Origin of the sequence: Dyadobacter bucti, assembly GCF_005869225.1 — a bacterium.
In the GTDB taxonomy this organism is placed as follows: Bacteria; Bacteroidota; Bacteroidia; order Cytophagales; family Spirosomataceae; genus Dyadobacter; species Dyadobacter bucti.
The window spans coordinates 230,687-288,357 of sequence record NZ_SWFP01000010.1 but is presented as its reverse complement, the minus strand read 5'-3'; the positions used below and the strand labels follow the sequence as shown (position 1 = coordinate 288,357).

At 47.8% G+C, this 57,671-nt stretch carries 43 protein-coding genes (2 of these 43 running past the window's edge); 8 read left to right on the top strand and 35 right to left on the bottom strand.

From position 1 onward, the window contains the following. From ureC to FBF61_RS28460, 16 genes are all read right to left on the bottom strand, one after another. A protein-coding gene (gene ureC / locus FBF61_RS28535; protein WP_138483908.1) for an urease subunit alpha crosses the window boundary here: on the bottom strand, positions 1 to 1,088 show its 5' portion. 649 nt of this gene lie to the left of the window's left edge; 1,088 of the gene's 1,737 nt are visible here — the first part of the coding sequence; it begins with the start codon at positions 1,086 to 1,088; its stop codon lies beyond the left edge, outside the window. After that, positions 1,085 to 1,453: an urease subunit beta gene (gene ureB / locus FBF61_RS28530; RefSeq protein WP_138483906.1), complete on the bottom strand. Its 369-nt coding sequence runs from the start codon at positions 1,451 to 1,453 to the stop codon at positions 1,085 to 1,087. The genes ureC and ureB overlap by 4 nt, the downstream gene beginning before the upstream one ends. A gap of 6 nt (positions 1,454 to 1,459) precedes the next feature. After that, positions 1,460 to 1,762 (bottom strand): urease subunit gamma, encoded by a 303-nt coding sequence (gene ureA / locus FBF61_RS28525; protein ID WP_138483904.1) that lies wholly within the window; start codon positions 1,760 to 1,762, stop codon positions 1,460 to 1,462. An 84-nt stretch (positions 1,763 to 1,846) separates the two neighbouring features. Further along, on the bottom strand, positions 1,847 to 2,509 hold the full coding sequence (locus FBF61_RS28520; protein ID WP_138483901.1) for a response regulator transcription factor: 663 nt from the start codon (positions 2,507 to 2,509) through the stop codon (positions 1,847 to 1,849). Between the two features lie 40 nt (positions 2,510 to 2,549). Then, the gene (locus tag FBF61_RS28515) at positions 2,550 to 4,388 is read right to left on the bottom strand and encodes a sensor histidine kinase (protein ID WP_138483899.1); all 1,839 of its coding nucleotides are present in this window, start codon (positions 4,386 to 4,388) and stop codon (positions 2,550 to 2,552) included. A 48-nt stretch (positions 4,389 to 4,436) separates the two neighbouring features. Then, positions 4,437 to 5,147 carry an urea ABC transporter ATP-binding subunit UrtE gene (gene urtE / locus FBF61_RS28510; RefSeq protein ID WP_205748327.1) on the bottom strand — a complete coding sequence of 237 codons (711 nt, stop codon included), beginning with the start codon at positions 5,145 to 5,147 and terminating at the stop codon, positions 4,437 to 4,439. Positions 5,148 to 5,150: 3 nt separating this feature from the next. Beyond that, positions 5,151 to 5,906 (bottom strand): urea ABC transporter ATP-binding protein UrtD, encoded by a 756-nt coding sequence (gene urtD, locus FBF61_RS28505; RefSeq protein WP_138483897.1) that lies wholly within the window; start codon positions 5,904 to 5,906, stop codon positions 5,151 to 5,153. A 52-nt stretch (positions 5,907 to 5,958) separates the two neighbouring features. Beyond that, a complete protein-coding gene (gene urtC / locus FBF61_RS28500) occupies positions 5,959 to 7,059 on the bottom strand; it encodes an urea ABC transporter permease subunit UrtC (RefSeq protein WP_138483895.1) in 1,101 nt (366 codons plus the stop codon). A gap of 44 nt (positions 7,060 to 7,103) precedes the next feature. Next, positions 7,104 to 8,753 (bottom strand): urea ABC transporter permease subunit UrtB, encoded by a 1,650-nt coding sequence (gene urtB / locus FBF61_RS28495; RefSeq protein WP_205748326.1) that lies wholly within the window; start codon positions 8,751 to 8,753, stop codon positions 7,104 to 7,106. A 24-nt stretch (positions 8,754 to 8,777) separates the two neighbouring features. Continuing rightward, positions 8,778 to 10,082 carry an urea ABC transporter substrate-binding protein gene (urtA, locus tag FBF61_RS28490; protein WP_229215265.1) on the bottom strand — a complete coding sequence of 435 codons (1,305 nt, stop codon included), beginning with the start codon at positions 10,080 to 10,082 and terminating at the stop codon, positions 8,778 to 8,780. A gap of 70 nt (positions 10,083 to 10,152) precedes the next feature. Then, a complete protein-coding gene (locus tag FBF61_RS28485; RefSeq protein WP_138483893.1) occupies positions 10,153 to 11,439 on the bottom strand; it encodes a putative porin in 1,287 nt (428 codons plus the stop codon). A 290-nt stretch (positions 11,440 to 11,729) separates the two neighbouring features. Beyond that, entirely contained in the window at positions 11,730 to 13,460 is a 1,731-nt protein-coding gene (locus FBF61_RS28480) for an alpha-L-fucosidase (protein WP_138483891.1), read from the bottom strand. A gap of 28 nt (positions 13,461 to 13,488) precedes the next feature. Continuing rightward, positions 13,489 to 14,745, bottom strand: a complete 1,257-nt coding sequence (fucP, locus tag FBF61_RS28475; RefSeq protein ID WP_229215264.1) for an L-fucose:H+ symporter permease — start codon at positions 14,743 to 14,745, stop codon at positions 13,489 to 13,491. Next, the gene (locus FBF61_RS28470) at positions 14,742 to 15,098 is read right to left on the bottom strand and encodes an L-rhamnose mutarotase (RefSeq protein ID WP_138483887.1); all 357 of its coding nucleotides are present in this window, start codon (positions 15,096 to 15,098) and stop codon (positions 14,742 to 14,744) included. The genes fucP and FBF61_RS28470 overlap by 4 nt, the downstream gene beginning before the upstream one ends. A 6-nt stretch (positions 15,099 to 15,104) precedes the next feature. Further along, on the bottom strand, positions 15,105 to 15,875 hold the full coding sequence (locus FBF61_RS28465) for an SDR family NAD(P)-dependent oxidoreductase (RefSeq protein WP_229215263.1): 771 nt from the start codon (positions 15,873 to 15,875) through the stop codon (positions 15,105 to 15,107). A 44-nt stretch (positions 15,876 to 15,919) separates the two neighbouring features. Next, positions 15,920 to 17,146 carry an enolase C-terminal domain-like protein gene (locus tag FBF61_RS28460; protein ID WP_138483885.1) on the bottom strand — a complete coding sequence of 409 codons (1,227 nt, stop codon included), beginning with the start codon at positions 17,144 to 17,146 and terminating at the stop codon, positions 15,920 to 15,922. 278 nt (positions 17,147 to 17,424) lie between these two features. Between FBF61_RS28460 and FBF61_RS28455 the strand changes: the two genes are divergently transcribed. Beyond that, positions 17,425 to 18,303: a helix-turn-helix domain-containing protein gene (locus FBF61_RS28455; RefSeq protein WP_138483883.1), complete on the top strand. Its 879-nt coding sequence runs from the start codon at positions 17,425 to 17,427 to the stop codon at positions 18,301 to 18,303. Positions 18,304 to 18,783: 480 nt separating this feature from the next. Further along, positions 18,784 to 19,524: an FkbM family methyltransferase gene (locus tag FBF61_RS28450; protein ID WP_138483881.1), complete on the top strand. Its 741-nt coding sequence runs from the start codon at positions 18,784 to 18,786 to the stop codon at positions 19,522 to 19,524. A gap of 2 nt (positions 19,525 to 19,526) precedes the next feature. Here FBF61_RS28450 and FBF61_RS28445 read toward each other — a convergent pair whose 3' ends face one another. The 6 genes from FBF61_RS28445 to FBF61_RS28420 form a co-directional block, all read right to left on the bottom strand. Then, complete coding sequence (locus FBF61_RS28445) at positions 19,527 to 20,876, bottom strand: TolC family protein (protein WP_138483879.1); 1,350 nt, start codon at positions 20,874 to 20,876, stop codon at positions 19,527 to 19,529. Continuing rightward, complete coding sequence (locus FBF61_RS28440) at positions 20,866 to 23,979, bottom strand: efflux RND transporter permease subunit (RefSeq protein ID WP_138483877.1); 3,114 nt, start codon at positions 23,977 to 23,979, stop codon at positions 20,866 to 20,868. Before FBF61_RS28440 ends, FBF61_RS28445 begins: the two co-directional genes overlap by 11 nt. Before the next feature lie 60 nt (positions 23,980 to 24,039). Further along, the gene (locus tag FBF61_RS28435) at positions 24,040 to 25,077 is read right to left on the bottom strand and encodes an efflux RND transporter periplasmic adaptor subunit (RefSeq protein WP_138483875.1); all 1,038 of its coding nucleotides are present in this window, start codon (positions 25,075 to 25,077) and stop codon (positions 24,040 to 24,042) included. Positions 25,078 to 25,238: 161 nt separating this feature from the next. After that, a complete protein-coding gene (locus FBF61_RS28430; protein ID WP_138483873.1) occupies positions 25,239 to 25,799 on the bottom strand; it encodes a Crp/Fnr family transcriptional regulator in 561 nt (186 codons plus the stop codon). 84 nt (positions 25,800 to 25,883) lie between these two features. After that, the gene (locus FBF61_RS28425; protein ID WP_138483871.1) at positions 25,884 to 26,573 is read right to left on the bottom strand and encodes a LytR/AlgR family response regulator transcription factor; all 690 of its coding nucleotides are present in this window, start codon (positions 26,571 to 26,573) and stop codon (positions 25,884 to 25,886) included. Next, positions 26,566 to 27,651 (bottom strand): sensor histidine kinase, encoded by a 1,086-nt coding sequence (locus FBF61_RS28420; protein WP_138483869.1) that lies wholly within the window; start codon positions 27,649 to 27,651, stop codon positions 26,566 to 26,568. The genes FBF61_RS28425 and FBF61_RS28420 overlap by 8 nt, the downstream gene beginning before the upstream one ends. A gap of 186 nt (positions 27,652 to 27,837) precedes the next feature. Here FBF61_RS28420 and FBF61_RS28415 point away from each other — a divergent pair, with 186 nt between their 5' ends. Beyond that, a complete protein-coding gene (locus FBF61_RS28415) occupies positions 27,838 to 28,971 on the top strand; it encodes a TlpA family protein disulfide reductase (RefSeq protein WP_138483867.1) in 1,134 nt (377 codons plus the stop codon). A gap of 35 nt (positions 28,972 to 29,006) precedes the next feature. Here the strand turns inward: FBF61_RS28415 and FBF61_RS28410 are convergent, their stop codons facing one another. Further along, the gene (locus FBF61_RS28410) at positions 29,007 to 30,020 is read right to left on the bottom strand and encodes a helix-turn-helix transcriptional regulator (RefSeq protein WP_138483865.1); all 1,014 of its coding nucleotides are present in this window, start codon (positions 30,018 to 30,020) and stop codon (positions 29,007 to 29,009) included. 99 nt (positions 30,021 to 30,119) lie between these two features. On the opposite strand from FBF61_RS28410, the gene FBF61_RS28405 reads away from it, so the two are divergent. The 4 genes from FBF61_RS28405 to FBF61_RS28390 all read left to right on the top strand — a co-directional run bounded on the left by FBF61_RS28405 (position 30,120) and on the right by FBF61_RS28390 (position 38,525). Continuing rightward, positions 30,120 to 31,574 carry an RtcB family protein gene (locus tag FBF61_RS28405; RefSeq protein ID WP_138483863.1) on the top strand — a complete coding sequence of 485 codons (1,455 nt, stop codon included), beginning with the start codon at positions 30,120 to 30,122 and terminating at the stop codon, positions 31,572 to 31,574. Between the two features lie 54 nt (positions 31,575 to 31,628). Continuing rightward, on the top strand, positions 31,629 to 33,218 hold the full coding sequence (locus tag FBF61_RS28400; RefSeq protein WP_262712837.1) for a TROVE domain-containing protein: 1,590 nt from the start codon (positions 31,629 to 31,631) through the stop codon (positions 33,216 to 33,218). A gap of 513 nt (positions 33,219 to 33,731) precedes the next feature. Next, positions 33,732 to 36,179, top strand: a complete 2,448-nt coding sequence (locus tag FBF61_RS28395) for an ABC transporter permease (RefSeq protein WP_138483859.1) — start codon at positions 33,732 to 33,734, stop codon at positions 36,177 to 36,179. Positions 36,180 to 36,575: 396 nt separating this feature from the next. Beyond that, positions 36,576 to 38,525, top strand: coding sequence for an asparagine synthase-related protein (locus tag FBF61_RS28390; protein WP_138483857.1), 1,950 nt, complete (start codon positions 36,576 to 36,578; stop codon positions 38,523 to 38,525). 93 nt (positions 38,526 to 38,618) lie between these two features. Here FBF61_RS28390 and FBF61_RS28385 read toward each other — a convergent pair whose 3' ends face one another. The 9 genes from FBF61_RS28385 to FBF61_RS28345 form a co-directional block, all read right to left on the bottom strand. Continuing rightward, entirely contained in the window at positions 38,619 to 40,211 is a 1,593-nt protein-coding gene (locus FBF61_RS28385) for a RagB/SusD family nutrient uptake outer membrane protein (RefSeq protein WP_138483855.1), read from the bottom strand. 39 nt (positions 40,212 to 40,250) lie between these two features. Further along, positions 40,251 to 43,283, bottom strand: coding sequence for a SusC/RagA family TonB-linked outer membrane protein (locus FBF61_RS28380; RefSeq protein ID WP_166444625.1), 3,033 nt, complete (start codon positions 43,281 to 43,283; stop codon positions 40,251 to 40,253). Between the two features lie 407 nt (positions 43,284 to 43,690). Further along, positions 43,691 to 44,959: a hypothetical protein gene (locus tag FBF61_RS28375; RefSeq protein WP_138483851.1), complete on the bottom strand. Its 1,269-nt coding sequence runs from the start codon at positions 44,957 to 44,959 to the stop codon at positions 43,691 to 43,693. Further along, positions 44,946 to 45,530, bottom strand: a complete 585-nt coding sequence (locus tag FBF61_RS28370) for an RNA polymerase sigma factor (protein ID WP_138483849.1) — start codon at positions 45,528 to 45,530, stop codon at positions 44,946 to 44,948. The genes FBF61_RS28375 and FBF61_RS28370 overlap by 14 nt, the downstream gene beginning before the upstream one ends. A gap of 60 nt (positions 45,531 to 45,590) precedes the next feature. After that, the gene (locus FBF61_RS28365; protein WP_138483847.1) at positions 45,591 to 46,541 is read right to left on the bottom strand and encodes a hypothetical protein; all 951 of its coding nucleotides are present in this window, start codon (positions 46,539 to 46,541) and stop codon (positions 45,591 to 45,593) included. Between the two features lie 74 nt (positions 46,542 to 46,615). Then, positions 46,616 to 47,284 (bottom strand): hypothetical protein, encoded by a 669-nt coding sequence (locus FBF61_RS28360; protein ID WP_138483845.1) that lies wholly within the window; start codon positions 47,282 to 47,284, stop codon positions 46,616 to 46,618. Between the two features lie 223 nt (positions 47,285 to 47,507). After that, positions 47,508 to 49,274, bottom strand: a complete 1,767-nt coding sequence (locus FBF61_RS28355) for a response regulator (RefSeq protein WP_138483843.1) — start codon at positions 49,272 to 49,274, stop codon at positions 47,508 to 47,510. Positions 49,275 to 49,386: 112 nt separating this feature from the next. Continuing rightward, complete coding sequence (locus FBF61_RS28350) at positions 49,387 to 49,809, bottom strand: response regulator (RefSeq protein WP_138483841.1); 423 nt, start codon at positions 49,807 to 49,809, stop codon at positions 49,387 to 49,389. After that, on the bottom strand, positions 49,802 to 51,586 hold the full coding sequence (locus tag FBF61_RS28345) for a PAS domain-containing protein (RefSeq protein WP_138483839.1): 1,785 nt from the start codon (positions 51,584 to 51,586) through the stop codon (positions 49,802 to 49,804). Before FBF61_RS28345 ends, FBF61_RS28350 begins: the two co-directional genes overlap by 8 nt. Positions 51,587 to 52,127: 541 nt before the next feature. On the opposite strand from FBF61_RS28345, the gene FBF61_RS28340 reads away from it, so the two are divergent. After that, complete coding sequence (locus FBF61_RS28340; RefSeq protein ID WP_138483837.1) at positions 52,128 to 52,508, top strand: hypothetical protein; 381 nt, start codon at positions 52,128 to 52,130, stop codon at positions 52,506 to 52,508. On the opposite strand, the gene FBF61_RS28335 is transcribed toward FBF61_RS28340, so the two are convergent. The 3 genes in view from FBF61_RS28335 to ppk1 are tightly spaced (at most 12 nt apart) and all read right to left on the bottom strand, a layout consistent with a single transcriptional unit that may run on beyond the window. Further along, complete coding sequence (locus FBF61_RS28335) at positions 52,487 to 56,275, bottom strand: metallophosphoesterase (protein ID WP_138483835.1); 3,789 nt, start codon at positions 56,273 to 56,275, stop codon at positions 52,487 to 52,489. The two genes, FBF61_RS28340 and FBF61_RS28335, sit on opposite strands and share 22 nt — an antisense overlap. Before the next feature lie 12 nt (positions 56,276 to 56,287). After that, complete coding sequence (locus FBF61_RS28330; protein ID WP_138483832.1) at positions 56,288 to 57,154, bottom strand: SdiA-regulated domain-containing protein; 867 nt, start codon at positions 57,152 to 57,154, stop codon at positions 56,288 to 56,290. A 9-nt stretch (positions 57,155 to 57,163) separates the two neighbouring features. After that, on the bottom strand, positions 57,164 to 57,671 hold the final stretch of the coding sequence (ppk1, locus tag FBF61_RS28325) for a polyphosphate kinase 1 (RefSeq protein ID WP_138483830.1). Its footprint extends 1,517 nt past the window's final position; 508 of the gene's 2,025 nt are visible here — the last part of the coding sequence; its start codon lies beyond the right edge, outside the window; it ends in the stop codon at positions 57,164 to 57,166.

The window sequence follows — 57,671 nt, the reverse complement described above, 5'->3', positions numbered from 1 at the left end:
ACACCCATATCGTGCAGGATATCCTCCGCCGCGATCGTTTCCGGTCTGATCCTGGAATCGGCAAAAGCTACATCCTCGGGAACCGATTTGTTCAGATGGTGGCATACCATGAGCATGTCCAGGTGTTCATCAATGGTATTGACCGTAAATGGGCGGGTCGGATTGGTGGACGAGGGCAGAATATGCGGGTACATGGCCGCCTTGATAATGTCAGGCGCATGCCCGCCACCGGCCCCTTCGGTATGATAGGTATGGATCACCCGGCCGTCAATCGCCGCCATCGTGCTTTCCAGAAAACCCGATTCATTCAGCGTGTCTGTATGTATAGCGATTTGAATGTCATGTTTATCAGCCATTTTCAGCGAGGCATCGATCACCGCCGGGGTCGCGCCCCAGTCTTCGTGGATCTTTAAACCGATCACGCCTGCCTCGATCTGCTCTTCCAGCGGTGCCAGCGTGGCGCAGTTTCCTTTTCCCAGAAAACCCAGGTTCATCGGAAATGCTTCTGCTGCTTCAAGCATCTTGCGGATGTTCCAGGCACCGGGCGTTACGGTGGTGGCATTGGTGCCGTCAGCCGGGCCTGTCCCGCCGCCGAGCATGGTAGTAATGCCGCTGAAAAGCGCGTGATCGATCTGCTGCGGGCAAATGAAATGAATGTGTGTATCAATTCCGCCGGCGGTCGCGATCAGTCCCGCGCCGCTGTGTACTTCCGTGGAAGCGCCTATGACCATGTTGGCGTCGACGCCGTCGGTGGTATCCGGGTTACCGGCTTTTCCGACACCGACGATCTTACCGTTTTTGATGCCGATATCTCCTTTTACAATGCCCCAATGGTCGATCACTACCGCGCCGGTGATCACAAAATCGAGCACACCTTCGTCCCGTGTGGCGGTAGCCGACTGCGCCATGCCGTCGCGGATGGTTTTGCCGCCGCCGAATTTGGATTCTTCCCCATAACCTTCCGCACTGCCGACCGACAAGTCTTTTTCGATTTCAATAACAATGTTCGTGTCCCCCAGCCGGACTTTGTCGCCGGTGGTGGGGCCGTACATATTTGCATACCTGATCCGGTTGATCCTCACGCTCATCTTTCAGTGTCTTTAAAGTTTCCGGAATGTGCCTTTTCGAGGGCCATGGCTTTCATTTTGTCCAGATCACCGTCCACGAGATTGTTGAACCCGGCAATCTTTTTTGATCCGCCGAATTCCACCAGCGTCACATTTTTTTCTTCTCCCGGCTCAAACCGCACTGCCGTTCCCGATGCAATGTTGAGCCGCATGCCATACGCTTTTTCGCGATGGAACAAAAGCAGCCGGTTTACCTCAAAAAAATGAAAATGGGAGCCGATCTGAACCGGCCGGTCGCCTGTGTTGACCACCGTCATGGAATCTGTGCGTTTTCCGACGTTGATCACAATGTCATCTTCCGGCAAAAAATATTCTCCTGGTATCATGTCTGGTCAGCGGATAGGTTGGTGAACGGTTACCAGCTTGGTACCGTCGGGGAAGGTGGCTTCGATCTGAATGTCGTGGATCATTTCCGGCACGCCTTCCATCACATCTTCCCGGAAAAGGATCGTGGCGCCGTAATGCATGAGCTCAGCCACCGACTGTCCGTCCCGTGCGGCTTCCTGCAACCGGCTGCTGATGAGCGCAATCGCTTCGGGATAGTTGAGTTTCAGGCCACGCGCCTTTCGTTTTTCAGCCAGTTCTCCGGCCAAAAATAAAAGCAGTTTTTCCTGCTCGCGAGGAGTTAAGTGCATCAGATTTTGGTGTTATACCTAAGTATTTACTACGTACGTAAATATCGGCTGGATTTTTGAACAATCCAAACACTTTTCAAGAAATCAGTTTAATAAAAGTGCAGTTTTTGCAGTTTCAACCGCTTCCTCGATCGTACTGACCTGGAATTTGCGGAGGATGTTCAGCCGGTGCGCCTCAATGGTTCGGATGCTGATTTGCAGGGAGTCTGCAATTTCTTTGTTGCTCACACCCTGATGTATCATCCTGATAATCTGCTGCTCACGTTTTGAAAGCGATATTTCGGAAGGCTGGGCGGACTGCAGTTTGCCTGACGAATTTTTCTGCTCATGGTATCTCCGTACAAGTGTATCGGTCACTTCCCCGATAAAATAAAACTGTCCGAGATGTACCGTCCGGATCGCATGCAGGAAAATCTTGTTGCTGGTATCTTTCAGAATATAACCACTCGCGCCCATATCCAGGGCCGTAAGCACGTAATCCGGATTATCGAAAAGGCTGAAGAAAAGCAGTTTGGCTTTCTGATTGTTTTTCAGGACTGATTTGCCCGTATCCAGGCCGCCGATCCCTGGCATACGGATATCCATGATGATGACATCCACAGTGGTTTTACCAAGCATCTCAATGGCATCTTCGCCGGTAGAAGCCTCTCCCACCACTTCCATATCCTGCTCGTTGCTGATCAGCTGCTTTAATCCGTTGCGAAAAATTTCGTGATCATCGACCAGAAATACTGCTATTTTCTTCATTTCAAAAATGTAATATTGATTGTGTGCCTTTAAAAAGGGTTTATACCAAAATTTTACGCAAAGGTAATTCAAGTTGTACCATAGTGCCTTGTCCGGGTGCGGAACTGATGTTGAGTGTACCGTTCAGCAAGTCGGCCCGCTCCTTCATTCCTCTCAAACCATGCGCCTTTGGAAATTTTTCGCGCGAATAAATATATTGATTGTCAAAATAAAAGCCCTTGCCATTGTCCTGGACAATGATATTCAAAAACTCAGAATCGCTGTCTACGTGAACTTCTATGTTCTTTGCCTGGGCGTGTTTGATGGCATTATTGAGCGCTTCCTGCAAAATCCTGAATACACCGATCTCGATCTCCCGTGAAAAAGAGTCGGCCTGTATGTTCTCTTCCAGATGAAAATGCACGGACGTAGCGGTTTCACGGCACATTTTCACAAGTTCACGGACCGCTGAACGCAGCCCGAAATCTTCCAGCACGCTGGGCAGCAAGTCGGCACAGATGCGCTTGGTTTCAAAAATAATCCCGGCCAGCAGCTCATTCACTTTCTGGATTTCAGGATCCTTATGGTGCATACGGTCATCCACCTGTTCCAGCTTCATCCGCAGGCTGGTCAGCATTTGCCCGATGCCGTCGTGGATCTCTGCCGCCACCCTTTCACGCTCCTTTTCCTGGCCTGTAATGATCGAAAAAGACCGGATATGCTGCTCTGTTTCCTGCCTGCGCATTTTTTCTTCCGTCAGCAGCCACAGTTCTTTTTCGGTATTCTTGCGTTTGGTGATGTCATTGCATACCACGAGATATTGGTACAGGCTACCGTTGTTGTCGATGATAGGCATCATGGTAACATCCAGCCAGAACCCGGCCCCGTCCGAAGCTGTATCGAAAACCTCTCCCTGCCAAACCTCCGTCCTGCGCTGCGGATTACGGATGTGATCGTAAATCACACTTTCTTTTCCGCCCTGATTATTGTAAAAAAGGGGTCTCCCACGCAGTTCCGAAAGATTGTATTTGGTGACGTGGCAATATTTATCATTGGCATAAATGATATGCCCCTCACTGTCGGTTTTGACAAGATAAGTCGCCTTTTCGAGGGCGAAATTAGTCTCTTTAAGCTCTTTATGCGATTTTTCAATGGATTTGCTGCTTTCCTGCAACTGGTCGGCCAGCTTTTTCGACCGGTTTTCGGAGTCGATCAAGCCGGTCATGGTTTGCCGGATCCGGACCGAGAGGGGAAAAAAGATAAGCCCTGCTTCCAGCAAAAGCGTGAACAGGACCACACCGAGCAGAATGTACTCGATTTCTTTGAGCGTACGTACTTTTTGCCGCCAGAAACGGTCGTAATCAAAAACGATCAGCTCCATACCGAGCAGGTACGACTTCTCATATTCCAGGATCTTTTTAACATATGGCTTAATATCCAAAGAATCAGCGGGCTGCTTTTTTTCCAGCTCCGTGACCATCATATTGGCGGCCCGCAGTATTTCCTGATAAGGTTCCTTCACCATATCGTACATCATGGCGATCTCCTTCCGGTTGTTGGGAGGCAGATTAAGAAACGAATTGCCCCCGATCAGCGCCTGATGGGCTTTTTGCCATTGTTTCAGCGTATTGAGAAATTCCTTCTGATTGGATTCCAGATCCCGGCCCGACTCGATCAGCAGGGCCGTTTTGCTGAGCGTCTGACTGTACGTACGCAGGCGGCCTGCATAGTTGATGATATGCGAGTCGTCGCGCTGTGCGGTCAGGTATCGCTGGATCAGTATCTGGCTGAGCACAGAAATGACGGCGACAATCAAAAGGGCAGAAACATACAACCAGGTAAAGTACAGAAACGTCTTTCTTTCCTGGGGCTCATCCTGAACGGTTTCTTTCTGTAACATAGGAGTGATCTGATTCGGCCTAAATATACGTAGGTATTGCCGGAAAAATCACAGGGAAATATGATTCTGGAGTTCTTCCATCGACATTTCGTCTGAACTGCCCTCCGAAACCACCACACCCCGGTTCATAAAGTAGAAATAATCGGTAACCGGCCGCGCAAAATCGATTTTCTGTTCTACCAGCAAAACCGATATGCCTTGTTCTCTCGCCAGCCTCTTTAAAATGATACCGATCTCCTGGGAAATTGACGGCTGAATGCCTTCGGTAGGTTCATCGAGCAGAAGCAGGGACGGCCTGCCGGTAAGTGCCCTGGCGATAGCGAGCTGCTGCTGCTGTCCGCCGCTGAGGTTGCCGCCCAGCCTTTTCCTGAAATCTTTCAGAATCGGGAACATCGCATATATTTCTTCTTCGGGGATCCTGGCTTTTTTGTCCGCAACCGCTTCGAGGCCGAGTTTCAGGTTTTCGTAAACGGTCAGTTTCGGGATAATTTCCCTGCCCTGGGGCACGTAAGCAATACCCATGCGCGATTTTTTGAAAGCCGGCAAACCGGTAACATCTTCTCCGTTGTACTCGACCATTCCCGAAACGGCGGGAACAAGACCCATGATGGTTTTCAGCAAAGTGGTTTTGCCCACACCGTTACGCCCCATGACCGTAGTCACAGTCCCTTTTTTCACTTCGAGCGAAGTGCCCCACAAGATCGTGCTTTGACCATAGGCCGACATCAGGGAATTGACTTTTAATATGGATTTGCCCATGGTTCAGAAGTTTTCAAGTTGAACATTTGCGCGGCCCAGGTAGCTGTCGATCACCCGCTGATCGTTGCGTATCTCGTCAAAAGAACCTTCTACCAGCAGTTTGCCCCGAACCAGCACCGTTACCAGTTCTTTCGCGATCTGCTCCACGAATTTCATGTCATGCTCGATCACAATAATGCCGTGATGTCTGGCGAGCTGCATGAGCAACTCCCCTGTTTTCTCCGTTTCTTCATCCGACATACCGGCCGCTGGCTCGTCGATGAGCATCAGTTTCGGGTCCTGTAAAACGACAATAGCGATTTCGAGCCATTGTTTCTGGCCGTGCGAAAGTTCTCCGGCTACTTTTTTTAGCTCGGTGATCAAACCCACTTTCACCGCTACCTCCCTGATCCGGGTATCGATTTCTTCCGTTGGCTTGAAAAACAGGGATGCCAGGATGCTTTTTTTCATTTTAAAGGCCAGCAGCATATTGTCGTACACCGTCAGGCTGGGAAAAACGGACGGTTTCTGAAATTTCCTGCCGATGCCGAGATTGGCAATTTCGACTTCTGTTTTACCCAGAACCGGTGTTTCATTGAAAAGCACTTTACCGGAATCGGGTTTGGTTTTCCCGCATAGAATATCCAGGAAAGTAGACTTGCCCGCACCGTTGGGGCCGATAATGACGCGGAGTTCCTTATCCCGCAAGGTAAAATGGCTCAGGTTCAATGCATGAACACCGCCAAAGGAAACTGAAAGATCTTGAACGCTCAGTAACATTGCAATGGAATTTTTAGGTTAATAAAACCGGATATCTGCCTTCAATTTGATGTCAGGACTGCAATGTTTCCGTCTCAGCCACCGGACGTGCGGCGGGCTTGTTTTTACGGAATTTCGCACCCAGCATTTCGAGCGCACCCAAAAAACCTTTATCGAAATAAAGTACCGTGATCACAAACAGGAAGCCCAGAATAAACAGCCAGGAATCGGGGAAAAGACTGGTACAGATGCTGTAAAGAAAATTGACCGTGAGCGCTCCGAGAATCGCGCCTTTCAGTTTTCCTCTTCCGCCCAGCGCCACCCACATGACCATTTCCACGGAGGCTTTGACATCCATCCGTCCCGGCGTAATGATCCCCGTCTGGGGCGCGTAGAGCATGCCTGCCAAAGCTGCCAGCAATGCGCTGATCATGAAAATGGCAAGCTTGTAATCCAGTACTCGGTAAGCCGTGTAGCTCGTCCGGGACTCGCTGTCGCGAATCGCCTGCAGCACTTTCCCGAACTTGGAACCCACCAGTTTTTTACTCAAAAAATAAGCCCCGCAGAGTACCAGCAGCGATAATACATACATGCCGAGTTTCACATTGCCCGAAGAAAGACTGAGGCCGAGCAGGTTTTTGAAGTCAGTAAGACCATTGGTACCGCCCAGCATGGTTTCGTTTCGCAGGAAAAGCAGCCACATTGCCAGCGCCAGTGCCTGGGTGATGATCGCCATATAAACGCCTTTGATCCGGCTCCTGAAAATGAAGTAACCAAAAACGAATGCGAATGCGGCGGGGATCAGCAGCCCGAGCAGGATCGCCAGGCCGAAAGACTGGAATGGTACCCAGAAAAACGGCAGCGTATCAACCTGGTTCCAGGTCATGAAATCGGGTACGCCCGAGCCTCCCGACGCTGCGGCACCAGCCGATACGATGTGCATCGCAACAGCATATCCGCCCAGGCAGAAAAAGAAAGCCTGGCACATCGACAGTATCCCGGTGTAGCCCCAGATGAGGTCCACGCCCAGCGCGACGATCGCAAAGCAGAAGTATCGGCCCCACAGCGAAATGGTGTTGGTGGACACGAAACCAAGGAGGTTACCCACGGGCAGCAGTATCAGGAAGAATACCACAAAAGCGAGATACAGACGATAGTCTTTTGTTTTTTCCATGGTTGGTTTTGAAATGATTTGTGCAAAAATTTGATGCAGGAATGTCAGTCCTCGGCAATCCGGCCCTTGTCGGGAAATAGCCCCCTGGGCTTGAATTGAAGGAATATGATGATGAGCGCGAGAATGAGCACTTTGCCGTACACAGCTTCATAAAACGATTCCAAAACTTTTGTCAGGAAGCCGATGCCCAGCCCGGAAACGATCGCGCCGGCGATTTTCCCTACGCCACCCGTCACCACTACCAAAAACGAATCGACAATGTAGGTTTGTCCCATATCGGGTACCACGTTACCGATGAGCGTCATGGCGCAGCCCGCCAGCCCTGCCAGCCCGGAGCCGAGAAAAAAGGTAATGGCGTCCACTTTGCGGGTTTCCACCCCGAGGCACGAGCTCATACTGCGGTTCTGGGTCACAGCCCTGATGCGGATGCCCAGCCGGCTTCTGTATAACATGAGGTATGTCAACGACACCACTACGATCGTCAGCCCGATGATAAAAAGCCGGTTAAATGGCAGGATCAGGTGTGGCATCACTTGCCAGCCGCCTGCCAGAAACGACGGTGCTTTCACAGCCGTAAGATCCCCGAAAATGCTTCTTGCCAATTGTACCAGAATGAGGCTCACACCCCAGGTCGCCAGCAGACTTTCCAGCGGACGAGAATACAAATGCCTGATTACCAGCTTTTCCAGTATCAACCCAAAAACTCCGGCTATCAAAAACGATACAGGCAGCGACACAAAAAAGAACATATCCGAATTGATGCCGAGCGTATCGATAAAAAGAGATTGCATGCAAAAAGTGGCATAAGCGCCGATCATCATAAATTCGCCGTGGGCCATATTGATAATACCGGCCAGGCCGTATACAATGGCCAGCCCCAATGCGATCAGGATGAGGATACTTCCCAGGCTGATCCCGCTGAAAAGGTTCTGTGCTTTCTCGATCCGGCTTTGAAGCGTTTCCAGGGCTGTTACTTTCCCGGCTGCGTAGGCTTTGGCTGCGGGCAGTTTTGCGGAAGCCGCATAATCCTGCAAAATATTGGTCACGTTTTCGCCCCAGTTGCTGTCCAGGCTGTCGATATAAGCCTGCGCTTCGGTTTCAGATAATGAGGCATTGAGCTTCATCTGGAATAATATCTCTTTGCCCGCGGTCAATGCATCCTTGTCTTTTTCCAGTTGCAGGGCTTCCGCCAGGATGTTCATTTTGGAAGAATCCGAAGTTGTCAGCAACTGTCCGTAAGCAATGATCCTCTTTTTCGGATCGGGATTGGCGAGGTTGAGATAGGCCAGGACCGGACCGAGCGAAAGGCGGTCGGTACGCGAAATATCCACTTTTTGCAAAGACCCGGCTTCGGCGGCAACCGGTTTTCCGGATGCATCGGTTACAGGGGTATTTTCAGGATAAAGGTTATACAATGGGAAAATGCCGCTGTCCTCGCCTGTTTCTTCTCCCGTGGTTACGGGTTTCCCTTCACGTACGTAGATCTTCTTGTCGTTAACAGCCCCGAGAAACGGGAATGAGGATGCATCCCGAAGCGCTACGAGCTTGTGCAAAGCCATGCTCCTGGCCGAATCATGGGGCGGATCGAGCACCTGACTGATGAGAATACCGATGCTATCCGACTGCGCAGCAGCATTTTTCCCCATCAGCAGGCACAGAGCAATCCCTGCCCACACTTTGATCGTGTAGTTCATAACTTGAAAATTTAGGAGAAATAGCTAGTTCCGGGCTACCGTATACGTTCCGCCATGGGCAACATGGTCGCAGTCTTTATCGGGCGACGTCAGTTTCGACCAGGGTTCCGGATTTACAAGTCCCGTCGATTTCCAGATGATATCAAATTGTCCGTCGGGCTTGATCTCCCCGATCATCACAGGCTTCGCGAGGTGGTGATTTTTGGTATCCATTTTTACCAGTCCGTCGGGCGAGGCAAATTCCAGACCATATAAAGCCGGGCGTACTTTGGAAACTTCGAAAGAACCTGCTTTTTCAGCTGCTTTCGCCCAAAGGTACACACCTGTGTAAGCCCAGCAGATCGGATCGTCCGTTACACGCTTGTCGCCGCCGGGCAGGTTGTTTTTCTTGCAGAATGCCCTGAAATCCTCTACAAATTTCTTGTTCTCCGCCGATTCCATCGACTGGAAATAATTCCACGCCGCCAGGTGGCCTACCAGGAATTCCGTATCCGTTGCACGCAGTTCATCTTCCGCAACCGAGAATGCCATGATCGGGCAAGTAGCCGCTGAAAGGCCCTGATTGGCGAATTCTTTGTAAAAAGGCACATTGGAATCACCGTTGATCGTCGAAAGCACGCAAGCTTTTCCGCCCGCCGCAAACTGTTTTACTTTTGAAACGATCGTCTGATAATCCTGGTGATGGAATGGCGTATACTCTTCCACGATGTTTTCGGCAGGCACTCCTTTGGAAAGCAGAAACGCTTTCAGGATCTTGTTGGCTGTGCGCGGGAAAACGTAGTCGGTACCCAGCAGATAGAATTTTTTATAGCCGCCGCCTTCTTCGCTCATCATATATTCGGCAGCAGGGATCAACTGCTGGTTGGGCGTAGCACCCGTGTAAATCACACTGGTAGAGCACTCTTCGCCTTCATATTGTACCGGATAAAAAAGCAGCCCGTTGTTTTCCTCGAACACCGGCAGCACCGATTTGCGGGAAACAGAAGTCCAGCAACCGAAAACGGCAGATACTTTTTTATCCAGCAGCAGTTCTTTTGATTTTTCAGCAAAAAGGTCCCAATCCGAAGCCGGATCGACGATCACAGGCTCTATTTTTTTGCCCAGTACCCCACCTTTTGCATTGATCTCGTCAACGGCCATGAGCACCACATCTTTCAGGGAAACTTCGGAAATAGCCATCGTTCCGCTCAGAGAATGCAGGATACCGATCTTTACCGTTTCCTGCTCGCTGTCTTTCTGCTCGCCCGAGCCGCTGCCGCCGCATCCTGAAAGTATCATCACCAGCGCAAGCAATGCCACACTCCATTGATGGATTTTTATTGTTTTCATGAGTTAGTATTTTAAATAGTGATTGAGTGAAAATTTTTGTAATCCTGTTCCCTATATGTGCTGCATTTTGTCAAAATATGAAAAACTGAACCTGCAACCAAAACTGGCCGTAGGATTTGCTGGAATAATCGCCCGAAGCGTTGGCGAAATTGTGCTGGCGGGCTACGTACGATAAACGCAGATTGGTAGTGCTGCCCGCGAAAAAGTAGTTGAGCCCTCCCCCGAAAACCTTGCTGGAATGTGCCTTGTCAAAATCCTCGACCAGCTCCGAGCCTACCTGCTCCTTTTTGGCCGAAATGTTCTGATTTTCATACCTTACCCATGGTTGCAGGCGCGATTTGGTGAAATAATATCCCAATTCCAGGAACTGGACGGTCTGGCGGGGAATCAACCCTGCAAAAGAATATTTGGAATTCACATTGGTACCACCCGTCATATACTGAAATGCGGCATTTAACGTCACAGAGCCTGCGCTTCCGGCTTTTTTATCGATAAAAACATCCGTTCCGAAATTGCTGTAAGAACCCTGCGCGTCAAATCCGGCGCCCCAGGCGAATGTGTTTCCGGCGCCGAGCTTGGTACCGGCATAGTAATAATCTTTTTCAGGGTCAAGGAAATTGTAAGCAACGCGACCCACTATACGCAGCGGAGCCTGACCGTCCAGGTTTCTGCCGGTGAATGCGCCCAGGCGATATTCGAGCTTGTTTTTCAGGAGAAAACCCCTTGCATTGACACCCAGGTCACGACCAAAATTTCCCTGCAAAGGACTGTCGGCGAACATATTGTAAGGGTATTGGAAGTAAGTGAAATCATTGGCCATCAAACCGGCCGCGCCCTGCAGACCATTGCGGTTATTGGAAACCAGCTGCATGCCCGCCACCAGCTGAAATTCATTTGAAAACGCATATTCATACTGCGCATCGAGCAAAATAGGCGCTACTTTCACGTTTTTGGTGTTCTCGCCCAATTGTATCCCGATGGGCGAAGGAAGGTCCGTTTCCATAAAGAAGCTGCCTTTCTTGGAGAGCTGCCCGCCTACCAGTACCCTGGCGCGATAAAGCGAAAAGCCTTTGTTCCAGTCCTTTGCATCGGCGCTGGCCGAACCGCCGAATGCCGACTGCTCGGCGGAAGCAAACATGTGCACGATCGCACCCACGTGGATGGAGGGTTTGAATTCCTCCGGCTCAGCTGCGTTCATGCCCGCAGAATCGGGCTGTGCGGCGGCGTTTGCAAATTCGCGCAGCAACCGGGCTTTCCGGGCTGATTTCTTGTCGCTTTCGTCAGGCACGTCGGCAGCAGAAGCCAGATTGTGCATGGAAGCGAGCAGTACACTTACACATAGAATGAATCTTCTCATGTCGTTATAAGTTTTTATTACGTAAGTATTTATACAACATTAATGAACAATTACGTATGTAACAACTTATTTAAACGAATTTTTGAAAATCATGGAAAAGATTACAATTAATATTATAATTATGATATTAATCTCAATATTAGTGGTTTATGAGATGAACAGATGTGATACTTTGATAAAACAATTGAAGCTTGGAGGATTCTGATTTTACTTAGTTACCAAATGCAAAGCGACCAATACCTAAGTATAAAACTAGGTATTGGCCGCGATTTTGGTAAAAACTGCCAGCGTTATTTATCCGGCGGGAAAAGCTGGAATTCGTTGATGCCAAAATACCCATGATACTCGTGTATAACCAGCCTGAATTTCTGTGCTGTCACGGGAGTAAAGGTCTTCTCCCATGTACCCATTCTGGTATCCTCTGCCAGCTTCACCCACTTGCCCGCCGACTGGTACTGCACTTCGAATTTCTTGATCTCCGAATTACTGCTTTTTGTCTCGCCCAGCTTGATTTTCCCGACGGTCGCCGGCGCGCCCAGATCTGTTTCCAGCCAGCCCGAAGGTTCGTACAACGACATCACTTCCTCCGAGAGGTAATGTATATTTTTGCCATAATACTGATTGAAATCAACGTCTTTCCTCCGCCCTATTTTCCATACCGTTCTGGGATTATCGTCAAATGCAGCGGCAGGATCGTGGTAAAACTGCCCGACCGAACTCGACGCGGTAGCGTTTTTAGCATAACCCATCGATTTTGATTTTGAAAACGGAATAATCGGCGTCAGTCCAGCCAGATCCCGGTCTGTCGTCAGTACAGCAATGGTCGCAACGGAATCGATTTTATCTTTGGGAAAATTCAGCTTAACGCCCTTGTCGGTCTGGGTAAAAGTGATCTTTGTTCCGTCAACAAGGGCTGCACTTTTGACTCTTGCCTGCATACCCGGCAATTCCAGATCATTGCGCGAGGAATTCAGCAAATGAACATACAGTTTATCGCCTTTGAACGAGCTGACATAATCGTCGGAGGGTGTGTAGACGCCGCCTTTGGTACCATAGATAGCTGGTTCGTTTTTAGTGATCCAGCTTCCCATTTCACGCGCTCTTGCCGCAAAATCAGCCGGAAAAATCCCGGAGCTGTCAGGGCCGATGTTAAACAGCAGGTTACCATTCCCGCCTACACAACGCAGCAGCGTGTGCACCGATTCTTTCAGGCTGCGGGGCTTGTCATTGAACTTCCACGCCCACTGGTGGCCCATATTGGTGCAGGTTTCCCAGGCAGTTTTTCCATATCCCGCCACAAAGCCTTCGGGAGTGGCATAGTCTGCATACTTGCCGATATAGCCGTGTGACTCGTCCGGCGTAAAGGGTTCGAGACGGTTGTTGATGATGATTCCGGGCTGTAATTTCCTGGCCAGGTCATAGACTTTTTTGGGCTGTACCGGACTCGGCCAGCCTTCAAAATCGATCCATAAAAGGCTAATTTTTCCGTAGCTGGTGAGCAATTCCTGCACCTGTTTCAACACCCTTTCTGAAAAAACATCATTGGTTTGCGGGTTACGGCAATCCGGATCTTTCCAGTCGGCGACCGAAAAATACCAGCAGATCGGCATATTGGCCTCGTGCGCTGCCTCCGCCAGTTCTTTGCAGACATCCCGGCCGAAGGGCGTATTCATGATGTTGTAACCGGTGGTTTTGGTATCAAAAAGACAAAAACCATCATGGTGCTTCGCCGTAAGCACGATATATTTCATGCCCGAAGCTTTCGCCAGCGCTACCCAGGCTTTCGCATCAAATTTTTTGGGATTAAACCGCATGTAAAGGGAATCATACTTCGCTTTCCCGTAACCTTCCCGTGACCAGCTGATCTCCTTACCTATCAGCGAAACAGGCCCCCAGTGTATAAAGAGGCCCATTTTGGAATCCTGCCACCATTTCAGTCGCTGTGAAAGGGGCATTTCATTTTGAGAAAAACCCTGGAAACCAAAGGTTAACAAAAGGATTGCAAGAATGTATTTTTTCATAAAAAAGTGGGTTTAGGAATTTTTATCTTTAATGGGTTGAGGATGCGGGTACGGGCGACACCACGTGCCCGGCTCTCGCATAATAGATCAGGTAAGCATAGCAGATCACCGGGATCACAAAAGCCGGTTTGATGCCGAATGAGTCTGAAAGCAGCCCCATCACCGGCGGTACCACCGCCCCGCCCACAATGCTCATGATGATCAGGGATGAACCTGGTTTGGTATAAATGCCAAGGTCTTTGATACTCAGCGTGAAAAGGATAGGATACATGACGGAAGTAAAAAGGCCCACAAAAGAAAGGGCATATACCGACACATAACCGCTGCTCAGCATCGACAGGAAGATCAAGCCGGCGGCAGCAGCTGAACATGTGGCCAGCATGGCAGACGGGTTCAATTTGCGGAGCCAGTATGCGCCGGCCAGCCGCCCAAGCAGCACCAGAGCCATATAAAAAGTGATAAAAAGCGCAGCGTCCTGTTCTGTCAATCCGATGATCCCGGACGATTTTGCATACCGGATCATAAAACTGACGATGCCTACTTCCGCACCCAGATAACAGAATACACCCAATGCCCCCAGTACCGTATGCCGGAACTGAAACACGGACCGGATGCTTCCGGCTCTCTCCCCGCCCTCCTGGATTTTGGGAAGTTTTATAAAATACAGCAATGCGCCAATCACCAAAAACAGCCCTCCTAGGCTCAGATAGGGCGTTTTCACCAGATGTGCTTCGGCATTGAGATATTGTTCAAGCTGACCGGGATCAAACTGTGCAACCACCGAAGGCGGGACTTCCGTGGCATGCAGCAAAAAACGGCTGCCGACAAACGGACCGATCGTTGCCCCGAGCGATCCTACCGCAGAAGCCAGGCTCAGCCTGCTCGACGCCCGGTCGGGGTCGCCAAGGACTGAAATGTAAGGAGTAGCCGTAACTTCCAGAAAGGTAAAACCGGCGGCCATGATAAAAAGCGCGCCCAGAAAAAGCGGATAGTAGCGGGTATCGGCGGCCGGAAAAAACAGAAACGCACCGGCAGCGGCCGTCAGCAGCCCGGCAACCATTCCTGCCTTATAGCCATATTTGCTGATAAACTGCCCTACCGGCAAAGCCAGCAGAAAGTACCCGCCAAAAAATGCAGACTGGATCAGAGAAGACTGAAAGTCGGTCAGCTGACACGCCCTTTTCAGGTGCGGGATCAAAATATCGTTGATGTTACGGCTGAGATTCCAGATAAACATCAGGCTCATCACAACCAGTAAAGGAACAATTACTGCCTTGCTTTTCATTGTATGCAATCATTTAATAAAAACACAGGTTTCATCTCCGCCCAATGTTCGCCCGGCTGCGCTTCCGGGAGTATTTTCTGGAAGCCGTGCATAAGTGTCCCCCACTCCGGCTGCCTGGGAAATGTCCCCATTTTTTCGAAAGCGGCACTCAGGCTGGTGTTTTCGTCGTAGTCAACGATCATAAACAGCCGGGTCCCGATGCGGTAAATCTGCATGTCCGCAATACCTGCCTCCCGGATACCCACTGGAATTTCCGGCCATATCTGCTCTGGGCGATGGTATTGCTCATAAGTAGCGATCAGGTTTTCGTCATCGACAAGGTCCAGTGCGAGGCAACTTCGTTTCAAAGCCATAACATCCTATTTTTTATATCCCAATTCGGCACCGCCGCTCACCGGCATAATGCAGCCCGTGATAAACCTGGCGGCATCGGAAATCAGAAACAATGCTGCATCGGCCACCACGTCCCCCTCCGGACAATAACCCAGCGCATGGATGTTATCGAGGTATTTTTCAATGCCGGAAGGATCGGGCTGTTCAGCCGCCCACTTTCTGAGCATGGGCGTCCAGACGCCCGCCGGGCATACTGCATTGACCCGTATCCCAAAAGGTGCATAATCCAGCGCCATGGCTTTTGTGAGCGCGTTCATCCCACCCTTGGTAGCCACGTAAGCGGCATGGTTGTCCTGCCCGATCTCCCCGACCATACTGCTTGTGTTGAGAATGCAGCCTTTGGTCTTCTTTAAGGAAGCAATGCCATAGCGCGTTGTCCAGAACACACTTTTCAGGTTGACTGAAAACAGATTGTCCCACTCCTCCTCTGTTGTTTCGTCCAAAGGTTTGGAAGGGCTTGCGATACCCGCGTTGTTATGGATCGCATGGATATCGCCGAATATGCCAATGGTTTCCTCAAGAGCCCGCTTCACATCTTTTTCCGCCCTGACATCCCCGGAAAATGTTACCAGCGAGGCGGGACCGAATTCGTCAGCAAGATCGCTCAGTGCCGCATCGTCTTTGTCCATCACCGCCACCCTGGCACCTGCCCTGATATACGTTCCTGCGCATACCCTGCCGATGCCCGCAGCACCTCCCGTCAAAAAAATCGTTTTATCCGTTAATTCATTCATCATCCGTTTCTATCACATTATTTGGGCTAAAAGACTTTACAAAGTCCCTAATTCTTTAAATCGCTGCTGCTGCCTGCTACCTGGGGTATCTGGTAATATGCGTCGACGATCCGGGCCGGGTTTACAAAGTATTGCTGCAGGTGAGGTATGTGTTCCAGAAACAAATGTTCATGGTTCATACCAATATGATTAAAAAGCACCAGATGCTGATGGATCTGCCCCATATCGCCCACGTGCGGCACCACAGGAATCCCCATACTTTTGGAAAGCAGGCTGATGGTAAGGAATTCCGAGACCCCTCCCACCCGTACGGCATCCACCTGGCAAAAATCCATGGCTTTTGCCTGAAAAAAGTTCTTAAAAATAACCTTGTTCGGAATATGTTCCCCCGTTGCAACTTTTAGCGGGGATATGGCCTTTGCGATGGTCTGATGCCCCAGTACATCGTCGGGGTGTGTCGGTTCTTCTATCCAGAAAGGGTTTATTTCCCCCAATCTTCTGCAGATATCCAGAGCCTGTGGTACATTCCATTTCTGATTGGCATCCACCATTATGGTCGCTTCTTCTCCGGCGGTCTTCCGGATGAGCCCAGCCCGGCGAATGTCGCGCACCGGATCGTCGGAGCCCACTTTCAGTTTCAGGGCGGTGAAGCCGCTGTCCATCGCCTTTTTTGTATTGGCAACTATTTTTTCATCCGAAAAATTAAACCAGCCCACCGAAGTATCGTAACCTTTATAACCCGTACACAAAACATCCTTACGCGTTGGACGGGACGAAAAATTATCCTTCAGCAAGGTCACAGCCTGATCCCTCGTAAGCACTTCTTCCAGATAGCTCAGGTCCAGAGTATTGACCAACTGTTCGGGTGTGAGATCTAGCAGCAATTGCCAGAGCGGCACATTCCTCGATTTTGCCCAAAGATCGTAACACGCATTGACCACAGCTGCCAGTGCCAGATGTACCACTCCTTTGTGCGGCCCCAGCCAGCGGAAAGAAGGCGAATCGACCATCTTACGGTACTCCGTCCCGAAATCCGACATAAGCTCTTCAATTTCACGGCCTTTGAGCGAAACCGAAAGGTAATCTATTGCCTTGCAAACCAGATCCGTGCCTACGCCCAGCGTAAAAGCAAGCCCCGTACCTGTCACAGAAGTATCCGTTTTGAGGCTGCATACGGCATAGGCGTATTGTGGCGTCGTGTGCGTGGCGTCCGACCCAACCCCTTCGGGCAGGTCGAATCTCTTGTCATAAACTTTAATAGTAGTAATGTGCATTGTTTAAAATGTCAATATGCTACAAGTGAAAAAACAGCCAAAAGAAGCCTTCAATTTTGAAAATTGAAATATTCAGAAAAAATATAATTATTTAATAATCAATGCAGTAAAATAAAAAAAGAGAATTTTTAATGAAAGTGATTTAATAAGATGCCTTTTTTTCCTTTGTACGCTAAGGAAATTATACAAATTTATTTGCAATAAATCCATTAAGTTGATTCAAGATTATTATTTTGTGATACTATATTTGCGAAGACACTTTTTAACGATCCGGGAGCATGAAAGCCACTTACGCACTGTTACCTGATTTTGCGCAATCGCCCAAGCCTTTTCTTGTCAAGAAAATTGTCCGCCCTTACTTCGCCACGGACTTCCATTTTCACACGGAATGCCAGCTTGTGTATATACTTTCCGGCTCGGGAACGCGGATTATTGGTGATTCCATAGAACGGTTCGAAGAAGGCGACCTTACTTTTGTCGGCCCGAATGTGCCCCACGTCTGGTACAGCGAACGGGCTGAAAAAAACACGTCGGAGGAAGCGATCTCCGTGGCGCTTTACATCAATCCGGAAGCCATCATAGAGAAGCTCGACGGCCTGATCGATACGAACGAACTCCGGCATTTTTTCAGGGAATCGGAACGGGGGATCAGTATTTGCGGCGAGAAAAAAAAGCACATCATTCCTATTTTGCAGCAGATGCTGGGTTACAAAAACATTTCCCTGCTGGCTTCGTTCCTGCAGATCCTGGACCAGCTGCTGGATGCGGATGATCTTGTGTGGCTCAATGTGCCTAATCTGCTTTCGGTCTATTCCGGACAGGCCCAGGGACGCGTGCATAAACTCATGAACTATATCCAGCAAAATTTCCGGGAGGAAATCACATTAAAACAGGCTGCATCTATCGCAGGGCTGGAAATCCATTCGTTCTGCCGTTTTTTCAAAACACTGACCAACCGGACTTTTTCAGATTTTATCAATGAAATAAGAATTGGTTTTTCCACAAAACTTTTACTCCAGTCGGACCTGCCCGTTACCCAGATCGCACTCGAAAGCGGATATTCCAACATATCCTATTTTAACCGCTGTTTCAAAAAGATCAACAATACCTCTCCCAAAGAATACAGAAGCGCCAACAGAGGGAAAACGGAGCTGTAAAAATCGGTACAGTGCGGGCGGGTTCACAAAAAAAGGAGGCCTCAATAAGAGACCCCCTTTATTATGATACTAGGTTATTTCTAGCCAAAGTCCCCTTGCGAGGATCTCAGCATGCCAAATTAGTTAAATTGGTGAACAATACAAATTACTTGAATTATCTCATTGTTACGACAAATTTCCGTACCACTACATTTTGTCCTTTTGTCGAATTTTGTGACTGAAGGTGAAAAACCAAATTGCCCCCTATCTTACTTCCAATGCACTTTCTCGTGTGTTCACGACGCTTTTCAATCAGATTTTGGGATAGTGACCAGCGCCTGTATCCATACTATCCGGCAGGTTTTTTACCCTCCCCGGACTTTTACTGATTTATTTAACGGTCGAACATAATTTATACATGAATTATAAACATAGTACTACAAATGAATAACAATTATTTATAATTTTACAAGCATCTTATTATTCATAAAGACCCGCAACGTGAAAAATTTCATCCGGAACATTCTGCAAAGATCACTTGGATTCAAAAACTATCTTTTCTTCTTTTCACTCTATTCCATCAAGACCATCGACTCGGGAAATTATGAGCGGGAATTTATAAAGTTCCTGAAAATGATCAAGAAGCGAGGCATCATTCTTGACATTGGTGCCAACATCGGTATCACTGCCGCTCCCCTTGCCAAAAATGCCCCAAATGCTGAAATCCACGCATACGAACCGATTTCCGAAAATTTTTCAACACTTGGAAAAGTGACAGGTTTTCTGAAACTGAAAAACGTGAAACTTTTCAACCTCGCGCTGGGCAACCAGGAAGGCACCCTCAAAATGATTATGCCGCTGCAGGGAAATTCGAGAATGCAGGGCCTGAGCAAAGCCTACGAAGAAGGTTCAGACGAAAAAGGGATTCTGTACGAGGTTCCGTTGAAAAGACTGGATGATCTTTACCCGGCGGAAACAGAGATCAACGCTATTAAACTGGATGTCGAAAACTTTGAGCTGGAAGTGCTGAGGGGCGGAAAAAAATTACTGAAACGGAACAAGCCTATGATCTATTGTGAATTATGGGACAATGAAAACCGGAAGCTCGTTTTTGAACTCATCAAATCAATCGGCTACGATATTTATGTTTTTGATCCAAAAACTGATCATCTCGATCCGTTGGAAAGCGCCACAGACATACCCGGCAACAATTTCTTTTTTATCCATCCCGCACACCTCTGATATCAGTATTTTTCGGTCAGGATTTTCAGGTCGGAGATCGCCAGCCGGTAACTGAGCTGAGCGGCGAAAAGATCTGCTTCCGATTTAGCAAGCAGTGATTTTGTGTTCAGCACATCCGCTTCGGTATTCAATCCGGCAAACTTTTTATCGTCCTGTACCTTCATTTCTTTTTGCCTGTAAGTAACAGCACGCTCTGCGACCTGTATGAGCGACTGCGCCTGACGTATTTTCCTGTAAGCTTTTTCAACGTTATTGCTCACCTCATCGTGCTTGTCGGCAAGGTGCTGCCGGGCCTGCTCCGAAACCAGGTACCTCTGTCTCAGAACCTGTTTGTTGCTCCACAGATCCTGCACATTCCATTTCAAGCTTAGGCCGGCGAAGGGATTATTCTGGGGGAAGATAACATTCCCTTTTTGATAGGTATACCCTGCAAAAACGCCCAGATCAGGCCGGTAAGTCAACTTTGCGGCCTTAATGGCCAGCTCGCTTTTAGCCCTACCAAGAATTGCAAGCTGAATATCGACATTATTCTCCCCAGCCACTGACTTATAATCCTCCACTGTCCGGCTTGTTTCAAAAGGAAGTTCACCAACCGGTTCCAGCCTGACTTCGCCTGATCCCAGGCCGGTCAGCCGACGCATGTCTGCCATATAATCTTCGTTCTGGATATCCAGTTTGAGCAGATTCTGCTCTTCGTCCGCAATATTCGCCAGCAGGCCCGATTCATTGGAATCGATCGTCTTGCCTGAGAACCTGGCGCTTTCCAGATCATACAGTTTCAGGCGGGCAAGTTCAAGCTTGGCGCTGGCCTCCTCTTTTTGTTTTTCATTAATGAGTATTCCATAATACAGCCTCTCCACTGCCTGCATGATCTGTAAAGAAACTTTCACCTTTTCACGCTCAGCGATTTCAACATCCGTCAGAGCGACCTGCACGCCGGTTTTTATTTTACTAAGCTGTGATACAGGCTGGTAAACACTGGCCCCCGCATTGAAAGTCTGATGCCTCCCCAGGTCCACGTTCAGTTCGTTGTTGGGTAACGCCACATTTCCGGTGGGCAAGGGCAGCACACCCAATGTCCCCTCCGCAATCGAAAGCTGTCCGATATTGGCATTGTACTGGTATGTAGAGCTGACAGAAAAAGCGGGGTATGCTTTGACCCTGTCCTCCTGCACCTTTGCTGTTTTTTCCTCAACCTGCAACGATTTGATATGATACAATTTATTGTTTGCCAATGCTTTTTCAACGGCCTGGTCGAGGGTTACCGATACCTGCGCGAAAACATCGCCGGTACCCAGGCAAAGCCATGCGCCCAATGCCAGTAAATTCTTTAATAGGTTCCTAGTTTTCATGATGCTCAACAATTAAGCTCTTTTCCAATAGTTCTTTTTTGTCCTCCGGCCTGACCCAGCCAATGTAAAGTACGGGCACCGTCAGCAGCGCCATAATCATGCTCCATATCACGCCTACCGCGATTACGCTGGCGAGGGGGCTCCACATGGGCGATCCTGAGAGTATCATCGGAAGCACGCCGATGGCAGCTGCCATGGCTGTGAGAAAAATCGGACGCAAGCGCCTTTTCCCGGATTCTATGGCAGCCGTAGTAATATCCATTCGATGGTGTCGGATCAGTTCGTTGGTATGATCGATGAGGATGATGGCGTTACGGACCACAATTCCTGAAAGGCTGATCAGGCCTACAAATGCTGTAAAGCTGAAATTGTTCCCGGTAATGTAAAGCCCGAACAGCGCACCGAACAAACTGAGCGGGATCGTGAGCATGATGATCGTTACTTCTTTCAGGTTGCGGAACTGCAATAGCAGGACAAAAAATATCAGCACCAGACTAACACCCAAAACGCCTATCATCTGACTGAATGTTTCCTGTTTATTGGCATATTCACCTCCGTAAGCGATGGTATAACCTACGGGCATCGCCAGTTTGGAAATTTCCGGCTGGATCTCCGCCAGCAGCTGGGAAGGTAAGGTACCGGGCTGTGTTTCGGACTGAACGCTCAGCGTGCGCACACCATTCCGGTGCATAATTTTACCTGTAAACCATTGCGGGACAATGTTGGCAACCTGGCGCAATGGTACAGCTGCACCCGTCACCGGGGATTCCAGATAGGTATTTTCAAGATCGTCAGTAGAACGCCTGTTTTTCTCGTCCAGCCTGAGAACAATGTCAACTGCCTCGTTTCCTTCATACATTGTCGCGACAGGCGCTCCTGCGAAACCGACATAAACAGCGCCCGCGATACTGGTTGTGGTAAAACCCAGCCTGCTCGCCTCGTTATTCAATTGTATCCCGATACCGTAATAATCCTCCTTGAAATCGTTTCTCACCAGCCGGCTACCTTTTGATTTTTTGATGATCGCCGCCACCTGTGCCCCTATTTGCTTCAAACGGGCCACATCCTCTCCTATCACCCTTACCTCAACCGGCGCTTTCTGAGGCTGTCCCTGCTGCATGAGCTTCACCTGCACCACCCCTTCAGGTACCAGATTGTCGACAACGCGCGAGAGCTCTTCCGACAACTCCTCTGTTGTTTTTTCCGTCGTCGTATTGACGAGAATCTGAGCATAATTGGTCACCGGCACTTCCGGCGCAAAATTATAGTAGAACCTCGGCGCGCTCGTTCCCACAAAAGTGGCATAGGATTGTACCCGTTTATCGGCTTTGATCACTTTCTCAATTTTTGCGATAGACTGTTCGGTCCTGTCCATCTTGGTCCCCGTAGGCATCCAAAGCTCCACTACCAGCTGGTTTCTCTCAGCAGCCGGGAAAAATTGTTGTCTGATACCCTTGGTATAAAGCAATCCGGCGATCAAAATCGTGCTGAAACTGGCGGTGACGGTAGTTTTGGGATGCCTGACGCACCAGCCCAGCGCAGCATTGTACCCGTCCTGCATTTTATCGAGGAGTGAGGCTTTTTTCTTTTTCTCCGCTTCCTGATCCGAATGATCGTGAAGACCTTTTTTGATGAATGTATAACACAATAGGGGCGTGAGTACCATGGCGACGATAAACGACGAACTTAAAGCAATGGCGACCGTTACCGGCAATGCATGGATAAACTCGCCGACTGTTCCGGTAAGCAGTACCATCGGTGCGAAAGATGCGATAATGGTTACCGTTGCTGCCAGGACCGGGATCACCAGGTCACTGGCACTTCTCCATGCTGCTGTCCACCGGTCGATGCCTTCATCCAGCAGCTCCACATAGTTGTCTGCAATCACAATGGCATCATCGACCACCATACCCAGCACGACGATCAGGGCGGCCAGCGACACCTGGTGAAGCTCAATACCGAAGGCGTGCATCAAAGCAAAAGTCACGGCAACCGTCATCGGGATCGCCATTGCGGCCACCGTGGCGATCCTGAACGGCAGCAGCAGGATCACGACCACCACGACGGATATGATGGCAAGAAAAAACTCCCTGATAAAATGCGTGATATTGGAATCCACCATTTCGGGCTGGTTCACAATGGTTGTGAGCTTCACATTGTCCGGCAGCAAGGTTTTTACCTCTGCAACCTTCTTCTGTACCTCATCACCGAACTTCACAATATTATTGCCTTCCTGCATCTGCACGGTGATGATCAGGGCTTTATTTCCGTTTACAGTGGTCTTGCTGGTCGGGTCATTGTAGGTCCTTTTCAGTGTGGCCACATCGCCAAGGCGAATGGTTTCACCGGTTTTCGAAGCCCCCACAATCTGGTTCGCAATTTCACTTTCCGAGTTGTAATAGCCATCGGTATACAAAGGAGTCTGGCTGTTTTCCGTTTTGATATCCCCGGTGGCATTGATCGCATTCTGGCTCTGAAGTACCTTGATAACCTGGCTCAGACTCAGTCCGTACTGTGCTAATTTTTCCGAATTGGAACTCACCACGATCTGTTCTTTCTGCTCCCCGATCCTTTTCACTTTTGAAGTGGCCGGAACTGTCCGGATCGCATCTTCCAGCTTGCGGGCATACTCTTTCAGCTGGGCGTAACTCGCCTCATTGCTCTGAATACCGATCACCAGCGCCTCCGTATCCCCGAAGTCCGAATTCACGATGGGCCCGCGTACACCTGCAGGGAGATCCATTTGTCTGGAAATCAGCAATTGGTGCCTCAGTTTACTCCAGAAAATATCGGGTTCTTTCACCTGCTCACCCAACTCCACGTTCACTACCACCATGCCATCCTGGGTTGTAGAATAGGTTTTTGCCTTATTCACCTCACCATATTGGAAAAGATACTGTTCCAGTTTTTTGGTAACCTGATCCTCCACCTGAGCAGAGTTGGCGCCGGGAAAATAGGCGATTACCAGCCCCTGCCGTATCGTTATTTGGGGATCTTCCCGCCTGGGCATGTTCAGCAGGGAATTAACCCCGACCGCAAACAAAAGGAAAAGTACCGATAAGGTGACCTGCTTGTATTTGAGCGATGCTTCTACAAAATTCATTTTTTCTAAATTGAATGTGTATCTCAGTTGATATCCAAACCGTGTATGGTATGAACCAGTCTATTTGTTTTCAGTAATGTCGGCCCCGTCGGTCAGCTTGTTCTGTCCGGCCGTCACAATGCTTTCGCCGGCGCTGAGCCCAGCCAGTATTTCAATATAATTGTCGGTAAGCCTGCCCAGGCTCACTTTTCTTTCAAACGCCTTATTTTTCCCCTTATCTACCACGTACACAATGTTCTGGTTATTCAGGTTTCTCAAAACTGCCTCAGTAGGCACGGCCAGAAAAGTACCTTTCCGTCCGGAATTGATTTTCACTTCCGCGATCATACCCGGCCTGATCAGCAATTTTGGATTGGAGATTTTGATCTTCACGGTAAACGCTCTTGACGCCGGGTCTGCCGCAGAACCTACTTCGATGATTTTACCTTTGACAGTCTCGTCCAGTGACGAAACCAGTACAGAGGCTTCCTGTCCTATTTTTATATTCTGTAGCTCACTTTCGGGGATATACGCATTGGCTTTGACGGTACTGATATCCGAAACCACGAAAAGAGGCGTTCCCACACCGGTAATCTCTCCTACCTCGGCATTTTTTTTGAGCAATACGCCACTTATCGGTGCGTACAGCTTGGTATCCGACAGGTTTTTGGCCTGTAACTTCTGCTGCGCAACCGCCTGGTCGAGTCCGTGGCTTATTTTGGAAAAATCGCTTTCGCTGATGCTTTTTCGCTCGTGCATGATTTTTAGCCGGTCGTATTCGTCCCGCACCTGTCCTACCTGCACATCCGCGATTTCCTTGCCGATCGCATAATTGGTTGGTTCCAGACTGGCAAGCAGTTGCCCTTTGTTAATTTTCTGCCCTTCCCCCGCCGCGATATAATTGATCTTTCCCGCGACCATAAATCCCAGCCTTACCGTCGTTTCTCCTTCTATATTTCCACTGATCGAGATCTCCCGGTCAGCCTCGCGGTTTTCAACGGTGGTTGTAGCCACCGCAATCGCGTTGCCCGGCAGTTCGGTTTCGTTCTTTTGCTCCCTTGCACAGGACCCGAGCCCCAGGGCTGCAAACGCAGCTGCATAAATACCTATGTTTCTCATGATTGTATATTGATCTGACTATGGATACCAGTCTCGACATGGGCCAGCATATACCTGACTGTCAATTAGTTACTCTAAATAAACAATGCAAATCTCGGGCTATAGCGAGACTTATTTTTTAAGCTGGATTAAAAAATAAGTCATTGGGGAAAATTTTATCGCTACAGACGCTGAGCCCTCAGGACGCTCAACGTCTGTTGTGTGATGCCTATATAGGAAGCAATATGGCCAAGCGGCGCCCTTAGTAAAAGATCCGGGTGGTTGTCGACGATACTCCGGTAACGCTCCTGGGCGGATTGAAACTGGATGGAATTAAGTCGTTCTGAGAATGATCTCAAAACATCGATCAGCAATATGCTGATCATTTTATGGATAGAAGGATATACTTCGGTGAATTTCTCCACCTCGGCGTAATTCAACGAACGCACTGTCCCTGCCTCCAGCGCTTCGATACCGTATGGGGATGCCCGGTTGTAAAAAATACTTTCGAGTGGCAGGGTAAAACTGTTTTCCTTGAAAAAATGGTGGGTAATGTCTTTACCGTCTTTTAAATAGAATGTACGTAGCAGGCCTTTTTCAATGAAATAAACTTTTTTGCCAAAATTATCGGGCTCCAGTAATTTCTGCCCTTTGCTTACCTGCTCTGTTTTGAAAGTTTCGGCAAGCCTCACAGCGTCTTCTTCTGAAAATGAGTGGGATATAAAAAATGCTTTCAGATTCATGGAACTGTGCCTTGGGTTCGGATACTGAAAATAGGAAAAATTATTCAATACCACGTTTGCCAATATGCAGGAATATTTCAGGCATCAACTTTTGATCATCCTGTTTCTGAGCATAAATACCTCCTTTCTGAAACTTTCCCCGATAGGAATACATGCTTCGCCCAGCAGTACCTGGTTGCTGTCCAGACCAGTAATATGCGCGACCCCGATCAGGTACGACCGATGGACACGTATAAAGGCATTTTCGGGCAGAAGTCCGGCCAGGTATTTCATGGTCATGTGCGTGATGTAGTTGCCGCGGGTTGTATGAATGATCACATAATCCCGGATCGACTGAGCGTACACCAGGGTTTCATGTTCAATCCTGACAAGCCTGCCGTCCACCTTGAAATAGGTAAAGGCCGGTGCTGTTTCAACCTTTGTGTTTTGTTTCAGAAACTTGTTGATACTTTTTTCAAAACGGTCAAATGTGATAGGCTTTAAAAGATAATCCACGGCTTCCAGCTCATAGCTGCGCACCGCGAATTCCGAAAAAGCGGTCGTAAAAATGACAGGAGGCGGATTTTTCAGATTTTTGATAAAATCTATCCCGCTGATCGAAGGCATTTTGACATCGAGGAACATCAGATCGATACTTGTACTGCTGATCGCTTCAAAGGCCTCCATCGCGTGGGCACAGCATTTCACCAATGCCAGGTTTTCCAGCTGGCCGATGTGCCTTTCCAGCACTTTCTGCGCCAGCGGCTCGTCATCAACAACCAGACACCTAACCATTGGAGGACAAGGTTAAATTAAGACTCACTTCGTGTACTTTCGCGGATTCATTGACAACAAGCTGATGATCAGGATAGAGCAGGTTCAATCTGTTCAGGGCATTTGCCAGGCCGATACCTTTTGCCGGTTTCACGGTTTGAGAGATGGCGGACTTACTGTTCCGTACTTCCATCGTCAGTTCATTGCATGTCACACATATAATGATATGAACAAACCCCGCCCCTGTTTCTTCACGAATTCCGTGTTTAAAGGCATTTTCAATAAAAGGTAGCAGCAGGAACGGTTCAATGCAAATGGCATCATCAATGCCCTGCACATCGAAACGGATGTCGGTAGTTTCAGGATAGCGCAATGTTTCTACCTCTGCATAATTTTTCAGAAAATCAATTTCCTGACTCAACTTAACGATCTGATTTTTAGAATAATACAGAATATATCGCATCATTTCGGCATGTTTGGCAATGAGCGGCGCAGTTTGTTCGGATCGTTGCAGCGCAAGGGAATAAATGTTATTAAGGGTATTGAAAAAAAAATGCGGCTGTAACTGGATTTTCAGAAACTCCAGCTCGGTCTCTAACTGTTGCCGGCGCATAATCTGCATCTGCTTTTCCTGGCTCGACGACCTGATAAAATATGCCAGGGCAGTGAGCATCAGTAGTTCCCTGAAAACAAATATCACACTGAAACGAAACAGCAGCGGCTCGTAATCGTACCATTTCCGGGCCGACTTCACGGTCTCCGCCGGCAGAAATGTTATCCTGCCCACCAGCCAATGCCCGTATTTGGTATAAATCGTAAGCGCAACCAGGAACAGTAATACCAGTAAAGTGAACAGCAGGTACCTTTTTGCGAAAAGATATGGGATAACGATTTTGTAATAAATCAAATAGGGTACCATACCGATGATTCCGTAAACGAGCCGCTCTGTCAGCAACTCGAGCGAAGGTGTAGAACCGCCTTTTTCATAAAAATTGAATTCAAAGTCGGTGACAATCGGAAATACAAAAAAGATAACCAGGAAGAAAAAAACTTCGGTCCTGCTCAGTTTCAAGATATCATCATTCAAACCTGGTTTCATGCCCTGAATTTACTCCTTTGTTTTTTCAGCCGAAAATCATAGCGCCCGGTCAAGTCGTCATTTTCGACAAAGGCTGTGATTTTTTCGACAAAGTCCGGATTGTCTAATTTAACGGATCACAGGTCTAATACTTCATTGCAGGGCTGAAAAAGCACATAAGTTTGAAAAAACAAAAAGCGCCAGATCATGCAAAAAAGGGTTATTTTTCTTCTCTCTATTCTTCTTTCAGGTACCGGGTTATATGCGCAGAGCGCAGCTGAGATCATCGCAGCAGTACTGAAATCGCAACATTCGATCCGGACGGTTGCTTACAAAACGGTCCGCAATGACACACTCGTGACCGGCCACATCCGTACCATCACCGGCCTCGTGAAAATGCGCCAGGAATCAAGCGACCCTGTTTTGGGATTTCAGTTTTGGGCAAAAGAAGATGGCAGTAACAGCCAGCTCGTTTTCGACGGGAACATGGTATATCAAACCGACGATCTGGAAAAGCTGTATTCCATCAACACCAACGCTGCTAACATGAAAGAAATCCTGTATCATCCCGGCGGACGGGTGGTTGTGCAGGACCTTATCAGGCTTGACACTTCGGAAGCCAGCGGATTTCGGGTTTCGCAGGACAAGCATTTTTTCTACCTCACGATGTCATATCCGGATCTCACCCGGTACGACGTGTTCAAGCGATTTAAAAAAGTGACCATAGATAAAACCAATATGCTGCCCGTAGCCGTGAAAAAGCACCAGGAAACATTGGGAAAAGTCCAGGATCTCAGCTGGAATATTCAAGAACTGAGCGTAAACCAGGAAACGGCCCAATACAATTTTACTGAGCCGGATTTCGCCAGAACATACCGCCTGAAAATCCCGGAAGTCGATGACAAACACCCAATAATGACGTTAAAGGGGAAACCGGCCCCGGCATTTGTATTAAATTCTTTTGACCAAAAACAGGCTATCTCCCAGGAAATGTCGGGCAAAGTGGTGCTACTCGATTTCTGGGAGATATGGTGCGGGCCCTGCGTGGAATCGATGCCAAAAGTTGCGCAGCTTTATGAAAAATTCAGGAACAAAGGCCTGGTAGTCTACGGGATCACCAATGATGCCAAACAGCTGGAGTCTTCGAAACGGTTTGTAAGCAAACACCCGGAAATCGGTTTTCCAATGCTGGTCGGCAATGAAAAACTCAAAAAAGATTACATGATCAACGCCGTCCCGGAATATGTAATTATCGATAAAAAAGGGATGGTAAGTTTTGTCAGCCTGGGTTTTTCCGACCAAATTGAGCGGGAAATAGAAAAGGCTTTGGCTGCGGACTGAGCAGGTATTGGCAAAATTTCAGCACCTGTTAACAGTTAACTATACTGCTGCGCTGCCCTTTTCAACTGGTCTGATATCCATTTTTTAAGAATCCTCGGCCCCAGAATTTTGATCCGCGCCCCGAAGCCGAGCAGCTCGCGCTCCAGTTCGAAGTTCAGTACGACCCGGATGCTGAAAGTCTTTCCTTTCTCATCTTCGCCAAGTATTTTTTGCGAAGCATGCAGGGGTTTGGTGATCACGTAAGGTGCAGTGCGGTGATCCATCCAGAAGGTCACTTCGCAATCTTTTTGTCCAGGGGTTTTGGTAACACCGATCGCATCGGAAAAGTAAGTAGTAAAATCAATAGAATTATTTTCCCGGTAAGGTTCGTTTTTATCTTCTTCCAGCGACTGTAACCTGTCCAGCGCCAGAGTCATCAGCAAAGGATGCTTGCTGTGATTTTCTCCCAGCACAAACCAGCGGTTGCGGTACTCTTTCAGCAGATAGGGACTGAAACAATAAGTATTGGCTTGCCGCGCCTTGAAGGACTGATAGGTGATGCAAAGTGTTGTTTTCGAGACGATCGCTTTGCGGATCGGCTCAATAAATTCAAGTCCGCGCAGATGATCATTCTTTTCGAAATCTACTACAGAAGGGCTGTGCGTTTTTTGCGAATGGATTTTATCTTCCAGTTTGCTGACCATCTCGGTAAGGTCTTCAAACTGGCTGAACCCTTTGAATTGTTTCAGCAGACCCGAAACTTCACCCAGTACTTTCATATCCTGGTGACTCAGCGGAATATTGGTGATGCTGTAATTTTTATCCGCATAAGTGTAAAATTTCCTGTCGACCACGATGATCGGAGCCTCATAACCCAGCTTGTCGCTCCGCATCATTTCAATATCCGCCTGCACCGACCGCCGGCTGACACCCTTGTCAATTCCTTCAAATTCATACAATGCCTCAGAACAGGCTTCGATAAGATCTTCCAGTGTCCATTTGCGGAACCGGTTACCAAGACATTTATCAATGGTCCGGTAACGGATCAGCGCATTGCGGTTGACAGGCATAGGTTTTATTTTTTTGAAAAAATATCAAAATAAATCCAACTGCGCAAAAAGACTGCGTAGTTGGGCTATTCCTTTGTATGGTCAAGCAAATTAAATGTCATGAAAAGAGAAAAAATCAGCAACTCCGAACTGGAACAGCTGGGAGTCAATGACCTGGAATTACTGGTAGCATTCGGCCGGGTAGCCAACGGGCTGCTCAAACATGAAGTGATGGACAAAGCCACGGTACTGGCCAATCTGGAAGCGCTGATTGATGATCCAGCACCGTATGCTCTGAAAAAAAATGGCAAGTTCAAAAACATTGCAGACAAGATTCTTGAACTAAGAAATGAAGGTAAATTTTTCAAACAGCCGCGGACCATGCATCAGCTAAAAGATGAAATATCAGACTTCCCGGTTTTTGGACTGCAACATATTGAGGTGGGCGCCCTTGCACAGATGAAAACAGCGATCCAATTGCCGATCGCCGTTGCGGGCGCCCTCATGCCCGACGCGCACCAGGGATACGGACTTCCCATAGGCGGCGTGCTGGCAACAACTGCGGATACTATTATTCCCTATGCCGTGGGTGTGGACATCGCATGCCGTATGTGCCTGAGCATTTTCGACCTGCCTGCCGGCACGGTTGATACTGAAAAAGACAAACTGAAAACATTGCTGTCCGAACACACGCATTTTGGTATGGGCAGCAAAACCAAAGTGCATTTTGACACGACCCTTTTTGACCGCCCGGAGTGGAATGCGTTCAGAACGGTAAAAGTACTGAAAGACAAAGCCTATGCACAGCTGGGGACATCTGGAACCGGTAACCATTTTGTGGAATGGGGCGAGCTGACGGTATCGGAAGGTTCGCTGGAAGGAATTCCGGCTGGGTCATACCTGGCTTTGCTGTCGCATTCCGGATCAAGAGGGTTCGGTGGGAGCATTGCGAATACCTACTCGGCTATTGCCATGCAAAAAACACAGCTCCCAAAAGAAGCAAAACATCTTGCCTGGTTGGATATGCAAACGGACGAGGGGCAGGAATACTGGATTGCAATGAACCTGGCCGGCGACTATGCCTCGGCAAACCATCATGAGATCCATAATAAAATAGCCCGTGCCCTGCACCTGGAACCGGTGATGCGGATTGAAAACCACCACAATTTTGCCTGGAAAGAAAAAATGGCAGACGGAACCGAAGTAATGGTGCATAGAAAAGGCGCGACTCCGGCCGGTGAAGGTGTATTGGGAATCATACCGGGATCCATGAGTACACCCGGCTTTGTGGTGAGGGGAAAAGGAGAAGTTACTTCGCTGAACTCCGCTTCCCACGGTGCCGGACGACTGATGAGCCGCAGCGCGGCGTTCAGGACGATCAGTAAATCGGCGGTGGATGAAAACCTGCTGGCTAACAGAATTACGCTGATGGGTTCGGACATCGATGAAGCTCCGATGGTATACAAAGACATTCATGCGGTGATGGCTGCGCAAACAGAGCTTGTGGATATACTTGCCGAGTTTCAGCCAAGAATCGTAAGAATGGCCGGCGCAAAGGAAAAGCCGGAAGATTGATGAAAAATAAATTGAAAATAAATTCTGCTGCGCAGAAAGACTGCGCAGCAGCGTGTGAAATTTGAAACGACAAACAAAGAAAGGAGGCTTATTATGAAATTCAACCTGCAAAGCAGCGCAGTACAGCAAACAGTGAACCACGAAGGAGCCAAAGCTTTTGTGATGAATCCTGCCATGCAACTTTACACCGCGATCGTAACCTGGTCGCTGAATGATTCGTTCTACGAAAAAAATCACCAGCGTCTGCACAGAATTCATACACTCGTAAGCCAGACCGATCCGTTGTTTGTCGCAAAACTGGCGGTATATGCGCGGCAGAAAATGTATATGCGTTCGGCCCCGCTGGTATTGTTAACAGAATTAGCCAAAGTGCACTCGGGCGACAATCTGGTCGCCCGAGCAACCGGGAAAGTTATTGCGCGTGCGGATGAAATCACCGAAATGCTCGCATGTTATCAGTTACTGAACAGGCGTTCGGGTATCAAAAAACTGAACCGTCTGTCCAAACAATTGCAGAAAGGGTTGTCGGATGCTTTTAATAATTTCGATGATTACCAATTTGCAAAATACAACCGAAGTGACGCGGCTATAAAATTGCGGGATGCATTGTTTCTGGTCCATCCAAAAGCGAAAGACGAAGCGCAACAAGCGGTTTTCAACAAAATAGCGGCCAATAAACTGGATACGCCTTATACCTGGGAGACCGAGTTGTCGGCACTTGGACAACTCTCATTTCCTGACGAAACCACAAAAAGACAGGCTTTCAAAAACAAATGGGAGGAACTTATTGACAGCGGCAAATTGGGTTATATGGCGTTGCTGCGCAATTTGAGGAACTTTTTGGAAATGGAGATATCCCATCCGCACCTTCAGAAAGTATGCGCAACACTTGCATCCGCCGAAAAAGTGGCGAAAGCAAAACAGTTCCCGTTCCGGTATCTGGCAGCTTACCGTGAAATTGCACAAATGCCTGCTCAATTGCCGGGACCAACCGATGGTAGTGGCTACGTCGGCCAGGTATTGGATACATTGGAAAAAGCGGTGATGCAAAGCGCCGCATCGGTAAGGGGTTTTGACGAAAATACCAAAGTACTGCTAGCGTGCGACGTTTCGGGATCTATGCAGGTACCGGTTTCACCGAAATCAAAAATATTACTTTATGACATCGGACTGATGCTGGCCATGCTACTGCAGTCCCGCTGCAAAAACGTGCGGATCGGCATGTTCGGGGATACCTGGAAAACCATTTCCGTGCCTCACAACAATATCCTCGCCAATGTGCAGGAATTTTACCGGCGAGAGGGCGAGGTGGGATACGCAACCAACGGTTATCTGGTCATCAAAGACCTGCTGGATCGCAGAATCCTCATGAACAAAGTGATGCTGTTTACCGACTGCCAGCTATGGAACAGCCAAAACGGTACCCAGCACATTCATTCTTTGTGGATCCGATACAAAAGAAAAGTCGCGCCGGACGCGAAACTCTATCTCTTTGACCTCAAAGGCTACGGACAGTCGCCGGTACAGTTGATCCAGGACGATGTGTACCTCCTGGCGGGATGGAGTGACAAGATTTTTGCAATACTCGATGCCATGGAAAATGGAAGGCAAGCCCTGGCCGAGATCAATGCGATTGAATTTTAAATAACAAAGAAAAGTAAGGATGCCGTAGAAACGGGTTACTTCGTTACATCCGAATATGGTAGGGCGTTGTGGTGCAAACCATGATGGAGGTTCGAGTCCTCTCTCCCTGTGCCTGTTTCATCTGTTGCTCTTTATGAATGATATTCCAGGTGTCGTAAATGCGTGTTCCTTCGCGTCGCCGGTTCGAATCCGGCCCTTTGTTCAGGCAAAGGTAGCTCAGCCGGGTAGAGCAGAGCATCCCATGGATGTAACGTCACGCATTGCTTTTTACCCTGGAAATAAGTAGCCCTGATGGGCATGGGGCAGCGCTTTGCGTTGCCCCTCTTTTTTTCGATGGTTATAGCTTGTCCGCTTTCACCGGCGACCGTTCGATTCTGAACAATACAAGCACCTAAAAACTTCACTGACATACCGGAATCGCCGATTCCGGTTACTGGCATCCTATTTGTTGCACCAATGCAGAAATAAGTCCAAACCCAGCACCTACCTAAAACTTATTTAATACATCCTGATATGCTCCGGAATTATTTCAAAATCGCCTGGCGGAACCTTTGGAAGAGCAAAGCTTTCTCGCTGGTGAACCTTACCGGGCTGGCTGTCGGTATCACTGCCTGCCTGATGATCCTGCAATATGTTAGCTTCGAGCTGAATTTTGACCAGTTTCATAAGGATAAGGACAGGATTTTCAGGATTACAAATGACCGCTTTCAGCAAGGAAAACTGGTTCAGCACGGAACGATCACCTATCCGACGATCGGCCCGGCAATGAAAAAGGATTTCGCCGAAGTGGAAGCCTACACAACGGTATCCAACACCGGCACTTTCAAATTGAGAAAGGAAAACAAGATATTTCCGGAGAAGGGCATTTTTGCTGACGGAAATTTTCTTACGTTTTTTACTTTCCCGCTGCTGGCCGGCAATCCGCAAACCGCGCTGAATTCCCCAAATTCGATTGTTATTAATGAAACCAATGCTAAACGGATTTTCGGTGCGGAAAGCGGGGGGTACGAAAAACTCGTGGGAAAAATGCTCTACCTCGATCTGGACCCCGAACCATATCAGATAACCGGGGTTATGAAAGACACCCCGGCAACGTCGCATCTTCAATTTGGTGCGCTCATGTCCTACGAATCGCTGGTCAGGACCTGGGGCAGCTGGGTAAAGGACAGCTGGTCGGGATCGGATATGTGGCATTACCTCAAACTTCGCCCCGGTGCGGATGCTGTCGCGCTTGAAAAGAAGTTCTCGGCTTTCTCTGAACGTTATTTCCAAGGCGACAAGGTTTCCGGCAGTATAGAAAAATTCTACCTGCAGCCGCTGAACCAGGCGCACCTTTTCTCCGACTATGAATATGAAATCGGAGAGATCAATAACGGGAAGGCGGTGTGGACGATGCTGATCATCGCGGGTTTTATCCTGCTCATAGCATGGATCAACTACATCAACCTCTCCACGGCCAGATCTGTGGAACGTGCCAAAGAAGTAGGTGTGAGAAAAGTAGCAGGTGCCACCTCAGGCCAGCTTATCGGTCAAGTTTTATCCGAATCGGCTATTTTAAACCTGATTGCATTAACCCTCTCGATGATCCTGATGACATTGTTACAACCTACCCTGAACACCCTCATAGGCAAACCCCTGTCAGTTTCGCTGCTCACAGGAGGTGGCTTCGGAGGGAGTACACTGGCCATTTCACTTGTAATCGTATTTTTGCTCGGCATATTTTTGTCCGGCTTCTATCCCGCATTTGCATTGTCGGCGTTCAAGGCCATCAGCGTTCTGAAAGGAAACTTCAAGCAGTCCGACAAAGGGATCTGGGTACGCAAATCGCTGGTCGTGTTTCAATACACGGCGTCTGTTGTTTTGATTATCGGCACCTTCATTGTTTTCCGACAACTACAGTTTATGCGGAAACAGAACCTGGGTTTCAACATGGACCAGGTGCTGGTCGTACAGGGACCCGAACTTACGCTCTGGGATTCTGCTTCTATCGACCGGATCAATACCTTTAAATCGGAATTAAGAAGATATCCGAAAGTCAAATCAGCTACCGCTTCCATCAATTTGTTCGGGAACCGTTTGCCGCGCGCTTTTGATGTGCATATCGTGGGTACCAATCAGGAAAAGGGTGTGACGGTAAGCCGCATGAGCATTGATGCTGCGTTTTTTGACACCTATAAAGTAAAAGTACTGGCGGGCAGGAATTTCATTAGCACAGATTCTCATCAGGATGGACAAAAAGTAAAAAACATGGTCGTCAACCACTCCGCTGCAAAGCTGCTTGGACTGTCGGATACGGATGTGGTGGGCGAAAAAATAAAGTTTTATGGCCGGGAATGGGAGATTGTGGGGGTAGTCAGCGATTTTCATCAGCAATCCCTCAAACATCAGATCGAACCTATCATTTTTCAGCCGTTTTATACAAACGGAGGTTTTTATTCCATTAAAATTGACGCAAACGATGCCGATCAGACGATCGCACAGATAGGGAAGAAATTCGCTGAGTTTTTCCCCGGCAACGACTTCTCTTATTTTTTCATGGATGAACAGTTTAACCGTCAATACAAGGATGACCAGACTTTCGGGAAAATCGCCAGCTTCTTTTCGCTGCTAGCTGTGATTATTGCTTCGATGGGCATTTTCGGGCTTTCATCCTACACGATCAGCCAGCGTACAAAGGAGATTGGCGTCAGAAAAGTACTCGGTGCTACCGTTGCCAGCATTGTTGCCCTCCTGTCGCGTGACTTTCTCAAACTGGTGCTGATAGCGATCATTCTTGGCTCGCCGATCGCGTGGTATGCGGTTTCTCTCTGGCTGGCCGATTTCGCTTACAAGATCAATATTGAATGGTGGATGTTTATCGTAGCAGGAATTCTTGCGGTAGCCATCGCTTTTCTGACCGTCAGTTCACAAGCCATTAAAGCCGCCTTGATGAACCCTGCAAAATCGCTGAAATCGGAATAAACTATCTCCATTTTTGCCGGATATCCTTAGCGACGCGTTTTCCTGACTCCTGTTTACGGCGCAGGAAAACGTTTCGCCATGTCGCAAAATATATCATTTTAGCTACGATATCATTTGATATTTTTATCAAATCAATTTGAGCCCATCAGGTTACATATAAAATTATTTAGTTATTTTGCGACAAAATAATTCTCAATAACGTGCCTCAATGAAGACTGACATCTTAAACACCCCACAAAAAAGAAAAAACTACAAAAAGCCTGTTTTAAAACTACATGGAACGGTAAGCAAAATCACCAAACTTTCAAAGTTGGGAAGTGAATACGATGGCGGTAGCAATTTCAATTTTGCAGGGTAATTCTCTTCAATAATCCCGTACAACTTAATGTCCGACAGGTGGTAGTTGAAGGCTTTATTGCTCTTAAAAAATCTACAGATGCTTCTGCGTCTGTAACTCCTGACAATGTAGTAGTCTGTGATGCCGGATGGCTGGCTTTACGCTATCCGGCCACCAGAAGTGCGAACAACAGCACGATCCTGATTGGCACCGACCGCTCGGAAAATAAGGGCATTGAATTCAAAGAAAACAATCTTTCAGACAGTAATTGGGTTTCGGGCCTTTCCGATTCTCCGGTAGATTCGAACATTTTTGAAAGGGCGGACATAGTCGCGTGGTATCAGGAAATGAACGGGACTTTGCTTTTGTCCAGAGATATTTTCGGGACTATTCCATTGTACTACTTGCATATCCCGGGTTCTTTCCTGGCGTTTTCGACGAGTTTGGTTTCGCTGATTGAAATGCAATGTTCTAAAACATACCTGGAAATTGATAAACAGCGGGTGGCAAGCTATTGCGATTTTCAGAAGGACCAGGCAAGCAGCTACACATCCCGGACTTTTTACAAAGCCATCAAGCTGGTGCTACCAGGGCATTTCATTTCGGTTTCCTCAAACGGGTTGACTTCAGCTCCTTATGCCAGGTTTAGCCCTGAGAAATGGCTTCGATTAGGCTCAATAGAGGAATATGGAAGGGTATTCAAAGATCTTTTCCGCAGATCGGTTAAAAAATCCTCGGAGCGAACGCATAACACGGTGGCCTCGCATCTCAGCGGCGGACTGGATTCTTCTTCGGTCAGCACGATGTTTAAAGACGTATCACCCGATACAAACCTTCATACACTATATTCCGAGACGCGAACCCGTTATACTGACGAAGGGGGATTCGCTGCCTGTGTTGCTAAAAACATTGAATCTGTACATCACGATGTAGCTCCTCCAGCAAATGACTTTGAAACTATTTCGTTGTATACCTCTCTTTACGGACACCCCGAGTGCATGGTTCTCAGCCCTTCGCTCCAAGGCAGCCTCATCCAATACGCCAAAGATCTAGGCTGTGAAGTGTTATTGGCAGGACACGACGGCGATTCTGTGGTAGGAAACGGTCTAGAGCTGCCTTATGAAGCTTTTTTCTCTCGCAATTGGGAAAATTTAAAAACCCTGATTGCAGAAAGAGCCGACCATGCTCCCATGCATAAAATATACCCGGACTGGGATTCATATAGTCCCGAGTGGAAGTACAGAGCCTATGTCCGAAATTTCACGGTCTCCAGGTATTTTGAAGTGGTCAGGAAATTGCCGGCTTCCAGCGCATTCCGGCTTATGATCGACATATCTAAGAATATGAATGTCCCTCTTTCGTGTTTTTTAAAAAAAGGCTTAAAAAGTGCTGCCGGAAAGATTCGGTCCCGCGACCGCCTGCCTCTTAGTATTTTGAAAACAGGAATTTCATATAAGTCCGGAAAAGATAGAGAAAATGCAGCGGTATCCTTTGCCAAAAAGCTGCCCGAAAAATACCGCAACGCATTCGTCGCGGTTTACAATGCCCAGTCTATAATTGCCAACGAACAGTTTTTCACCCTTGGCAATTACTATGGAATCCATAACCGGTTTCCGCTGTATGATAAAGAATTGTTCGAATTATGTATGGCGACACCGCCTGAAATAAAATTCGGAAACGGATTAGGACGCGGACATTTCAGGGAAGCGATGAAAGGTTTATTACCGGAAAACGTACGTACCCGACCATCCAAAGCCAATTTCAGTCTGTACGGCAGACAGGCCGTGATCCGGCTGTATCATCAATCCAAAGATTTGATGCAGGATCGTTCTAACCCTGTCTGGAGTTATATTGACAAGAACAAATATGAAAAGGCCGTAAGTGTACTGCTGAGAGAAAATGCGCAAGAATTTTTGCACAACAGATCGCAGTTTCAGGTGCTCAGAACGATATCACTGGCGATCTGGCTTGACTGGCTGACACGCTTTCAATCGGATGGTCAATATTGAATTCGTGTATATAAAAAAAGGAGCAGGCGATCGCCTGCTCCTTTTTTATATACCGGCAGCTCGGTAGAAGGCCCCGGTTTTTTAACAGTTATTTCAATACCCAGGATTCTGCTGCAATCCCCAGGTTTGTACCTCGTTCAAAGGAATGGGAAGTACGGGAACAGGATTCACACTGCCTGCAACCGAATGCTGCTGTGCCCGGGTTTTGATCTCGCCTGACAGGGAATTCATGTAAGTTCCGTTACGAACCTGATCCCAGAAACGCAGGTGCTCCATACCCAATTCCACACGACGCTCGTGCAAGATTGCCTGAACCAGCGCTGTACCCGTAACTGTGGCCGATACATCCGGCAGAGCTGTTGCCGGGATATTTGTGGGATCATAGGTTGCAGTCCCCTCTTTGGAGCCTTTTGGCAACGTTGATCTCTTGGCTCTCTGACGCACCATGTTCAACGCCGTGCGGGCCTCGGCTTCGTTGCCTGACCGCGCTGCTGCCTCAGCCTTCATCAACAGTATTTCTGCATAGCGCATTTTGCGGATATTCTGGCCCGAAGCAGATGCTTGTGCAGGCTGCACGATAGCCGTTTTACGGTTCAGGTAACCTGTCATGTTTTCGTCAGGGAAGTTCACGGTTTGTCTCACACCAAACAGTATATAGCCGTTGCCATAAATCGTCATAGCCTTACGCGGATCATTGGCCTCAAATTCATCTGCCAGATCAGTGGTAGGATTGTTGAAACCCCAGCCCCACGTAGCCCGGTTGTTCTGGATCACATTATTGGTGGTACCGGTTTTGATCGGCCCCCAGGTCTGGCCAGATTCTTTCGCCTGTATCTCGAAAAGTGATTCCGTGTTATTTTCACTGATCTCGTCAAAAATCGCTGCATAGTTGGCAGTCAGTCCATATTGCCCCGACTGCGTAATCGCTTCCGTGAGGTCATAAACCTGCTGCCAGGTATGGTTGTTGGTATTATCCATACCCAATTGATACATGATCGCGCGCGCCAGGTAACCCCGGGCGGCACCTTTGGTAGCACGGCCGAGGTCAGGCGCCGCATATTGATTTTTCTCCGGTAGAAGCGTAATTGCCTGCTGAAGATCCGCTTCGATAAAAGCATAGGTTTCAGCCAGCGTAGAGCGCGTGGTGGCAGCATACTCCGAGGTTTTTACCGGCTCTGAAAACAATGGCATCCCTCCGAAAAGACGTACCAGATAGAAATAATAGTATGCCCTCAGGAAATGTGCCTCACCTTTGATCCGGCTCTTCAGAGTTTCGCTGATCGGCGCGGTTTCAATGTTTTTCAAAACCCAGTTGGACCGGTACACTCCAATCCACAAGTTACCCCAAACCCCGCTCACCGGCCCGTTGACCGGCAATGCGCGCCACTCTTTCAGATGTTGTATATCAATGAAATCGCTGGCTGTGCTTCCCTTTTCAGCATCGTCAGACAATACATCTCCGAACATCCATTCATAGTTGTGCGGCAGATAGTTGCCCAGGCCGTCGTTTCCTTCATCATAGGAAGCCACATCATAGGCCGCATTGATGGCAAGCAGCGTGTTGGTAGAATCTGAAAAGTAATTTGTGTCCGTCTCACGCCCCAGCGGCTCTTTATCTAAAAAATCACTGCACCCCTGTAACAACATACCTGCTACCAGAAGGCTTAGAAAATTATATTTTTTCATTTTTATCAAAATAATTAAATCCTATAATGGCCCTTTTTCTCAGAAATTCACACTCAAACCGATCCGTCCCACTCGTGGCTGCGGATAAGCACCCAGGTCCACTCCGAAATTCAGCGGATTGTTGTTGAATTCACCGATTTCTGGATCCATACCTTTGTATTTGGTGAAAGTCAGAAGATTGTCGGCCGCTATGTAAACCCTGAGATTGCTCATGCCCACTTTGCTCGTCACTGTTTTAGGTAATGTGTAACCCAAAGTCAGGTTGCGCAGGCGCATGTAATTTCCGTTGCTCACAAAACGGTCGCTGAACTGGTCATTGTTATTCGGGTTCAGCTGGGTCATTCTTGGCTCATTGGTATTTGGATTTTCAGGCGTCCAGCGGTCAAACCGGCTTGCTACCGAGTTGAACATCCCGTTTGCATTGTTCATCCAGTGACCCAATCCGTTTACAAGTTCCACGCCGGTAACGCCCTGCAAAAAGAAGCTCAGATCAAATCCTTTGTAACCCAGATTGGCATTGAAACCAAACGATAAACTTGGGGTAGCACTGCCCAGATAAGTCCGGTCCTTGTTGTCGATTACCCCGTCATTATTGAGATCGACAAATTTCACGTCACCCACCTTGGCGTTTGGCTGGATCGCCACACCTTCCCTTGCATATGCGTCAAGATCAGCCTGCGTTCTGAAGATCCCGTCGGTCCGGAGTCCATAATACACTGCAATTTCGCGGCCGACTTCCGTGCGGGTAGTCTGCCCGAGCCCTGTAACGTCTCCGCCGGCGATCGGTTCGCCCCCGCCGAGGTCGGTTACCTGGTTGATAATCTTGGTTGCATTGATACCGATATCATAGGTAAAGTCCTTAACCGAACTTCTGTAATTCAGGGCTAGTTCAATCCCTTTGTTTTTCATGCTGCCCGCATTTACATACGGAGGGCCCACACCGGCGAATACCGGAATCGGCACGCGCACGATCATATCAGAGGTATTTTTAATAAAATAATCGGCAGTCAGCGATAGACGGTTGTTGAAAAAACCCGCATCGATACCAAAGTTGGAGCTGGTTGTTGTTTCCCATTTCAGGTCCGGGTTACTTGCTACTGTTGGTGCAAAACCCTGAACAGGCGTATCACCGAAAACATACATATTGTTGCCGGAAACCGTAGTCACATAACCATAGTTTGCCGCGCTGTTCTGGTTACCTACCTGGCCCCAGCCCGCACGCAGTTTCAGCTGGCTGATAGCGGAAATGCTTTTGATAAACGTCTCTTCGGCAAGGTTATAGCCCAATGCAAATGAAGGGAATGTACCCCAGCGGTTATCAGGCAGGAAGCGCGAAGAACCGTCGCGACGCAAAGTAGCGGTCAGCAAAAGGCGTTCGTCAAAGTTATAGTTTACACGACCGAAATACGATTGTAGTGATTCATCAGACTGAGCCGTTTCCAGCAAGTAGTCGGTGCTTTTCGTAGCTGAAAGGTACCACTGAGACTTATCATTCGGCACATCCAGCACTGTCATGCGCATGTCGCTGAAAGTAGTTCTCTGGTTTTCGAAACCGGCCATCGCTGTGAAACTGTGCTTGCCGATTTCCTTTGAATACGTCAGATAGTTGGTCCAAACCCATCCCAGCTGTTCGCCTCTCCCTTCACGCAGACTGCTATGCTGGCGCTGGTCGTCATTGGCCAGGTAATACTGAGGCAGATATCTTTTATCATGCGTGGTCAGCCAGTTCACACCGAACTGAGTACGAAAGCTCAGACCTTTGGCGATTTTAGCGTCCAGGAAAAAATTGGAATTCACCAGCGTCTGATAAGCCTTGTTGTTTTTGTATTCGTCCACAATACGTGCCGGGTTATACGCACCTCCCTCGGCCACAGGACGTCTGCCCCAGAAATTGGTAGCCGGGTCCCAGGCCTTCGCCAGAGGTGAAACGGACAAAGCACTGGTCAGAACACCACCATACTGATCGCCGAAATACTGGGTTTTGTCTGTATTGGCATAAGCCGCCGAGATACCCGCGTCAAGCCATTTTGTAACGTAAAAGTCATTATTGAAACGCAGGAAAAGCTTCTTTACCGGCGAGTTTTTCACAATACCTTGTTGATCAAAATAAGTACCTGTGAGGCTGTAACGATGCTTTTCAGTACCGCCCATGACATTCAGGCTGTAATTTTGCATGATACCCGTCTGCATGACTTCGTCCTGCCAGTTGGTTCCCGGATCGCTGCTTTGCGCAAATCGGTTTAATGTCTGGTAAAGTGCCCCGTCCTGTGGCAGCACCGTGCCATCGTTGGCATAAGATTCGAGCCTTAAAGTGGCATACTGGCTTGCATTAAGCACATCCACCTTGTTCCAGGCTTTCTGAACACCGGCGTACGCATCGAAAGATATCTTTGGTGCGCCGCTCTTTCCTCTTTTCGTCGAGATCAAAATAACCCCGTTTGCGCCGCGCGAACCATAGATGGCAGTTGCGGACGCGTCTTTCAGGATTTCCATCGATGCAATGTCTCCAGGTGCCAGGAAGCTTATATCACCCGTCTGGAAACCGTCCACTACATAAAGCGGATCGCTGTTATTGATCGTACCGACACCCCGGATACGCACGCGTACCGCCGCACCCGGTTCCCCCGACTGGCTTACAATATTCACCCCAGGTACCCGTCCCTGAATCCCCTGCAACGGGTTCACAGTTGCTATTTTGGTGATTTGCTCAGCTTTCACCGAAGCCACCGCACCTGTAATATCACTTTTTTTTACGGTACCGTACCCTACTACGACTACTTCATCCAACGCACGTTCGTCGGAAAGCATGGTTATTTCAAAAGTAGTTTTACTTCCGATCTCCACTTCCATGGATTTCATCCCAACCGAACTCAACACCAAAACTGCTGCATTTTCTGGCAGTGCCAGTGTAAATTTTCCCTCTACGTCCGTAGTAGTGCCCACAGTTGTACCTTTCACAACCACTCCCACACCTGGCAATCCCTCTCCTTTTTCATCCGAGATTTTTCCGCTGACACTCTGGTTCTGGGCTATGGCCATCAGCCAGCTACCCAGGACCAGAGAAACGGTCATCAATAATTTTTTAAACATAGGTCAACTCAATGTTGGTTTATAATAAAGTCACAAATTAATAGCCTTTTTTAAACATTACATGATACTATTTTATCCATTCATGAATCTATAAAAACAAAATGCGAAATCTGCGCCAAAAAATAATTTAACAAACTATGGCTATTGTATTATTTTCAGGCGTTTTTTTGGACTATAAATAGATGTTGAATATGCAAGAAAAAAGTAACTTATCGACACTTATTATGATACTTTTACTTCAAAATAATTCTAATTTTAACTGCTATCGTCCATAAAAAAAGGTGCTTAAAAGAATGTTTCTTCTAAGCACCGGGGTAAAATAATAGAGTAAAGGGTCTGCGAGGTAAAGTCGTAATCGTTTGAGCGTAGATCTTTTAAATATGTGCTTCTTAGGGACGAACCAGTTTCACACCCAGGGAAACGCCAAGGCGGTAAGGCTGATAAAAAAATGGGGTCCTCTCGCTTGAAATTTTTCCCGGGCTGAATTCGGCGTAAGGCCCAAGATTGAGGAGCATCTGATCGGCGATAGCAAACTGTTTCCCGGCACCAATGCTTACCCAGCCAATACGCTGCCGGGAGTCCAGAGATTGGGAATATTCCAGACCGGCTTTTACAAAATACTTACTGAACTGTGATCGGCCCCACCGGACTTCCTTGGAGATACCGATCCCTAAAAGCCTGTACTTTCTCGTTTCGCTGATCTGCTCACCCTGGCGGACAATTTTGTAATTGTCTTTGTCGACCGGCTCAACAATGTAATCGCTGCCCGCAATTTCATATGAGTAGGACTGTTTGAAACCACTGTAATGCAGCATCAACTGAAAGCCGTTTTTTTCAACGCCTCCGCTGAATTTATAACCCAGGGATTGTCTCGAGAAAGTGGAAGGAAAAGCAAAATTCTGAAAGCTCTGCCCGACCGACGAAGGCACCGTCAATATCTGATACCCTTGCGATGCAGCCACATTCAGCAAGAAGCTCATACGGGTGGGTTTTGTGTTCAGCAACTTATATTTTTCAACGTCCCCGGCAAATCTAACCAATGGCAATTCCGGACTGGCTGAAGCAAAAACAGCCGGTTGCCCGGCGAGCATTTCAGGGGTAACCAGCCAAGGAGATAAAACTGCTTCATCACCAGTTGCATGTACTTCGCCCGGCTGCTCCTCACTTGCCGAAACCCAAAAAGGAGGTTTCGGGGTATCAAAGCCTGCGGAACCGTTTTTCATGTTAACCCTGTATACGTGTTGAACCGCGCTGCCGCCTGTTTGCTCTGGTTCCCTTTTCCTGATTATTCCAGTTTCAGCAGTGTTTCGAAGCGATTTTCTTAACGATACATACTCCGTTAGCTTTTTATCCGCATCAACTCCTGACCGGGCAGGAGCTATCTGTTTTTTCCCGACATGTGGCGCCATGATTTTGGCACCATTCTGAATCCCGACGGTATTTTTTTGCCTGAGCATGTGCTGGTCCAGTTTGATGCCTGCAATAAATACACTGACAAACAAGATCGTAAAAAACAGGTATTTCCAGTTCCGCGCAGGTTTCAGCTGCGCCATTATTTTTTCGAATGATGAAGGCTCAGGGGCCGCTTCAAAGTTGTCAAACTTGCGTTTAAGGGCTGCCCGCAATGCCTCATTGAGTTTATCCTCAGAAGTTTTCATGATGCACAATCCCTTTTAGTTCTAATTTTTTTAATAGCAAATTACGTCCTCTCATAAACTGGGATCTTGAGGTACCATCAGAGATTGACAACATTTTGGCTATTTCAATGTGGGTGTACCCGTCGATCAGGTGCAGGTTAATGATAGTCCGGTAACCGTCCGGCAATTCATTGATCATTTCCAGCAGATCGCTTACGTCCAGTTGGTCCATCAGTTTTTCATAATCACCCGAATCGAGCTGGATTTCAACATTATCCAGGGAATCGTGCAGCTGCTGCTGCTTCGTAGTACGGTGATAATAGTTGATGGCCGTCCGGATCACCGTCACTTTTACCCAGCTGTCTGCTGCCTCCGGATCTTTGAGTTCCTGGATATTGTCAAAAATCTTGATAAAAGCTTCCTGAAAAATATCATCTGCTTCCGCTCTTGTTTTCGCATACCGTAAACACACACCGGTAAGCCGGGATTTGTACCGCTCATAAAATACAGTCTGCGCCCGGGGATCCTGGTTTTGGCAGGATTTCACCAGACTGGTCAGATCAGCATACTTTTTTGAGCGGAAAAACTTCATATATCAGGATCCCCAGGATTTAAACACAGTGCGCGTACAGCGTATCGTTACATATTTTTATTAAAAACTTACAAAATATCTTTTGTTTAATAAAATTCCGTCCTTGTCGAAATACAATTCACAGACCTCGGCGTTGCCTTTGTTGCGCAACTTGAGATAATAGCTGGTTACACCATTGTATTCCCCTCGCCACTTGTCTGTTTCAGGCGACTGATACTGGAAGCTTTTCAGCTCTTCGGATTGCTCCAGAATGCGTGCGATGGGGTCAGGAAATGAATCGATATTAGACTCAGGGCTGTACTGATCGGGTTGGTTGAATTCTCTGCTGATCCATCTCAGAGCCCCCTTTTCATCAAACAGCATCGTGCCGGTGAGCAGCTTGTCATTTTTGGTAAAGTTCACCCGGATCACGTACTGTTTTTCATAATTCAGCAATATCCGTATTTCCCCATTCAGAAATGCCAGCCCTTTATCCGCGAGGATGTAGTCTTTTACGGTCGTCGGAAAGTCCTGGAAGTCGTTGATTGCCAGCTTGTACATAGCAAATTCAAAATTCGCAGAAGTCGGCCGGTAATTCTGTCCATTGTAACGCTGCCAGTCGAAGACATAATCTGTTCCTTTAAAGCTGTAAACCAATCTGTTTCTTCTTTCACCCGTAGAATAAAACGCAATGTCCTCCGAGTTGACCGAAAACGTACCACCCTGAAACGACGTCCCTCCCAGAAGTTCGCCAAGTAGAGCCGGGACGCTGTCGTGGTTGGCCCTGAAAGTCTCCCACATTTTGGACGTATTGGCCAGGGAAGTATACCGGTTCTTTTCCGAGGTGAACTTCACCTCCCAGATTTTCTTATCCAGCAAGGTTTTAAGGATGATATCGGTGGCATTCGGAAACTCTTTTTTCACCACTCCAATTGCTTCTTCCGGTATTCCGGGCAGATCAGGCTGCAAATCGTTCACCTGGTTACAGGCGCCGAGCATCAGAAGACAAAAGATGAATAAAATGACTTTCATAAAAACATTATACTTCGGGTGCATAAGAGCATCCCGGAAAAATGAGGACTGATAGAAAACACTTTGGGCCTGCATCAGAACACTACAAAATTTGCAAAAACCTGCTGGCCAGGTTCTTTATAGTATTGCCAGAGCGGTTTCAGGTAAACTTTATACGTAACCTCTCCGAGTTTTGCATCCGAATCTTTATAAATAAACCTGATGCGCCCCGGAACAGGTGCTGCTTTCGCTTCTTCCATCGATTTGTTGAGCCAGACGCCCGCCTTATCCACACGCGCAATTTTGTCGCTTGTTATTACAGGAAGATAGGAAGAAATACCTGATGATTCTACTACGAGTGTACCGTCCAGATCATCCCAATGGTATTTTAAATTGGTAGGAAGGGTGATGCGGGTATTCAGGCTAAAGGTTTTTGCTGATGGTTGAAATTCCGTGTTGGCGATGCTGCTGCCTCCATAAAACATAACTGAGCCCGAGACGAAAGTCAGGAAGACATTGCCCCGGTAAGCCTCGTAAATAGGGTCAGCGGTAAGCTCGACCGAATCTTTTCCAACATGGCGAAAGGCATGGGAAACATAGAAAGGATATCCTTCTATCAGCGGCATCACGTCATCCTTGTTCAGTTTTGCTGCCGGCACCTCTTCCCCGTCACCCGTTTCCTGCAGATCTACCTCTTTGTCAGAGCAGGAATTGTATACCAAAACAAACAGCAATGTCCAGACAAAGGGAATCAGGGTTTTCATGATCTTAACAGTTTATAGTGTTGAATGAAAGCACTTTCAGCTTCAAAAACACAGACACCAGCTATGGAAAGTATCGTTGCATTGGGGTTGAAATATTCTTGAAGATTTACTCTCACTTCACCGGCAAGATATCCTGGCGTCATTCGCTTTTGCCGCAAATCGAAGAAAACACAAAAATCCTGATATCTGCCTGATGAAATTTCTGTTTGACGAGAACAAACTTCTACCTCCCTTCGGAAGTCGGGATACCCAGAAAAGGATAAATGTAATTATAGAAGTCTTCCGGGATAAAAGGTTTGATAAGATAACCTGTAAAACCATTTGCCATAGCCCGCTCCTTTTCATCTTCAAAAGCAGATGCCGTCAGCGCAATAATCGGAATCTCAGCGTTGGTCTCCCGGATAAGCCTGGTACTTTCAAAGCCATCCATAACCGGCATCCGGAGGTCCATAAGGATCAGATTGTAAGCACATTGCGTAAACATCTCGAAAGCTTCCTGCCCGTTGTTGGCGGTATCGTACAGAATATTGCGGCGTTTTAAAAGCATGGTCGCGAACATCAGGTTTGTTTTATTGTCATCCACAACAAGCACCCTCGCCTGCGGATAGGAGATCGCCCCCAAAGTTTCGTCCTGATAAACCTCGTTTCCAAGTCTTTTCCTGGAATATCCCATCACAAGCTGGAAGGAAAAAACAGAACCTTTGCCTACCTCGCTTTTCAGCTCTATTTCACTTCCGAAAAGATGCAGCAGCTCTTTGGAGATAGCCAAACCCAAACCTGTGCCTTCGTGTTCGCGAGCGACAGCAGCTCTGGCCTGAGTGAATAGTTCAAAAATGACCGGTTGCTGGTCAGCGGCTATGCCAATACCTGTATCAATGACCTCAAAACGCAATTGTATAAACTGGTCGTTCCGGCTCAGTTCCTTTACTACAAACCGCACATAGCCCGTATATGTGAACTTAACTGCATTGTGGATCAGATTGGTGAGCACCTGATTGAGCCGCACCTTATCCGCCACGACCTGGGGCGGCAGCTGTGGATCGATATCAAAAATCAGCTTAAGGCCCTTTTCCTCGGTTTTAGGAACAAAAGTCTTTCTCAGGTTCTCAAAAAGCAATAAAGGATCAAAAGGCTGTGGATCGAGCACAACATAGTTGGAATTGATCTTGTTAAAATCCAGCACATCGTTTACCACGGCCATCAAGTGGTCAGATGAAAACTTCAACGTCTGTAAAAGTTCGCTGGCTGCGCCCTGGCGGCTTTCTTCCTGCATCATAATATGCACGATCCCAACGATCCCATTGAGCGGTGTGCGGATCTCGTGGCTCATCATCGACAAGAAATCCGACTTGGCACGGGTTGCGTTTTCTGCAATTACCTTTTGCGCTTCCAGGGCTTCGTTCTGCTGCTGTAAGGAATACCGGTAAAAAAACTCACTTTTGGCCCGCAGATAACCTGTGCGGGTAATGATGGGGAAAATCACGTAGCTGATCAGTAAAAAGACACCTCCGTCTTCGAAAAAAGTACTCAGTTGTTCTTTGTTACCAACATAGATCGCCAACGGATACAGTACGATGGCCAGTACAGCACATAGCAGCGCGTAACGCACCGGCCACCTCAGTACCAGCCCAGCAAATATCACCACAAGGGTCAGGTTGATGCACGAACGGGTGTATGATCCGCGCGGCTGGGCAAGCAGGTAGGCATAAAAACAGATCAGCAGCACATAGGCGGCCAGGGTCATATGCTGCCCGGATATCCTGCCCTTGTAATTTAAAAACAGCAGGATCAGTAAAAAAATACCGGATATAATGTGCACCGGGAGCAGTACGTAAAAATAAGGATCCTGGGCCAGGTAATAGCTGATCGCAGAGGCGGGGTTGCAAATGATGAAAGTAATGCAAAACAACCGGTTTGAAAAGAGTAGCCTGGACTCAATTTCTCCCCGCCAAAGACTTTCAAAAGGTTCTGTGTATGTAATATTTTTCAACAATGGCTTTCCCAAATTACAACTGATGGTGTATGTGTATATAGAATTCCAAACTTTGCTACAAACAACTCTGAAACAATATGTTATAATAGTCAAACATACACATTACCGGTCAATCAAACGGCAAGTCCTGAAAGAATTCTTTTAGCTCGCCGGCATCCAGCAGTTTTTTACACAATCCTACATTCAATGGTTTTTGCTGGTATTCGATTACTCTCTTAAATGTCAGGGCTTTTGATCTTTCCGTTTCCTCCGTGGCCGAACTGACCATCACGATCACCAGCCTTTCAAGGTAGTGCCGTTCCTGCACAGCCTCGAGGAACTCCCAGCCATTCAGAACGGGCATATTGATATCCAGAAGGATCAGAAAAGTGGTCTGCTCCGATTCATAATCGTCAAGATAGTCAAGTGCCTCTTGCCCGTTGTAGCATAATACGGTATCAAAAAGTACCCCACTTTTTTTTAAGAACATTTCATGAAGGAACAGCATGATCTTATCATCATCCACCAGAAGTATTTTCAATTCGTTACTCATTGTTGCATTGCACTTTATCAGCTTTGTAAACTATATTTTTAATAACCGTATCCAGCTCATCTGCTGAATTCCGGATATGGTGAAGGATTTCTTTTCTGCTGAGTGTATCATACTCCTCCAGCTTCAGAAGGTCTATGAGCCCCATGAGCCGCGCAAGCGGCGCCCTGACAATATGCGACTGCATCCATGCTATCTCCTTAAGTTTTTTGTTTTGAAGCTTTATTTTTAAAAGGTTCTGCTTGTAGTCCGTGATGTCTTTCAAAGACCCTACCGCCCTGATCGCAACGCCATTTGAATTCCGCAAAAATATAATCTTGTGCTCTACCAGCGCTGTTTCGCCGCAGGCTCTTGTGAACCTGAATTCGGACAACATTGTTTCTCTGTCCTTGTCGGCAACCGCAGATTTCAACTGCTCAAATATCCTGCGCCGATCTTCGGTGTGAATGTTATCGAACCAGAGATTTTTATTGTAGTATCTCAGGTCGTACCCGAAAATATCCTGAAATCCATGCCCGAATTCGATCCTGTCTTTTTCTATATCCCAGTCATATATCGCTTCGTTTGAGCCTTTTAATATCAGCTTGTAACGCTCATTGCTCAAATTGAGGGCATTGGTCTTTATCACGGTCTCGGTGATGTCACTCGAGTTGATCACTACCCCATTCACAGCTGGATCGTCGGTCAGGTCTGTTGCAGTTGTGGTGATCCACCGCCATTTCCCTTTCGAGTCCAGAAACCTGTAAGGCTCTATTTTGATCTGTTTCTTGTCGGCAAGCCCCGAAAATGCTTTTTTAACGCGGTATCTGTCCTGGGGATGAATGAAATCTATTACATTTTTATCTGTAAATTCATCGGACTTAATCCCCATAATCGGATAACTGCTCTGGCTTACAAACCGGTAGCGGCCATCTAGGTCTACAATTGCGATCAGATCTGCACTTTCACGCACCAGCGCATCCAGCCTTCGTTCGCTGGCCCTGAGCTGCTCTTCTTTTTCGACTCTCTCAGTGATATCTGTAATGACATAGAGATACACCCCCGGCAGGATGTGGGGTTTTGAATTGAAATTACCGACCATTAGCGAACCGTCCTTGCGCTGTAACCGCACGACTTCATTTCGTGTTTTTCTAATGAGGGAATTTTTTCGGGAGCGGGGAGATCCTTCTGACGGCGGAAGGTTGAATAACTGTCTGAGGTTGATCTTTTTCAGCTGCCTTCTGGTGTATCCGAACATCGCGACAGCTGCATCATTAAAGTCAATACATTTTCCGGTTTCGTCTCCGATAAACATGGCGTCACGGGTATGCTTAAATGTCGCCTTGAATTTCTCGTCGGTCCTGCGCTTGTCGATGATATCCTGGATGATGGTGGCCATAAAACCTGTGATGTCCGTAGACAAAACCAGTTCGGCCTTTCGCCCTTTGAAATTGATCATATTGCTTTGGATCTGAACATCGATGATATCCCCGTTCTTTTTCCTGTGGCGATAAGTCCCTGAATTGAAAAGCCTCCTGTTTTTCGTCGCCGTTTCACTGGCCTGGACTTCCATGGGAATATCCCGGATCGGACGCAGGTCATTAAGGGTAAGTTTCAGAAACTCAGTTTTTGAGTATCCGTAATGTCTGATCGCAGCTTTGTTAACATCCAGAAATGAGAAGGTTTCAATATCGTGAATCCACATGGACTGAGGATTAGAATCGAATAGATGATGGTAATCATACTCTGATCCTGGTTTTCTGCCTTCGGAATTTTCTAAATTCTGTCTGCCATTAATCATAAAGGGTAAAATATAATACCTACAAATGTATCTTTTGTCCAAAAAATGTGTGGCTTTTACCAATCAAGGAACGGTTACAATACAGCATCTTTGATGGCATCCAGCGATCGTGCGTCTTTTTCGCAGGTAAAGTATGCAATCTAGAATTAAATTTTCCGAATTATTGTAGAATTAGTATGACTGTGTATCGCATAAAATGCTGACTAGCAATGCAACTATTTATATATTAGACAATTATGTAGTATACTATTTATTTTACAAAACTATTTTGTCGAAAATATTTTGTAATACGGGTCGCTATTTCCCGATTTGCGCCCGATTCAGGCTTCCAAATTCATTTATTTCAAAATCAGTGCACGAAGCAAAGATCAAGGTTTCCAAGAGCGGCGCGGCGGAAACGCCCATCGCCATAAAAGTTAATCTCCGGAACACCAGAGGGAATCAGGCCCGTGAATACGTCTGGTAGCATACCTGGCATGCATTTTTACATTCAGGGATATCGCAGGCGATATTTGGTTGCCGTGTCTAAACCTTTTTCATTATGTCACCAACAATAATCGGGATTTTCGAGACTGCCGAAGAAGCACTTGAAGCCAAAGAAGCGCTGGTTAACAGCGGGTTCGACATCAATACCATTGAAGTCGGATTCCATGTCGATAATCAGGACCGCGGCCCATATACCGACGGCCAGGTCACCGATACCGGTGAACACGACAACCATCTTTACCTCAAATTTTCAGGAGATGATGAGTACGCTGACCGAACCGGGGGCACCAAACGTCAGGGTTCGCTGGTTACTGTGCACACATCAAGTCCCGAAGACGCAGCACGCGTCGCTGATATCCTGGGCGACTATGGTGCGCTGGACGTGAATGAATTTTCCGAAGGAAACCAATCTGATCAAAACCAGAAGCCGATCTGAAAAGCGATACGCGGCTTTTCTTCATTTTTTTCTTTGGGGACAAATGCGCCTACCGACAGCGTGAGAATGTCCACAGGCGCCAGCCATATTCCACCACCATAGCTGTAATGCCAGTTTCCGGAGGATTCATCCTCCAACCACACACGGCCATGATCAAAGCTACCGAATACGCCATACGTCAGCGGTAGTGCCGGATTATAATTACTTCCAATCCTTACCCGCAGATCCGTATCGTGCCATACACTGCTCTTTCCATAAAAGCGCTCGGTGCGATAACCGCGAAGCCCTTGCTTTCCTCCCAGTGTGGGCATCTGGAAGAATTCATACCCTTTACCAAAATTGACTCCCGTGCCAATTTGTGTGGCCAGTACAAAATCTTCTTTCTGGTCAAGGCTCTGGTAAAAGGAAATCTGGGCACGCAGTCCGGTAAACTGCTGGTCCTCTTTCAGGTTACTGGTCCAGTTCAGGGAGGTCCGGAAACGGATGCCTGAATGTGGGGCAAAAATATTGTCTACGCTGTTGAAATCGAACAAAAACCTTGCTCCCCCGAAATACTTGGTCTGGAAAATATCAGCGTCCAGATCGTTCTCAGCGCTGGTAATAAATCTGCCTCTCGTGGGCTGAATATCTGTCAGATCAAATGACGGGCCGAGGGCAATGAACCCGTTGTTTCCGGCAAAGTGTTTTTTGATCGCCGGGTAAATATGTACTGCTGACTGACGGACGCGGTAATAATCAGCATCATCAACCGGCCGGGTAGAATTATTCCCCAAACCGGCATAATTAAATGCATAAGTAGGCCCTCGGTAATAGGTATCGAGATAAAAATCAAAAGTTTTGAACGCATGAATAAAATCGCCCGTGTAGTTTACCTTAAAGCCCTGTGTTTTAAAGGCAAAACTTCCTCCAAAATTATGAGTAGCCGCATAAGGTTCTTTTTTGAAACCATATTTCGTAATGCCTACACTGGCCCCCAAAAGAAAGCCGTCATCAGGATTAATACCCAGTACAGGTGCCGGAATGGATATATCATAATTACTGTCGGCACTTCTGCGATCATACACATTGTACCGGTAACGGCTCGTCCTTTTATCACGGGTATCTGGTCCGGCAATAATCTTGTTATTTTTCAGATCGTCGTATACAAAAGTTTTTCCGCCTGGCGCCCTCACCCTGGCACTGTCCGTAAATACATCCTTGCCTAACCCGCCGATCAGCCGCAGCCTGATTCCTTTATCCACATCTCCGCTCACAATAAACTCATCATCATCACCATTGCCGTAAATATTGATCGACTGTGTAACGCCTGTTTCAAAGATCCTTTTGTAGTTCTGATGTTTGATGTCGCCTTTTTTATTGATTTCGTACACGGTAACACTTGTACGTTTGTTATCCAGCCGTTCTATCAAAAAACGTTCTTTTTCCTCCGTCCCGATCACATTCACCGACTTGCTCACAAAATCATAATGCGTCCTGGCGATGTTCAGCAGATTGTCCCGGCGGTGTTTGATGTTTTGGATCAATGCAGGGGCGGATATCTCCCTGGCTTTTTCCGGCCAGTTTTCGAACGCACTTTTAATCACATCATCGGTGAGATTTTGCTGGATAAACTTCACCTGCGCCTCCCACTGCCGCCACTCCAGTCGGTTCAGGAAAGTCCTGTCAAACAGCCTTGCGCTCCAAGTAGTCCATTTCGGGCTCTGGATTTCCGGCTCGAAGCTTTGCAACTGCCGCAGGAACGGCAGGGTAAGCCTTGCTACGCCCGTAAGCAATCCGTCGTACATAGAGAACGCCTGATCGCGGTCGCGCGGGATCGGTCTGTAGAGTGTTGTTCCATCTTTTTGTTTGATGGAGGCCCAAACCCACTGGTCGTCATGCCGGTCCCAGTCGCCAATGACAAAATCAAAAAGGCGCGTCCGCAATGCCCATTCCTCATCCACTTTGTTTTTGCTGTTTTCAAGCAGACTTTCCACCAGATCAGGTGTACTAACGATCTTGTCGGGATTACCGAAAAAGGCAGCCTGCTTCCATCTTTTCCCGTCCGGTCGTTCTTCAAGCAGGTTCATGGTGCCGCCAAAAGGTGTGTTAAAAGCTGCCAGAGCGGGCTGGGCAGGCACATAATACAGCCGCGGATTGGTGTGATACACCTGCACGGCATCGGCCATAGCTGGCATCAACAGCGGCGCAAAAGGATTGGTAGACAAAAAGTTGTCCTCCACCAGATATTTCGCAGCGATCATCTGGTTAAAAGGGAACGGAAGAAAACGGCTGACATCTTTGGTAAGGCCCCGAAGCGCATATTCCTTTCCATCGGCATCGCGGAGCCGCAGGGAATTGGTCTGATTTCCACCGCCCTGCTTTACCGGTACCAGGCCGCCCTTATAAACGGAAAGGTCCAATACCGGGAACTTGTATTTTTCAAGATAGAGTTTACGGTTGTGTTCTCCGAACATGAATTTATGAAAACCTCCTACGGGCTTTATTTCATTGCTGGTCACAAACTGACTGACCGAGTCGGCGTGCAGATTATACTCCGAAAATGCGGTGGTGGAATCAGGGGTTTCGGTCACAAGCCTGTCTTTGACCTTTATGCGGAATACGAGGGTGGCATCCTTTCCGTCCTCTCCTACCTGCCAGAAACTCGCCCAGGTTTCGCCTCCTTCGTAAAAGCTCAGTGTAGAGTAGCCCAGGCCGGAAGATGCAAACAATGACCCCTTTCCCAGTCCTACCGGGCTCCTTTTGGAGCCACTCCCGCTGACGATAAATTCCTGCCCGCCGTTTTCAATGTATTGCAAAGCATGCTCGTGGCCGCTGGCAAAAATGAATTTACCGTTTTTTCTTGCACCTGCCAGCACCGCTGTCCGCAGGTCCTTGTAGTGTTTGTTGGCCACATCCTGCCGCGATCCGATTGTGCTCCGGAACAGCGCGCCTATACTTCCGAGCACGGGCAACGGTATGTATAATTTGGGGTTGAGGTCCGTGAGCGGAAAAATATGCTGTCTCATCGTAAATCTACCCCCATGTGGGCCATAGGTATAGGGCGGGTGGTGCATGGCAATAACCACATTTTTACTGCGATACTTACGCACCATATTCTCAAATATGAACCTGAAATATTCCCGGTTTTTGATCTCACATCCGTCATTTACCTTCGTATCACGGTCCCAGTCGGCGAGCCACCATTGCGAGTCGACCACAATTACGACCACGTTATCGTTCAGTTCCACGGCTTCCGGTCCGGAACATCCGTCGAGCGGGAAAAAGTAATTCTCCCACTCCTCCTTGTCCTTCTTCCCCCTGCGTTCGTTCAGGTAACTGTCCACGTACTTTTGCTGCCGCTTCAGGCCCTTTACGCCCCAGCCGCGCCAGTCATGATTGCCGGGCACGAAAATAGGCCTGCCTTTGAAATCATTCAGGGTTTCCAGCTGGGAGTTCATACGAAATTCAGCTGTTTTCCGGCGGATCGAATCTTCGGCCGGCGGCATTCCGTTTTCATAAATGTTGTCCCCGAGAAACAATACCGAGCTGTTTTTATCCTCGCCGGCAAGCTTCGTTTTGAGGTATTCCAGCACCGGGGCACGGTTTGCAGGGGAATCGTTACCAGCGTCCCCAACCAGGTACATGGTATGTTTCAGTACCAACCCAGGCGCAGGTGAAGACGCCGCCCATTCTTTGGACTCACTGGTTAATTGTAATTTGTAGCTGGCGCAAGACCATACACCGGCCGACAGGATCAGAAGAAACAGAATTTGTAATTTTCGATTCATATCATGCACAGCCTAGCTGCTTTTTTTCTTCTTGAATTTCAGGATATTACCATTCGACAGATCGTCCCCTTCGTTGGAAATGTACATATTTCCGGCTTTGTCAAAAGCGATCCCCTCGGGCTGAACAAAAGTATTCCCGCTGAGGTGATAGGCTTGTTTTACTTTCCAATTGACATCTGTGACGACCAGCAGCTTATTCACCGCCGAAACAATGTACCAGTCGCTGGTAAGCGGGTTGCGTGCCAATGCCGACGGACGGAAACCTCTTTCGACCCGGTCTGAAATGGCCTTGATCTGCTTTACATCAATAGAGAATTCCCCAACTGTCTGAGTCGAATCTCCACCGGGTTTCACGATATAGCCGGTAACGCTCACCCTGGAATCGTCCTGTTTACAGTTTTTACAAAGAATATAGAGAGTACCGGATGCTTCGTCCCCGTACATGCCTTCATACTCTCCCTTAGGTACCAGGTTTTTGATTTCCCTTACATTTTCAGGTTCTTCATATATTGCTTCGGAAAGGGGCAACGTATACAATATCCCGTTGCTTTTCAAGATGACAGCCTGATCGTTCAGGATAGAAACATCTTCGTAGTCCCCCTTTTTTCCAAACTTCGCGTGCAGCTGCTTGTTCACCCCATAGCCCAACCGGAACAGCTTGCCATCCTCATCCTGAACTGCATACACCGTGTCGCTGTTCCCTTTTTTGAAGGCAATCCCTGAAATCTCGAACAAGCTTTCGGGCATATTGAATTCTTCCGGCTTTTCAAGGTCGTAGTCTTTGTAGTCTACATGCTCCTTCTGCAGGGAATTACAGCCGGAAAGCGAGGCCAGGGTAAATAGGATCAAAAATGTCAGGGGGGTAAATTTCTTTGTCATAAATTGTGTCTATAATGCCGGGTTTAAATCTTCGGTCTTTTCATTCAGCAAACGATAAATCGCTTCCTGTGAACGGATTCCGTCGGGAAGCGAAGAAATCCGCACATTGTTCAGCTCAGTGTCGATTAATACAGCCTGCCGGGTGTCCCGCCATTGCAGCGCAATAATCCTGGTGAGCTCGTGCTTTAATTTTTCATCGTAAATAGGAACACATACCTCGATCCGGCGGTAAATATTACGGTTCATCCAGTCTGCCGACCCCATATAAACCTCTGGATTATCGTTGTTGTTAAAAATGAAGACACGCCCGTGTTCCAGGAACCTGTCCACTATACGCCTGACAGTAATATTTTCGCTTTGTCCTGCAATTCCCGGAACCAGCCTGCATATACTCCGCACGATCAGATTGACCGTAACGCCTGCATTGCTTGCCTCATACAGCTTGTTGATCATCACTTCCTCTTCCAGGTTGTTCAGTTTGATGGTAATACCGCAGGGCAGCCCTTTTCCGGCATTT

Bases quoted from the DNA above. Each gene is read 5' to 3' on its own strand.
- ureB (WP_138483906.1), bottom strand. From the start codon at position 1,453: ATGATACCAGGAGAATATTTTTTGCCGGAAGATGACATTGTGATCAAC.
- ureA (WP_138483904.1), bottom strand. From the start codon at position 1,762: ATGCACTTAACTCCTCGCGAGCAGGAAAAACTGCTTTTATTTTTGGCC.
- FBF61_RS28520 (WP_138483901.1), bottom strand. From the start codon at position 2,509: ATGAAGAAAATAGCAGTATTTCTGGTCGATGATCACGAAATTTTTCGC.
- FBF61_RS28515 (WP_138483899.1), bottom strand. From the start codon at position 4,388: ATGTTACAGAAAGAAACCGTTCAGGATGAGCCCCAGGAAAGAAAGACG.
- urtE (WP_205748327.1), bottom strand. From the start codon at position 5,147: ATGGGCAAATCCATATTAAAAGTCAATTCCCTGATGTCGGCCTATGGT.
- urtD (WP_138483897.1), bottom strand. From the start codon at position 5,906: ATGTTACTGAGCGTTCAAGATCTTTCAGTTTCCTTTGGCGGTGTTCAT.
- urtC (WP_138483895.1), bottom strand. From the start codon at position 7,059: ATGGAAAAAACAAAAGACTATCGTCTGTATCTCGCTTTTGTGGTATTC.
- urtB (WP_205748326.1), bottom strand. From the start codon at position 8,753: ATGAACTACACGATCAAAGTGTGGGCAGGGATTGCTCTGTGCCTGCTG.
- urtA (WP_229215265.1), bottom strand. From the start codon at position 10,082: ATGAAAACAATAAAAATCCATCAATGGAGTGTGGCATTGCTTGCGCTG.
- FBF61_RS28485 (WP_138483893.1), bottom strand. From the start codon at position 11,439: ATGAGAAGATTCATTCTATGTGTAAGTGTACTGCTCGCTTCCATGCAC.
- FBF61_RS28480 (WP_138483891.1), bottom strand. From the start codon at position 13,460: ATGAAAAAATACATTCTTGCAATCCTTTTGTTAACCTTTGGTTTCCAG.
- fucP (WP_229215264.1), bottom strand. From the start codon at position 14,745: ATGAAAAGCAAGGCAGTAATTGTTCCTTTACTGGTTGTGATGAGCCTG.
- FBF61_RS28470 (WP_138483887.1), bottom strand. From the start codon at position 15,098: ATGGCTTTGAAACGAAGTTGCCTCGCACTGGACCTTGTCGATGACGAA.
- FBF61_RS28465 (WP_229215263.1), bottom strand. From the start codon at position 15,875: ATGATGAATGAATTAACGGATAAAACGATTTTTTTGACGGGAGGTGCT.
- FBF61_RS28460 (WP_138483885.1), bottom strand. From the start codon at position 17,146: ATGCACATTACTACTATTAAAGTTTATGACAAGAGATTCGACCTGCCC.
- FBF61_RS28455 (WP_138483883.1), top strand. From the start codon at position 17,425: ATGAAAGCCACTTACGCACTGTTACCTGATTTTGCGCAATCGCCCAAG.
- FBF61_RS28445 (WP_138483879.1), bottom strand. From the start codon at position 20,876: ATGAAAACTAGGAACCTATTAAAGAATTTACTGGCATTGGGCGCATGG.
- FBF61_RS28440 (WP_138483877.1), bottom strand. From the start codon at position 23,979: ATGAATTTTGTAGAAGCATCGCTCAAATACAAGCAGGTCACCTTATCG.
- FBF61_RS28435 (WP_138483875.1), bottom strand. From the start codon at position 25,077: ATGAGAAACATAGGTATTTATGCAGCTGCGTTTGCAGCCCTGGGGCTC.
- FBF61_RS28430 (WP_138483873.1), bottom strand. From the start codon at position 25,799: ATGAATCTGAAAGCATTTTTTATATCCCACTCATTTTCAGAAGAAGAC.
- FBF61_RS28425 (WP_138483871.1), bottom strand. From the start codon at position 26,573: ATGGTTAGGTGTCTGGTTGTTGATGACGAGCCGCTGGCGCAGAAAGTG.
- FBF61_RS28420 (WP_138483869.1), bottom strand. From the start codon at position 27,651: ATGAAACCAGGTTTGAATGATGATATCTTGAAACTGAGCAGGACCGAA.
- FBF61_RS28415 (WP_138483867.1), top strand. From the start codon at position 27,838: ATGCAAAAAAGGGTTATTTTTCTTCTCTCTATTCTTCTTTCAGGTACC.
- FBF61_RS28410 (WP_138483865.1), bottom strand. From the start codon at position 30,020: ATGCCTGTCAACCGCAATGCGCTGATCCGTTACCGGACCATTGATAAA.
- FBF61_RS28405 (WP_138483863.1), top strand. From the start codon at position 30,120: ATGAAAAGAGAAAAAATCAGCAACTCCGAACTGGAACAGCTGGGAGTC.
- FBF61_RS28395 (WP_138483859.1), top strand. From the start codon at position 33,732: ATGCTCCGGAATTATTTCAAAATCGCCTGGCGGAACCTTTGGAAGAGC.
- FBF61_RS28385 (WP_138483855.1), bottom strand. From the start codon at position 40,211: ATGAAAAAATATAATTTTCTAAGCCTTCTGGTAGCAGGTATGTTGTTA.
- FBF61_RS28380 (WP_166444625.1), bottom strand. From the start codon at position 43,283: ATGACCGTTTCTCTGGTCCTGGGTAGCTGGCTGATGGCCATAGCCCAG.
- FBF61_RS28375 (WP_138483851.1), bottom strand. From the start codon at position 44,959: ATGAAAACTTCTGAGGATAAACTCAATGAGGCATTGCGGGCAGCCCTT.
- FBF61_RS28370 (WP_138483849.1), bottom strand. From the start codon at position 45,530: ATGAAGTTTTTCCGCTCAAAAAAGTATGCTGATCTGACCAGTCTGGTG.
- FBF61_RS28365 (WP_138483847.1), bottom strand. From the start codon at position 46,541: ATGAAAGTCATTTTATTCATCTTTTGTCTTCTGATGCTCGGCGCCTGT.
- FBF61_RS28360 (WP_138483845.1), bottom strand. From the start codon at position 47,284: ATGAAAACCCTGATTCCCTTTGTCTGGACATTGCTGTTTGTTTTGGTA.
- FBF61_RS28350 (WP_138483841.1), bottom strand. From the start codon at position 49,809: ATGAGTAACGAATTGAAAATACTTCTGGTGGATGATGATAAGATCATG.
- FBF61_RS28345 (WP_138483839.1), bottom strand. From the start codon at position 51,586: ATGATTAATGGCAGACAGAATTTAGAAAATTCCGAAGGCAGAAAACCA.
- FBF61_RS28340 (WP_138483837.1), top strand. From the start codon at position 52,128: ATGTCACCAACAATAATCGGGATTTTCGAGACTGCCGAAGAAGCACTT.
- FBF61_RS28335 (WP_138483835.1), bottom strand. From the start codon at position 56,275: ATGAATCGAAAATTACAAATTCTGTTTCTTCTGATCCTGTCGGCCGGT.
- FBF61_RS28330 (WP_138483832.1), bottom strand. From the start codon at position 57,154: ATGACAAAGAAATTTACCCCCCTGACATTTTTGATCCTATTTACCCTG.